The sequence below is a fragment of the Lachnotalea glycerini genome, assembly GCF_003201285.1.
GTDB classification, from domain to species: Bacteria; Bacillota; Clostridia; order Lachnospirales; family Lachnospiraceae; genus Lachnotalea; species Lachnotalea glycerini.
In genome coordinates this window covers 109745-167415 of the sequence record NZ_QICS01000009.1, presented here as the reverse complement: position 1 = coordinate 167415, position 57671 = coordinate 109745, and the positions used below count along the sequence as shown (strand labels likewise).

56 protein-coding genes and 6 pseudogenes are annotated in these 57671 nt (G+C 35.0%); 51 read left to right on the top strand and 11 right to left on the bottom strand.

The window, feature by feature from the left end; all coding sequences use genetic code 11:
* Positions 1-249: 249 nt before the first annotated feature.
* The gene (rlmD, locus tag C8E03_RS15965; RefSeq protein WP_110291549.1) at positions 250-1641 is read left to right on the top strand and encodes a 23S rRNA (uracil(1939)-C(5))-methyltransferase RlmD; all 1392 of its coding nucleotides are present in this window, start codon (positions 250-252) and stop codon (positions 1639-1641) included.
* 195 nt (positions 1642-1836) lie between these two features.
* Positions 1837-2220, top strand: a complete 384-nt coding sequence (locus tag C8E03_RS15960) for a GNAT family N-acetyltransferase (protein ID WP_242993597.1) — start codon at positions 1837-1839, stop codon at positions 2218-2220.
* Positions 2221-2415: 195 nt separating this feature from the next.
* On the opposite strand, the gene pdxR is transcribed toward C8E03_RS15960, so the two are convergent.
* Positions 2416-3909 (bottom strand): MocR-like pyridoxine biosynthesis transcription factor PdxR, encoded by a 1494-nt coding sequence (pdxR, locus tag C8E03_RS15955; RefSeq protein ID WP_207657812.1) that lies wholly within the window; start codon positions 3907-3909, stop codon positions 2416-2418.
* An 834-nt stretch (positions 3910-4743) separates the two neighbouring features.
* On the opposite strand from pdxR, the pseudogene C8E03_RS22865 reads away from it, so the two are divergent.
* The 13 genes and pseudogenes from C8E03_RS22865 to C8E03_RS15885 all read left to right on the top strand — a co-directional run.
* Positions 4744-5468 (top strand): annotated as a pseudogene (locus C8E03_RS22865) (cytosine permease); the annotation flags it as partial.
* Between the two features lies 1 nt (position 5469).
* Positions 5470-6139, top strand: a pseudogene (thiM, locus tag C8E03_RS15940) (hydroxyethylthiazole kinase); the annotation flags it as partial.
* Positions 6126-6757 (top strand): annotated as a pseudogene (gene thiE, locus C8E03_RS15935) (thiamine phosphate synthase). The pseudogenes thiM and thiE, both read left to right, overlap by 14 nt.
* Before the next feature lie 4 nt (positions 6758-6761).
* The gene (locus C8E03_RS15930) at positions 6762-7412 is read left to right on the top strand and encodes an HAD family hydrolase (RefSeq protein ID WP_094375944.1); all 651 of its coding nucleotides are present in this window, start codon (positions 6762-6764) and stop codon (positions 7410-7412) included.
* Positions 7409-8190 (top strand): annotated as a pseudogene (gene thiD / locus C8E03_RS22860) (bifunctional hydroxymethylpyrimidine kinase/phosphomethylpyrimidine kinase). Before C8E03_RS15930 ends, thiD begins: the two are co-directional and overlap by 4 nt.
* A 256-nt stretch (positions 8191-8446) precedes the next feature.
* Entirely contained in the window at positions 8447-9031 is a 585-nt protein-coding gene (locus C8E03_RS15920) for a TetR/AcrR family transcriptional regulator (RefSeq protein ID WP_094375945.1), read from the top strand.
* Between the two features lie 63 nt (positions 9032-9094).
* Positions 9095-9892: an EFR1 family ferrodoxin gene (locus C8E03_RS15915; protein ID WP_094375946.1), complete on the top strand. Its 798-nt coding sequence runs from the start codon at positions 9095-9097 to the stop codon at positions 9890-9892.
* A gap of 62 nt (positions 9893-9954) precedes the next feature.
* Positions 9955-10452 (top strand): DUF1543 domain-containing protein, encoded by a 498-nt coding sequence (locus C8E03_RS15910; protein ID WP_094375947.1) that lies wholly within the window; start codon positions 9955-9957, stop codon positions 10450-10452.
* 122 nt (positions 10453-10574) lie between these two features.
* The gene (locus C8E03_RS15905; protein WP_094375948.1) at positions 10575-10934 is read left to right on the top strand and encodes a cupin domain-containing protein; all 360 of its coding nucleotides are present in this window, start codon (positions 10575-10577) and stop codon (positions 10932-10934) included.
* A gap of 183 nt (positions 10935-11117) precedes the next feature.
* The gene (locus C8E03_RS22620) at positions 11118-11240 is read left to right on the top strand and encodes a hypothetical protein (RefSeq protein WP_278321191.1); all 123 of its coding nucleotides are present in this window, start codon (positions 11118-11120) and stop codon (positions 11238-11240) included.
* A 120-nt stretch (positions 11241-11360) separates the two neighbouring features.
* The gene (locus C8E03_RS15895) at positions 11361-12005 is read left to right on the top strand and encodes a TetR/AcrR family transcriptional regulator (protein WP_094375962.1); all 645 of its coding nucleotides are present in this window, start codon (positions 11361-11363) and stop codon (positions 12003-12005) included.
* A gap of 92 nt (positions 12006-12097) precedes the next feature.
* Entirely contained in the window at positions 12098-13306 is a 1209-nt protein-coding gene (locus tag C8E03_RS15890) for an alpha/beta hydrolase family protein (RefSeq protein WP_094375949.1), read from the top strand.
* A gap of 106 nt (positions 13307-13412) precedes the next feature.
* Positions 13413-14201: a formate/nitrite transporter family protein gene (locus C8E03_RS15885; RefSeq protein WP_094375950.1), complete on the top strand. Its 789-nt coding sequence runs from the start codon at positions 13413-13415 to the stop codon at positions 14199-14201.
* Between the two features lie 46 nt (positions 14202-14247).
* Here C8E03_RS15885 and C8E03_RS15880 read toward each other — a convergent pair whose 3' ends face one another.
* Positions 14248-15591 carry an aminotransferase-like domain-containing protein gene (locus C8E03_RS15880; RefSeq protein WP_094375951.1) on the bottom strand — a complete coding sequence of 448 codons (1344 nt, stop codon included), beginning with the start codon at positions 15589-15591 and terminating at the stop codon, positions 14248-14250.
* Between the two features lie 137 nt (positions 15592-15728).
* Between C8E03_RS15880 and C8E03_RS15875 the strand changes: the two genes are divergently transcribed.
* From C8E03_RS15875 to C8E03_RS15865, 3 genes are all read left to right on the top strand, one after another.
* On the top strand, positions 15729-16139 hold the full coding sequence (locus tag C8E03_RS15875) for a GNAT family N-acetyltransferase (RefSeq protein ID WP_094375963.1): 411 nt from the start codon (positions 15729-15731) through the stop codon (positions 16137-16139).
* 73 nt (positions 16140-16212) lie between these two features.
* A complete protein-coding gene (locus C8E03_RS15870; RefSeq protein ID WP_110291546.1) occupies positions 16213-16707 on the top strand; it encodes a GNAT family N-acetyltransferase in 495 nt (164 codons plus the stop codon).
* Between the two features lie 150 nt (positions 16708-16857).
* Complete coding sequence (locus C8E03_RS15865) at positions 16858-17778, top strand: DMT family transporter (RefSeq protein ID WP_094375953.1); 921 nt, start codon at positions 16858-16860, stop codon at positions 17776-17778.
* Positions 17779-17809: 31 nt separating this feature from the next.
* Here C8E03_RS15865 and C8E03_RS22035 read toward each other — a convergent pair whose 3' ends face one another.
* Positions 17810-17947 (bottom strand): hypothetical protein, encoded by a 138-nt coding sequence (locus C8E03_RS22035; protein WP_170123024.1) that lies wholly within the window; start codon positions 17945-17947, stop codon positions 17810-17812.
* 110 nt (positions 17948-18057) lie between these two features.
* On the opposite strand from C8E03_RS22035, the gene C8E03_RS15860 reads away from it, so the two are divergent.
* Together C8E03_RS15860 and C8E03_RS15855 are read left to right on the top strand one after the other, a co-directional pair.
* Positions 18058-18432 carry a sigma-70 RNA polymerase sigma factor region 4 domain-containing protein gene (locus C8E03_RS15860; protein WP_110291545.1) on the top strand — a complete coding sequence of 125 codons (375 nt, stop codon included), beginning with the start codon at positions 18058-18060 and terminating at the stop codon, positions 18430-18432.
* Between the two features lie 161 nt (positions 18433-18593).
* A complete protein-coding gene (locus C8E03_RS15855) occupies positions 18594-18950 on the top strand; it encodes a helix-turn-helix domain-containing protein (RefSeq protein ID WP_110291544.1) in 357 nt (118 codons plus the stop codon).
* 322 nt (positions 18951-19272) lie between these two features.
* Here C8E03_RS15855 and C8E03_RS22855 read toward each other — a convergent pair.
* Positions 19273-20447: pseudogene (locus C8E03_RS22855) on the bottom strand (IS110 family RNA-guided transposase).
* A 441-nt stretch (positions 20448-20888) separates the two neighbouring features.
* Here C8E03_RS22855 and C8E03_RS15840 point away from each other — a divergent pair.
* The 4 genes from C8E03_RS15840 to C8E03_RS15825 all read left to right on the top strand — a co-directional run bounded on the left by C8E03_RS15840 (position 20889) and on the right by C8E03_RS15825 (position 24633).
* Positions 20889-21383: a type II toxin-antitoxin system PemK/MazF family toxin gene (locus C8E03_RS15840; protein ID WP_110291543.1), complete on the top strand. Its 495-nt coding sequence runs from the start codon at positions 20889-20891 to the stop codon at positions 21381-21383.
* A gap of 3 nt (positions 21384-21386) precedes the next feature.
* Positions 21387-21530 carry a hypothetical protein gene (locus C8E03_RS22030; protein ID WP_170123023.1) on the top strand — a complete coding sequence of 48 codons (144 nt, stop codon included), beginning with the start codon at positions 21387-21389 and terminating at the stop codon, positions 21528-21530.
* A 140-nt stretch (positions 21531-21670) separates the two neighbouring features.
* On the top strand, positions 21671-23356 hold the full coding sequence (locus C8E03_RS15835; protein WP_110291542.1) for a recombinase family protein: 1686 nt from the start codon (positions 21671-21673) through the stop codon (positions 23354-23356).
* A gap of 458 nt (positions 23357-23814) precedes the next feature.
* Positions 23815-24633, top strand: coding sequence for an IS3 family transposase (locus C8E03_RS15825; protein ID WP_110291540.1), 819 nt, complete (start codon positions 23815-23817; stop codon positions 24631-24633).
* A 102-nt stretch (positions 24634-24735) separates the two neighbouring features.
* Here C8E03_RS15825 and C8E03_RS15820 read toward each other — a convergent pair whose 3' ends face one another.
* On the bottom strand, positions 24736-25023 hold the full coding sequence (locus tag C8E03_RS15820; protein WP_330410721.1) for a type II toxin-antitoxin system RelE family toxin: 288 nt from the start codon (positions 25021-25023) through the stop codon (positions 24736-24738).
* A 38-nt stretch (positions 25024-25061) separates the two neighbouring features.
* Positions 25062-25385: a type II toxin-antitoxin system Phd/YefM family antitoxin gene (locus C8E03_RS15815; RefSeq protein WP_094375959.1), complete on the bottom strand. Its 324-nt coding sequence runs from the start codon at positions 25383-25385 to the stop codon at positions 25062-25064.
* 461 nt (positions 25386-25846) lie between these two features.
* Between C8E03_RS15815 and C8E03_RS15810 the strand changes: the two genes are divergently transcribed.
* The 26 genes and pseudogenes from C8E03_RS15810 (at position 25847) to C8E03_RS15685 (ending at position 52257) form a co-directional block, all read left to right on the top strand.
* Positions 25847-26050, top strand: a complete 204-nt coding sequence (locus C8E03_RS15810) for an eL24 family ribosomal protein (RefSeq protein ID WP_146212335.1) — start codon at positions 25847-25849, stop codon at positions 26048-26050.
* 36 nt (positions 26051-26086) lie between these two features.
* Positions 26087-26305: a hypothetical protein gene (locus tag C8E03_RS15805; RefSeq protein WP_242993594.1), complete on the top strand. Its 219-nt coding sequence runs from the start codon at positions 26087-26089 to the stop codon at positions 26303-26305.
* A 185-nt stretch (positions 26306-26490) separates the two neighbouring features.
* Positions 26491-27108: an IS3 family transposase gene (locus C8E03_RS15800; protein ID WP_330410847.1), complete on the top strand. Its 618-nt coding sequence runs from the start codon at positions 26491-26493 to the stop codon at positions 27106-27108.
* A gap of 164 nt (positions 27109-27272) precedes the next feature.
* Positions 27273-28361, top strand: a complete 1089-nt coding sequence (locus C8E03_RS15795) for a recombinase family protein (protein ID WP_110291539.1) — start codon at positions 27273-27275, stop codon at positions 28359-28361.
* A pseudogene (locus C8E03_RS22725) lies at positions 28279-28644 on the top strand (recombinase family protein); the annotation flags it as partial. The gene C8E03_RS15795 and the pseudogene C8E03_RS22725, both read left to right, overlap by 83 nt.
* Positions 28645-28657: 13 nt before the next feature.
* Positions 28658-29302: a zinc ribbon domain-containing protein gene (locus C8E03_RS22720; RefSeq protein ID WP_330410839.1), complete on the top strand. Its 645-nt coding sequence runs from the start codon at positions 28658-28660 to the stop codon at positions 29300-29302.
* 155 nt (positions 29303-29457) lie between these two features.
* Positions 29458-31701 carry a protein kinase domain-containing protein gene (locus tag C8E03_RS15785; RefSeq protein WP_110291538.1) on the top strand — a complete coding sequence of 748 codons (2244 nt, stop codon included), beginning with the start codon at positions 29458-29460 and terminating at the stop codon, positions 31699-31701.
* 336 nt (positions 31702-32037) lie between these two features.
* Positions 32038-33354 carry an AAA family ATPase gene (locus C8E03_RS15780; protein WP_110291537.1) on the top strand — a complete coding sequence of 439 codons (1317 nt, stop codon included), beginning with the start codon at positions 32038-32040 and terminating at the stop codon, positions 33352-33354.
* A gap of 269 nt (positions 33355-33623) precedes the next feature.
* Entirely contained in the window at positions 33624-34475 is an 852-nt protein-coding gene (locus C8E03_RS15775; protein ID WP_110291536.1) for a hypothetical protein, read from the top strand.
* A 21-nt stretch (positions 34476-34496) separates the two neighbouring features.
* Positions 34497-35309: an HNH endonuclease gene (locus tag C8E03_RS15770; RefSeq protein WP_110291535.1), complete on the top strand. Its 813-nt coding sequence runs from the start codon at positions 34497-34499 to the stop codon at positions 35307-35309.
* A 391-nt stretch (positions 35310-35700) separates the two neighbouring features.
* The gene (locus C8E03_RS22495; RefSeq protein WP_242993590.1) at positions 35701-36588 is read left to right on the top strand and encodes a GNAT family N-acetyltransferase; all 888 of its coding nucleotides are present in this window, start codon (positions 35701-35703) and stop codon (positions 36586-36588) included.
* Positions 36589-36848: 260 nt separating this feature from the next.
* Positions 36849-37115 carry a type II toxin-antitoxin system Phd/YefM family antitoxin gene (locus C8E03_RS15760; protein ID WP_094376042.1) on the top strand — a complete coding sequence of 89 codons (267 nt, stop codon included), beginning with the start codon at positions 36849-36851 and terminating at the stop codon, positions 37113-37115.
* On the top strand, positions 37105-37410 hold the full coding sequence (locus C8E03_RS15755; protein WP_094376043.1) for a type II toxin-antitoxin system RelE/ParE family toxin: 306 nt from the start codon (positions 37105-37107) through the stop codon (positions 37408-37410). The genes C8E03_RS15760 and C8E03_RS15755 overlap by 11 nt, the downstream gene beginning before the upstream one ends.
* A gap of 447 nt (positions 37411-37857) precedes the next feature.
* Complete coding sequence (locus C8E03_RS15745; RefSeq protein ID WP_094376044.1) at positions 37858-38259, top strand: hypothetical protein; 402 nt, start codon at positions 37858-37860, stop codon at positions 38257-38259.
* Positions 38260-38268: 9 nt separating this feature from the next.
* Positions 38269-38817, top strand: a complete 549-nt coding sequence (locus C8E03_RS15740; RefSeq protein WP_110291534.1) for an RNA polymerase sigma factor — start codon at positions 38269-38271, stop codon at positions 38815-38817.
* Positions 38817-39086, top strand: coding sequence for a hypothetical protein (locus C8E03_RS15735; RefSeq protein WP_110291533.1), 270 nt, complete (start codon positions 38817-38819; stop codon positions 39084-39086). Before C8E03_RS15740 ends, C8E03_RS15735 begins: the two co-directional genes overlap by 1 nt.
* Before the next feature lie 4 nt (positions 39087-39090).
* Positions 39091-39654, top strand: coding sequence for a YIP1 family protein (locus C8E03_RS15730; protein ID WP_094376047.1), 564 nt, complete (start codon positions 39091-39093; stop codon positions 39652-39654).
* A 228-nt stretch (positions 39655-39882) separates the two neighbouring features.
* Positions 39883-40392, top strand: coding sequence for a hypothetical protein (locus C8E03_RS15725; RefSeq protein WP_094376048.1), 510 nt, complete (start codon positions 39883-39885; stop codon positions 40390-40392).
* Positions 40393-40409: 17 nt separating this feature from the next.
* On the top strand, positions 40410-40616 hold the full coding sequence (locus C8E03_RS22960) for a 4Fe-4S binding protein (protein ID WP_170123022.1): 207 nt from the start codon (positions 40410-40412) through the stop codon (positions 40614-40616).
* A gap of 291 nt (positions 40617-40907) precedes the next feature.
* Positions 40908-42989: an alpha/beta hydrolase family protein gene (locus C8E03_RS15715; RefSeq protein WP_110291531.1), complete on the top strand. Its 2082-nt coding sequence runs from the start codon at positions 40908-40910 to the stop codon at positions 42987-42989.
* 249 nt (positions 42990-43238) lie between these two features.
* Complete coding sequence (locus C8E03_RS15710; protein ID WP_110291530.1) at positions 43239-44372, top strand: glycerol dehydrogenase; 1134 nt, start codon at positions 43239-43241, stop codon at positions 44370-44372.
* 103 nt (positions 44373-44475) lie between these two features.
* Positions 44476-46236, top strand: coding sequence for a dihydroxyacetone kinase subunit DhaK (dhaK, locus tag C8E03_RS15705; RefSeq protein WP_110291529.1), 1761 nt, complete (start codon positions 44476-44478; stop codon positions 46234-46236).
* A 134-nt stretch (positions 46237-46370) separates the two neighbouring features.
* Positions 46371-46871 carry a MarR family winged helix-turn-helix transcriptional regulator gene (locus C8E03_RS15700; protein ID WP_170123021.1) on the top strand — a complete coding sequence of 167 codons (501 nt, stop codon included), beginning with the start codon at positions 46371-46373 and terminating at the stop codon, positions 46869-46871.
* A gap of 23 nt (positions 46872-46894) precedes the next feature.
* The gene (locus tag C8E03_RS15695; protein WP_110291528.1) at positions 46895-47875 is read left to right on the top strand and encodes a PocR ligand-binding domain-containing protein; all 981 of its coding nucleotides are present in this window, start codon (positions 46895-46897) and stop codon (positions 47873-47875) included.
* A 41-nt stretch (positions 47876-47916) separates the two neighbouring features.
* A complete protein-coding gene (locus C8E03_RS15690; RefSeq protein WP_094376055.1) occupies positions 47917-48744 on the top strand; it encodes a MerR family transcriptional regulator in 828 nt (275 codons plus the stop codon).
* 84 nt (positions 48745-48828) lie between these two features.
* Positions 48829-52257, top strand: coding sequence for a TrmO family methyltransferase domain-containing protein (locus C8E03_RS15685; RefSeq protein ID WP_170123020.1), 3429 nt, complete (start codon positions 48829-48831; stop codon positions 52255-52257).
* Between the two features lie 86 nt (positions 52258-52343).
* Here the strand turns inward: C8E03_RS15685 and C8E03_RS15680 are convergent, their stop codons facing one another.
* Genes C8E03_RS15680 through C8E03_RS15660 form a run of 5 tightly spaced genes read right to left on the bottom strand, consistent with a single transcriptional unit; the run spans position 52344 to position 56558 of the window.
* Positions 52344-53717 (bottom strand): sensor histidine kinase, encoded by a 1374-nt coding sequence (locus tag C8E03_RS15680; RefSeq protein ID WP_110291526.1) that lies wholly within the window; start codon positions 53715-53717, stop codon positions 52344-52346.
* On the bottom strand, positions 53708-54367 hold the full coding sequence (locus C8E03_RS15675) for a response regulator transcription factor (RefSeq protein ID WP_110291525.1): 660 nt from the start codon (positions 54365-54367) through the stop codon (positions 53708-53710). Before C8E03_RS15675 ends, C8E03_RS15680 begins: the two co-directional genes overlap by 10 nt.
* A gap of 15 nt (positions 54368-54382) precedes the next feature.
* On the bottom strand, positions 54383-55135 hold the full coding sequence (locus C8E03_RS15670) for a lantibiotic immunity ABC transporter MutG family permease subunit (RefSeq protein WP_110291524.1): 753 nt from the start codon (positions 55133-55135) through the stop codon (positions 54383-54385).
* Positions 55136-55861: a lantibiotic immunity ABC transporter MutE/EpiE family permease subunit gene (locus C8E03_RS15665; protein WP_110291523.1), complete on the bottom strand. Its 726-nt coding sequence runs from the start codon at positions 55859-55861 to the stop codon at positions 55136-55138.
* Positions 55854-56558 (bottom strand): lantibiotic protection ABC transporter ATP-binding protein, encoded by a 705-nt coding sequence (locus C8E03_RS15660; protein WP_094376061.1) that lies wholly within the window; start codon positions 56556-56558, stop codon positions 55854-55856. The genes C8E03_RS15665 and C8E03_RS15660 overlap by 8 nt, the downstream gene beginning before the upstream one ends.
* 697 nt (positions 56559-57255) lie before the next feature.
* Between C8E03_RS15660 and C8E03_RS15655 the strand changes: the two genes are divergently transcribed.
* Positions 57256-57671: hypothetical protein (locus C8E03_RS15655; protein ID WP_170123019.1), on the top strand; the 416-nt coding region annotated here is incomplete at its 3' end.

Here is a 57671-nt window from a genome sequence, read left to right as displayed (position 1 = left end):
CGGTGATCCTGCGTCTATAATCCAAGTACTACGTCTTCCACAAAAACAGTATGGAATATATGAAGTGGTAAACAACCCAGTATAGCAGTAAATAATGCAATTAAATGGGTTTAAAGCAACTTAACAAAGAAAAAGACTTGATTTTGGTGAAGAAAGTCTTTTTCTTTTTCTTGTTTTGGTAGGAAGAATCAGAATTCCTATGATATAATAGATAGAAATTAAAATTTTTGTGGCAAGAAAGAGGAATATATGAAAAAAGGACAAGTTTATGAAGGAATCGTTGAAAAGGTTAATTTCCCAAATAAGGGCGTGATTAATGTTGAGGATAAAAAGGTAATTGTTAAAAATGCCATTGAAGGCCAGAAAGTACTATTTTCAGTAAATAAAATAAGAAAAGGTCGTGGAGAGGGGAGAATTCTAGAGATATTAGAAAAGTCACCGATTGAATTAGATCAGCCTGTTTGTGTGCATTTTGGCAGCTGTGGCGGTTGTACTTATCAGAATTTATCCTATGATGAGCAGCTTTCGCTAAAGAAAAGGCAGGTAAAGGAGTTATTGGATTCAGTAATCCAAACCGATTATGTATTCGAAGGAATTAAAGGAAGCCCCAGGCAGTTTGGATATCGTAATAAAATGGAATTTTCTTTTGGGGATGAGGTTAAGGACGGTCCTTTATCTCTTGGAATGCATAAAAGAGGAAGTTTTCATGATATTGTGACTGTAAACGAGTGCCAAATTGTGGATAAAGATTATAATTTAATCCTATCATGTGTATTAAATTACTTTCAGGAGCGAGAGATATCTTTTTATCATAAAATGCAGCGTAAAGGATATCTTCGTCATTTACTTGTAAGAAAAGGACAAAAGACCTCTGAACTGTTAATTGATTTAGTGACGACATCACAGGAAGAGCAGGATTTAACGCCATTAGTGGAAGCTTTAAAAAACTTAACGTTAGATGGGAAAATTGTAGGGATATTGCATACAATCAATGACAGTTTAGCAGATGTGGTGCAAAGTGATGAGACCAGAATTTTATATGGACAGGATTATTTTTATGAAAAGCTTCTAGGATTGCAATTTAAAATATCGCCATTTTCTTTTTTTCAGACAAATTCTCTGGGGGCAGAGGTATTGTATGAAACAGCAAGAGAATATATAGGAACGATAAAGGATAAGAAGATATTTGACCTATATAGTGGAACTGGAACGATTGCTCAGATATTGGCACCTGTCGCAAAGAAAGTGATAGGTGTGGAAATTGTTGAGGAGGCAGTTGAGGCTGCCAGAGTCAATGCAAAGCTAAATGATTTGCATAATTGTGAATTTATAGCTGGAGATGTACTTAAGGTAATTGATTCCATTGAGGATAAGCCAGACTTGATTGTGCTTGACCCTCCTCGTGATGGTATACACCCAAAGGCTTTGGAAAAGATTATTGCTTATGGAGTGGATCGTCTGGTGTATATTTCATGTAAGCCGACAAGCTTGGTAAGAGATTTGGAAATTTTACAAGAGAGAGGGTATCAAGTGGAGCGGGCTGTGGCAGTCGACATGTTTGCAGGAACGGTGCATGTGGAAACTGTGATTTTGATGATACGTTGTGGTTTTGGAGCAAAAAATGGGCAAAAATTAGGTTAAAAATGCCCCATTTATGCCCTGATTTTTAGAGAAAAATATAGATGACATAGGGTGTTTTTGATGATGACAGATGAAAAAGTAAATTATGAAGAATAAAGGTAAGCAGAAATATCACCCGTAAGTGGTGAGAAAAATTTATGTAATTATGAGGTTAATATAGTTAGAAAATTCGAAACTAAAGATTTATTGGAAGTTATGGAATTATGGCTTTCTACTAATATACGGGCGCACGATTTTATATCCAGAGACTATTGGGTGGGTAATTTTGAAATAGTTAAGGGGATACTTCCCGATGCACAAATATATGTCTATGAGCTAGATGATAAAATTAAGGCTTTTGTAGGAATCGATAATGGATATATAGCTGGGATATTTGTATCCGATGAAATGCAATCAAAAGGCATCGGAAAACAAATGCTTGAAAAAGCAAAGGAGCTATATTCTGAACTTAGTTTAACAGTTTATCAAAAGAATATAAAAGCGGTCAATTTTTATCAACGAGAACAATTTATAATTAAACAAGAACAAATTGATAAAAATACGGGTGAAATAGAATATCTTATGGTATGGAGTAAATAAACATACCCTTTATTATGAAATAAGAAAATCCAGAGGCATTGAGATGAAAAATCTTGATGTCTCTGGATTCATATAAACCCCAAAAAACAATTTAATAAATCTGCCATCGGGCAAAACACCCATGAGATTGTCTTCTTCGTTACTGAAAAACATAGCCTATGAGAGATACACCTCTCGTTGATATAGAAATAGAAATCAAACAATAGGAATGTCTTCTGCATTTTTTTTATCTATATATGAGAATACAATTTTACTTAAAGTTATAATGCCATTTTCTAATTGTTCTTGATCCAAAGAAGAAAAGCTTAGACGTATATGATTAAATTCAGGTTCGCTTGAATAACAGGTTGATCCGGCAAGGAAGGCAATATTGTTATTTTGAGCTTCAAAAACAAGACTCTCTGCACTTAGCCACGATGGAAGAGTGAGCCAAATATTTGGTCCTCCCATTGGCGAACTCCATTCAACAGCTTCGGGCATATGCTTTTTTAGAAGATTTAAAATTAAATTACGCCTATTATATAAAATATGATTCATACTTTTTAAATGTTTTTTCATGAAGTCCAATTGAACAAAAGGTAATAACGCTTTTTGAGTTAATAATGGACTACCAAGATCAGAATTAGACTTAGCCGCAATGAGCCTATTTAGTATGGTACCTGATGCTGCTAAAGTACCAATTCTGCAGCCCGGTGATAGAAATTTACTAAATCCTTTTATATATATGACATGACCATCGGTATCCATACTTTTTAATGCAGGTAAAGGATTCTTTTCAAACGAAATTTCACGCCAGGGATCATCTTCAACAATGAAACAATTAAAGTCTTTCGCAATTTCAATTAATTCTTTTCTTCGTTGCATACTCATTACGGTTCCGGTTGGGTTATGGTAAGTCGGTATGGTATAAATTAATTTTGGGGTATAAGTATCACATAACCGTAAAAGCAAATCGATTCGCATTCCATCTTTATCAACAGGAACAGATAAAATAGTAGCTCCTTGCCAGCGGAAAACATCAATAGCAGCTGTATAGGTTGGAGCTTCCATAACTACAATGTCGCCCGCACCTATAAATGTTCTGGCAACTAAATTAATCGCTTGTTGCGAACCGTTCGTTATGATAATTTCGGTTTTAGATATTGAAATACCGCTGGAAATCAAATAATCAGCGATGGCAGAACGAAATTCTAAATCTCCTTGAACAGGTCCGTACTCTGAAAGTATACCTGGATTTTTTAAGATGAAGGATGATATATGTCTGGAAATAAGGTGTTCAGGAAGTAAGGAACTGTGAACTGAGGCGGCTGACAACCATATTTGTGATTTTGTTGTCAAACTAATATTTTGCCTCCAAAATTGGGCTCTTGGAAGATGATCAGGGATAGAAAGCTGCCAATTAAGAGAAGTCGAATCAGTGTTATGATCATTATGATTCATGGCTTTTTCTGTTTGAACATAAGTACCTTTTCCTTGTATGGTAGAAATAATGTGATCATCCGCCAGCTTTGAATATGCCTTGGAAACGGTTACCATACTTACATTTAGTGCTTTTGAAAGGCTTCTGACAGAAGGTAAGCGGGAGCCTTTTTCTAATAAACCAGAGGATATGCGATCAGCAATTGACTGATAAATTTGTTTGGATAAAGATATATTCGTATTTCTATTTAAATCTATTTTAATTTCCATTTTGCACTCCCTAAGTGTTATAGTCTGATGTTGACTGTTATACATGTTTTGTAGTAATTATATTATAACACACTATAACAATGTCAGGCATGAAAATTTAAAAGGAGCATATCAATGGATAAAAATTTAGAAAATGATTTAACTAATATTAATATTTTATTGGAAAAAGTAAAGAACTACTCATTTGATTTTTTAGAAAACATTAATAAAATACCAGCTTTTCCAGATAGGAGCAATGTTTATTCGCCTTCACAATTAAACAAAAATGGATTAGGCGGTGAAAACACATTAGAAGAGTTTATGCAAAGATTTTATAAGGGAATTGTTTCAAGTGGGGGATCAAGGTATTTTGGTTTTGTAACGGGAGGGGCAACTCCGGCAGCTTTAATGGGAGACTGGTTAGTGAGTACATTTGATCAAAATGCTACCGCTTGCGATCATTCCAGTGCAGCAAAAATTGAAGAGGAAACAATAAATTTATTAAAGCAGCTTTTCGGATTACCAGAACAATTTTCAGGCGCATTTGTAACAGGCGCTACCATGGCTAATTTTGTAGGATTGGCAATTGGTAGGCAGTGGGTAGCCAATCAATTAGGCATTCATCTATCCTTAGATGGACTGTATTCGATCCCACCGATTCAGATTGTAAGTGCCACGCCTCATTCGAGCATTTTAAAAGTGATGTCTATGCTGGGTATGGGAAGAAATCATATGAATTACATTCCAACAATCGCTGGAAGAGAGGCTATCGATATCGAAGCATTAGAAAATTACTTAAAGCAATTAAATGGGGAACCCTGTATTATTGTAGCAAATGCAGGAACAGTGAATACGGTTGGCTTTAGCAAAGGGATTGCCGCTATATTGCTCGGTCATTTAATTGGTTGTGTGTTGCTATACTTGGCGGGGATTATAGGTGCGAAGACGGAAAGAAGCGCAATGGAAACGGTTAAAATTTCATTTGGCAAATATGGGTCTGTGCTTTTTTCTTCACTTAATGTATTACAACTCGTGGGTTGGACTGCCGTAATGATTGCTGCAGGAGCGACCGCAGCAAACTCGGTATTAAACATAGGAGGTGGCAGGGTGTGGTCACTCATAATTGGTGCACTCATAATTGTTTGGATTTTAATTGGAATAAAAAGCCTTGGGAAAATAAATATTGTAGCGATGAGTGGACTTTTTATTCTTACAATTGTAATGAGCATTGTTGTGTTTCGTGGCGCATCAGCTCCATTTCAGAAGGAGGGTTGACCTTCGGTGCAGCAGTCGAGCTATCAGTCGCTATGCCACTATCATGGCTACCTTTAATTTCAGATTACACTAGAACAGCGAAGAAAAAACAAATGGCAACGCTAGCAAGTTCGACTACTTATTTTGTTGTGAGTTGCTGGATGTATGTTATTGGATTGGGAGCTGCACTGTTTACTAGAGAAAACGATATTGCAAAAATCATGCTGTCAGCGGGACTTAGTATGGTCGGACTAATTGTTATCATTCTTTCTACCGTTACAACAACATTTCTTGATGTGTATTCAGCAGGTGTTAGTTCGGTCAGCAATCACCTCAATCTGTGGTGGTCTAAATATTAATATAGGTACGCTTAATAAAAGCACGATTCCAGCCATGTTACTTGCTGGGAAAAAAGCAAATGAGATTGGTCATCCTGTACTTCTTGATCCTGTAGGAGTAGGCATCAAAATTGCGTACACAAACTGCTTACAAGCTGCTTGATGAGGTTAAATTCACCGTGATTCGTGGAAATATTTCAGAGATTAAGACTCTCTTTCATGGCAAAGGCACAACAAAAGGAGTTGATGCTGATGTAGTGGATATCGTAACCTATGAAACCCTTAGTAATGCTGTAAATTTTGCAAAACAATTTGCTGCAAATACAGGAGCAGTCATTGTCATAACTGGAGCTATTGATATTGTTGCCGACAAAACAAAGGCGTGTGTTATTCAAAATGGTCATCCTATGATGTCAAAAATTACTGGAACAGGTTGTATGCTTAGTGCAATGATGACAGCTTATGTAGTTGCCAATCAGGATGACATTTTCGGAGCAGTCGTTGCAAGTGTATGTGCAATGGGAATGTGCGGAGAAATTGCCCACAGCAGATTGACTTCAAATGATGGAAATTCCACCTATCGTAATTATATTATTGATGCAGTATATAACTTTGATGCAAAACAGCTTGAGGATGGTGCAAAATATGAAGTGCGATAAAAAATATATGATTTTATACGCAGTCACTGACGGCAAGTGGCTTTCCGGCAGAACCCTTGTTCACGATGTAGAAGAGGCACTCAAAGGTGGAATCACGATGGTTCAGTTACGGGAAAAGAGCTTAAGTATAACAATTTTCTTGAGGAAGCTTTTGAAATAAAAGCACTTTGCAAGAAGTATCATGTGCCGTTTATTATTAACGATGACATAGAGGTAGCACTTGCTTGTGATGCTGATGGAATCCACGTCGGTCAGCATGATATGGATATCCTTAAAGTGCGTGAACGCTTAGGGGATGACAAACTTATCGGTATGTCTGCACAGACGGTAGAACAGGCAAAAAAGGCAGTAGAGAGTGGTGCTGACTACCTTGGAGTAGGTGCAGTATTTACAACATCCACGAAACCAGATGCTGATTTTGTATCTTATGATACGCTTAAAGCAATTTGTACGGTGGTGGATGTTCCTGTATGCGCCATTGGTGGAATCTATGATTTTAATATCAATAACCTTTCCGGTAGTGGTATTGACGGTGTAGCCCTTATTTCGGCAATTTTTGCACAAGATAATATCAAGAAAGCTTCTGAAAGACTTTTTAACTGTCAAAGGATATGGTGAACGCATGAATATAAAAGGTGCAATATTTGATTTGGACGGAACACTCCTGGACTCGATGTTTATCTGGGACACAATCGGCGAGGATTATCTTTTAAAAAGGGGTATTACTCCCGAAAAAGGGCTAAATGAAAAATTCAAGGCAATGAGCATTGTACAGGCAGCGGAATACTATCGTGCTAATTATGAAATAACCGATAGCGTTGAAGTAATCATTAATGGTGTAAATTGTATGATTGACCATTTATATCTAAATGTCGTCCAAGCTAAAGAAGGAGTTGTTTCCATGCTCAAAGAGTTGCAAAAGCGTGGAGTGAAAATGTGTATCGCAACAGCAACGGATCGTTTTATGGTTGAATCAGCATTAAAACATAATGGAATCGAGGGATATTTCAGCCATATTCTCACTTGCACAGAGGTGGGATTTGGAAAAGATAGTCCCATAATATTTGAAAGGGCACTTGAAAAAATTGGTACTAGTAAGGAAGAAACACTTGTTTTTGAAGATGCGCTTCATGCTATTGAAACAACTAGGCGTGCAGGATTTAAGATTGTGGGTGTGTATGACAAATCCGCTGAAGGTAAACAAAGCCGGATCAAAGAATTGTCGGATTATTATATAGTATCTTATAAGGATTGGAGAGAGGCAATAAAATGAAAAAAGTGTTGACAATAGCAGGATCAGACTCAAGTGGAGGAGCCGGAATACAAGCCGATATAAAAACGATTACAGTACATAAAATGTATGCGATGAGCGCTATTACTGCACTTACCGCGCAAAATACAAGGGGAGTTTTTGGTATTATGGAGGCAACACCTGAGTTTGTTGAAAATCAATTAGACTGCATCTTTACCGATATTTTTCCCGATGCAGTTAAAATCGGTATGGTATCAAATAGCAAAATCATTGAGGCTATTGTAAAAAAACTCCATCAGTACAATGCAAAAAATATTGTTATTGATCCGGTGATGGTTTCCACCAGTGGTTGCAAGCTGATTTCGGATGAGGCTCAAGATGCGCTTATTAATCTTCTTTTGCCAATTGGTACGGTTATCACACCAAATATTCCGGAATCTCAGGTGCTTGTGGGTTTGAAATAAAAGACGAGAAGGATATGAGCGAAGCAGGAAAATATATTGCTAATAAAATAAAAGGTGCCGTACTAGTAAAAGGCGGTCACCTTGTAAGCGATGCGATTGATTTGCTTTGTACTGAAGATGATAATATGTACTGGTATCGTACGGAAAGAATTGATAACCCCAACACGCATGGCACAGGATGTACTCTGTCATCTGCTATTGCATGCAATCTTGCAGGAGGAAAAAGTCTTAATGAAAGTATAAAAAATGCAAAGAGCTACCTTACGGGTGCATTACGTGCAGGGCTTGATTTGGGTAAAGGCAGTGGTTCACTGGAACATACCTACTGGATTTAAAAATATGTGATTCGGAAAATAAATACAGTGAAGAATGCAAGTATGCCAAACTACAAAAAAAGAGGACCAGTGATCGCCTTACATTCAATGAGAAGTTAGGATAATTTGTAAAACATAGCATCCTTTTTATTCATGGATTTACACCTCGTGCGTATATTTCCTTATTATGTATAGCCTTGACAATCTATTATAAGATTAGTATACTTATCAAAACATACCATCCGTTTAGTATGTTTTGATAAAGGAGAAAACGAATATGAAAACAAAGGAACAGTTATTGCATCAGGCGGTCGTAATGTTTATAGCTAATGGCTACGATAATACAAGCATCAATGATATAACAAATGCCTGTAATATTACGAAAGGCGCTTTTTACCATCATTTTAAAAGTAAGGATGAGATTTTTATCCAAGCAATTGAAGTAATAATGGAGGAAATTAAGAAATGGACGGATGAAAAAAATACTTCTTCAAAGAACATAAAGGAACTGATACAAAATTCCTTTGATTATTCTGATTATTTCTCCTACAGCAAATATTATAACAATATCAGCAGTGATACTTATCTTGTTTTAATTGATTCTATTAAAAAATTCCCGGAATTTAAAACAAAGGTGGCTGACTATATTTTCGGCAACATTCCATTAATCGAAGAAAAATTTAAGGAAGCACAAGAAAAGGGAGAAGTAAAAAAAGAGATTGATCCGCAATCTTTCGCACTTCAGATTGCCGTACTAGTGGAAGGGCTTATGTTTGCTTGTGCAGTTACTGGCACCGAATCATCACTTATTATGAATGGAAAGAAAATTGCTCAAAATCTTTGGTCTATGATTAAAATTTAATTTGAATATGCTAGATATTGGATGGATTTTTTATATTATTCATAGAACAGGAGGAAATTAATTATGTTAGGAACACACATCAACTTTTATTACTATTCAGGAACCGGAAATACGTTATTGATAGTGAAAGAAATGATAAAAACCTTTTCCGCAAAAGGAATACAGGTTAAGCTCTATAAAATTGAAGATACTGATCCAAAGAAAATAGACATCTCTACCCCTTTCGGGATTGCCTTTCCGGTTGCTTTCCAATCTACCTTGCCATTTGTATGGAATTTCCTAAAAGCACTTCCAAGGGCTGAGAAAACACCTGTCTTTATGGTGGATACTATGATGGCTTTCTCTGGTGCTATTGTGGGACCACTGAAAAAAGTTCTAGCAGAAAAGGGATATGACTGTATCGGTGCCTGTGAGATTGTGATGCCTAATAACTGGCTTCCCAAGCAGATCAATGAGGAAGAGAATGAGAAAAAAATAAATAATGGTCTTAGAAAAGCTAGGGAATATACAGAGAATCTTATTGAAGGTAATACTTCTTGGAGGCGTATTCCCTTTCTTTCAAAGGGCTTTTATAATATCTGCTGTAATGATTTTGTGATGAATCGGATTGCTCTGGCTGAAGGACGAAAAATTGCTGTGGATAAAGACAAATGTATTAAATGCGGTCTATGTTCAAAGCTGTGTCCCGTGAACAATATTGATATGAAAGAGTATCCAGAATGGCACGACTCATGCGAGTTATGCATGCGATGCCTAAGTTTTTGCCCAGTTAATGCAGTAATCATTCCGGGTAAAAAGTTCAAACAGTATCGAGTGGTTAAAGCAAAGGAGCTTATGGGGAAACCCCTTGAAGAAAATTAAAGTTATAGTGAAAAGATGAAGTAAAATTTGAGTTTACGAAAGTATAATATTAGGAGGAATTTATGAGCAAGTTATTTGTAATTGGAATTGGTGGGAGTATTAGCAAAGCGAATATTGAAGTACATGATGTGCAACTGGTAATAGCAGATTCAATTGAAAATACATATGAGATTCTTAAAGAAGGCTGGTATGGCGAACATTTGCACCTAGATGAACATAAAGTACTTGCAGGTGCAGATGGTCATGCGATTCAAATTGAAGATCATCCGCAGAAGACGGAACTTAGTCTGTTTTTTGTAAATATGGGTGGTTATTTAAAGGAGATGTTTGGAGAACAACATGAATATGGATTTTTTGTAGCAGAGACGGAAGAAGTAGCGAAAGAAAAAGCAAAAGAAGAGTTACTAAAAAATGTGGATGATAGTCATGTCGACGGTATTTTCAAGGTTGATAGTCGTTTGAAATGTGTAGACGGGAAGAAAGTTTATATTCATTTGATTCCTGATGGAAAAACTTATAGCTTGAACCCTGATTGGAGTGGTTATAAGAAGTTAATATAGATCAGTGGTGGAGAAACTTTGGGGTAGTTCCATCTATCCCATTAGATGACTTAAGTTTGTTTAACGAAATGATTTAATTTCTTTTCACATCATATCATATTTAAAAATTGGAGGTATTTATAATGGAAAAAATTAATATTGCAGAAAAACTTAGCCTTTTTAATGAATATTGGAGTCCTAAAATTATAGGCGAAATTAACGAGTCTTATGTGAAATTAGCCAAGCTTAAAGGCGATTTTATATGGCATACTCATGAAACTGAGGATGAAATGTTTTATGTACTGAAAGGCGTGTTAACCATTAAGTTTAGAGAAAAAGATGTACAACTCAATGAAGGTGAATGCATTGTAATCCCTAGAGGAATCGAGCATATGCCTGTTGCAGAGGAAGAAGTTCATGTAATGCTTGTAGAATCGATGGCTACTTTAAATACAGGTAATATAATAAATGAAAGAACTGTGGAAACCCTAAAGAAAATATAAAAAGTGGTTGTTTTTTCAGAACGAAGAACATAACCATTTCTTTATCCCTCATAAACTAAGCTTGTTTGCAGTAGACTGTTGTGGATTTTAATATCCTAATTCCCCATTCACTATGATTACTTTTATCCTGTCTTTTACAAATTGCCCTGTAATTAAAACAAAGTCGTTACAGATACGCTGTTTATGCTTGCAATGCAGGAACAGATAGCGTCATTGTTGAAGGCAACGGTAATTGTTGATCATACACCAACGAATCAACTTGGTAAGGCAGAGGGCTATTCATTCTTTATTGGACGAACTGAATGAGTTATACCCCTCTTTATAAAATGGAATAATTAATTTTACATTTGAACATTTTACAAAAACATCTTGTATAAATCAAAAAAAAGAGATATAATTTGGTTGAACAGGTGGTGAATGAAAAATATGAAGCAAAAAAATGATAGTTCAAAACTCACAAGTCGTGATTTGCAGGCCATTGAACGGCGAGCACAAATTTTAGAATCAGCAAAAGAATTATTTGCCCTAAATGGTTATCATGCAACTACAACTCGTGAAATTACAAAACATATTGGTATGGCGGATGGGCTAATTTATCACTATTTTCCAGAAGGGAAAATGCAGATACTTAATACCATTTTAAACGATTTTTTAGATGAGAGATATTTGAGGATTGAAACCGATATTGCTTCCATAAAAGAGGATGTGCCGATTCGTGAGATGCTGATAGATCTTGGTAATATCTTTTTTACCTATATTGCAAAGGATAAGAATGTTTTAATGATTTTGCTCAGGGAGAAAAATATTTTTGCAAAATCCTATACTGAAAAATTTGGCAGACATATGAAGATTCTCACAGAACAGACGATGAAGGCTTTAGAGCAAAGAGCCATTAAAAATGAAATACGTTCTATGGATTTTTTTATGATGACAAACCAATTTTGGAGTGCAATTTATTCCTATATCGTTCAGGATATCTTGTTTCAACAATATAAAATGTATGCGGTAGATAAGGAAACATATTTAGAAGAGATTGTGGACTACACATTATTAACCTGGAAAATATCCTAAAAAGAATTTTTCAGGTAATTTTAAAAGAATTTCGTTCACTGAATGCTCAATCAAAAAAAGCATTAAAAAATAAATACGAGGAGGAATTTATCATGAAATTTTATTTTAACGATCAGGCATTTTCATTTGAATTATTAAGAGCAGCAACCTATGCAGGATACCAGGGTGCTGAAATCGGTGAATGCCTTGTAACAGCATCAAAAATAACAGAGGGGGATTTTGAAAGTTGGTTTTCTGAGTGGAAGAAAATGGCTGATCAGACCGTAAAAATAGCAGAAGATTGTTTGGTGAAACGTCATAAAGTGAGTGCTAGAGAAGCATTTCTTAGAGCTCATAACTATTACAGAACAGGAGAATTCTTTTTGGATGGAACAGATCCAAGAAGAATGGAAAATTTTGAAAATAGTGTAAATACGTTTGAAAAATCAATGGAGCTTATTGACACTCATTTTGAAATTGTAAAAATCCCATATGAAAATACTTATTTAAAAGGATATTTCTATGGAGCGGCTGTTGATAAAAAGGATGAATTAAAAGTTCGTCCAACACTTATCTTTATAGGCGGATATGATTCAACGTTACAGGAATTGTATTTTAGCGGTGCAGCACCAGCGATAAAGAGAGGATACCATTGTCTGGTATTTGAAATGCCTGGACAGGGAGAGGCATTGCGCAAACAAAATTTGTACATGCGTCATGATGCAGAAGTACCAGTAGGTGCAGCCATTGATTACTTAGAAACAAGAACTGATATTGCTATGGATAAAATTGCACTACTTGGTATGAGCTTAGGTGGCTACTTCGCACCAAGAGCAGCAGCGTTTGATGAACGCATCAAAGCCTGCATCGCATTTAATGTATTTTATGATACCTTTGACTCAACGCTAAATCAGAATCCACAACTTAGTAAATTATTGCAGTTACCAGAGGAACAAAGAGAAAATATGCTGGCAATAGCAGAAAAAGATAATTCTAATCTACGATGGATGTTAAATAATGGTCGTTGGGTATTTGGATTGGATCACCGTTATGAATTGTTTGAAGAGATGAAAAAAGCATCTTTAAAAGGAATTGCAGGAAAAATCAAATGCCCAATCCTACTAACAATGGGAGAAACGGATCACTTTGTATCACAGGATCAGTTAACGGCATTAATAGATGAAATCAAAGCACCTAAAACAATAAGAGTTTTTACAAAAGACGAAGGTGCGGAAGAACACTGTCAGGAAGGAAATCATGCCCTATTTCATCAAGTAATGTTTGACTGGCTGGATGAGTTATTTGACAATTATTTAGACTAAATAGGAAAACTAAATTGCTTTTTTGGATTTTCAATGTTTTGAAATCTAAAAAAGTAATTAGTTTGCAAAAAGAACTGCTAATTTATAACGAAAAAGAGGTGCGAAAATGTATAAAGAAGAAATAAAAAATGTCGCTCTTTCCGCTAAAATGAAAAGTGATTATTTAAACGATAGCATTATTAAATTTTTTTTGCTAGCAATGATGTCAGGATTTTTCATTATAGTTGGGATAGCTCTTGCTTTTACTACTGCAAGTATTGTCAATGTGGATGGAACATATTATGGAAAGATAGCAATTGGGCTTACCTTTCCAATCGCTTTAGGTCTTCTTTACTTTGCAGGAGGAGAACTGTTTACAGGAAACTGCTTTATATTTACCATTGGACTGCTGGAAAAAACGGTTAACCTAAAGAATACAATAAAAATACTTATAGTAGGTTATCTTGGAAATCTAACAGGTTCTATTGTACTGGCGCTTTTGTATGTAAAAAGCAAAGCCCCAATCGGTCTGGCAGATCAGTATATTGAAAAAGTTGCAGAAAGTAAGCTTATTATCCCACCAGATGAGCTTTTTTTAAGGGCTATACTTTGTAACTTTATCGTATGTATGTCAATTTGGCTCTGCTATAAAATGAAAGAGGAGACAGCAAAATTGTTCATGCTATTATGGTGTGTTTTCGCCTTTTCTACACCAGGTTTTGAACACTCCATAGCAAATATGGGGATATTTGCTATATCGCTGATGCTTCCACATGCAGAAACACTTACAATATCCGCAGCTGCACAAAATCTCGCATGGGTTACGTTTGGAAATATAGTTGGCGGTTCTATATTTTCAGCTTTTCCGTACTGGTATATCAGTAAAGGAAAAAAACAAAAGCAGATAAGCCAATAAAGGAAACCCCGATAACTTAACGATTACAATAGCGAGCCTTGATTTATTAGAAAATTTGTTTCACAATCTGTGAAATGCCCTCTTCAATATATTCCTCTTCTACATTTGAGATATTAAGTTTTAATATAGAGTCTCTTGCAGGGAAGGAACGTAAATAATTATTAGTTGCTCCATCAACGATAATTGATTTATTTTTTAGTCGATGAATAACCTTTTCACATGATATCTGTTCATTCAATTCAATATAAGTATGGAAAGCAATATTTTTTATAGGAGTATACGAAAAGTTAGTCTGATTACACTCCTTTTGTTTATTTTCCAATGCCGATATTAAGCAGTTTGCTCTTGAAAAATAAGTTGCTTTCATTTTTTCCTTATGTCGTTCAAACATGCCGTTTTTAATATAGATTTCTAATGCTGCCTGAGAAAGCATAGAGCTGTCTATATCAAGAATCCGTTTGTATTGACTGAATGTTTCAATCAATTTATCTGGGATTACAGCAATACCGATTCTTAATCCGGGGAAGATAACTTTTGAATAACTCTTTAAATAGATGACATGTGTAAAATCATCATAAGAATAAATTGGATCAGCTTTTGAATTCTGTTCAAAATCAGCTAAATAATCATCTTCTACAATAAATACATTATATTTTTGTGCCAGTTCTAAAATTTCTTTTTTCTCTTTTTGAGAATAGGACGTTCCTAGAGGGTTATGATATCTTGGCATCGTATAAAAAAATTTAATATTTTCTTCTCTAAACAGCCTTTCTAATTCTGCTAAATCGATTCCATTACTGGTTCTTCTGATACCAATTACCGGAATTTGCAGTGTTTGTAAGGATTCGATGAATAAATGATAACCTGGTTGTTCTATTAATATCGTTTTTCTATTATTTGGGAAAGGAATTACTGCTAAGATGGATAATGCCTGCTGAATCCCAGAGGTTATAAAAATATTTTGTTTCTTTGCAAACACTTGATAATTGTTTAACTGTTTTTGTACCACATCGATTAAGGAAGGCAATCCCCTTGGAGTACCATAGATAAATAAATCATTCTTATAGATGTCAATCGCTTGATTTATGCAGTGCTGAAAATCCAAATATGGAAATACCGCAGGATCAGGAGAAGAAGAGGAAAAGTCCAAACCAAGATTCTCACCTTGGTTTAATTCGGCATTTGATGTTACAACATAATATCCACTTTTTGAAAGTGAATAAATAATGTGTTTTCGTTCCAATTCAGCCAATGCACGAAGAACAGTGCTTTTATTACAATGATAAGATACAGATAAGCTGCGGATAGAAGGAATTCGCTCACCTTGCCTATAGTTACCTCGTTCTATCATGTTTTCGATTTCATTTAATAATGATAAATATTTATACATAGCACACACCTCGATTTCTGTACCGGTACACATTGAGTTTGTTTACATTGTAACATAGTGCTATATAAATTAAAATAGAGATAGGAAAACTATAAATATAAAGGCAATTGAAGAATAATAAATGGAGGAATATGGGAATGAAGATGCTCTATGAAAAACCGAAAGCAGAAGATTATGTTAGCTTGAGACTTCGTTCAGGAATGGGAAATAAAGATTTGGAAAGAAGCAGAAAAGCAATCACAAATTCTTTATTTACAGTATCTCTTTATGACAAAGAAAAATTGATAGGATTTGGAAGAATTGTGGGTGATGGAGGAATCACTTATGTGGTAAGTGATATTATGGTGGATGAAACTTATCGAAGAAAAGGTTTTGCAGATCAAATAATGAAGGAAATCAATAACTACTTTGAACAAAATACTTTTGAAGATAGTTATATTTGTTTGATAGCGAACAGTCCTGCAGATTTATTATATCATAAGTATCAGTTTGAGTATTTGCCACCAAATAAGTGTGGCATGTTACGTGAACAAAACAGAAGAAGGTGAACTGAAGAGTTTTTAATGATATAAATAAAATCTAATGTATAATAAGTTTTTGGTAAGAATGGAGGAGAAAAACATGGACATCAAGATAAGACAAGTTACAATGCACGAACTGAACAGTGTTGCAAATATAGAGGAAATCTGCTTTTCCAAGGCGGAAGCCGCTATTCGCGCTTCCTTAGAAGTTAGAATTAAGGTATTTCCTGAAAGTTTCCTTGTAGCTGAACTAGACGGCAAAATAGTGGGGTTCATAAACGGAAGCGTAATTAATGAAAAAGTCATCCGAGACGAATTCTACAGTAATACATCATTCCATGATTCCATGGGTGACTACCAAAGCATTTTTGGACTTGATGTACTACCTGAATACAGAGCTAGAGGTATCGCTGCAGAATTGATTAAGAAGCTGATTGAAGTGGCTAGAAAAGCAGAGCGAAAAGGTATGACTTTATGCTGCAAAGATGAAAAAATCCATTATTATGAGAAATTCGGTTTTGTTAATATTGGAAAGTCTGAGTCGGAGCACGGGCATGCTGTTTGGAATGACATGGTCCTTTTATTTAACAATTAATGCTAACATCCTTATTCAAGGTAAGTACATTCAAAAAGGAGCTTTTTACACATCTTTTTGAGCAGATTTATTCAGCCCAGCCGTCAAAAATCAATATAAATTAAAATAGAGATACACAATTTAAAGTCAAGACTAGAGGTGAATATTAGAATGAAAAATAGCAATAAAACAAATGCATATTTTGCGGCAGTACTGTATGCCTTTATAATAGGTCTATCTTTTTTGTTTACAAAGATGGCCTTAACTGTGGACGATCCGCTGAATATTCTGGCGCATAGGTTTACAATTTCTTTTTTTACATTATTGATTCCAGTATTGTTTGGATGGATAAAATTGAAAATTACTGCAAGGGATGTGCTTTCTATTTTGCCGCTGTCCCTGTTTTATCCCGCACTATTCTTTGCTTTTCAAGCCTTTGGATTAGTCTATGTTTCTTCCTCTGAGGCGGGTATCATTCAAGCAACCATTCCCGTTTTTACCATGATGCTGGCGGCTCTTTTTTTAAAAGAAAATATTAACCTGCTACAAAAGGTATCTTTAGGGGCATCTGTATGCGGAGTGATTTACATATTTGCAATGAAAGGAATTCAATTAAAATCTGCCAGTTTTCTTGGTATTGTATTAATTATGTTATCAGCACTTTCAGCAGCATGTTATAACGTAATGGCAAAGAAAATAACCAAAAAATATAAAGTAATAGACATAACTTATATCATGACTGCAATTGGTTTTTTAAGCTTTAACGTATTATCAGTCGCAGATCATATTGTTAAAAACACTCTTATTGCATATTTTAAACCGTTTTCAAGTCCCGTGTTTTTGATATCTATATTCTATTTAGGAATTCTGTCGTCATTGATAACATCTCTGCTATCAAATTATATATTGTCTAAAATTGATGCATCTAAAATGAGCGTATTTAGTAATTTATCTACGCTAATAACTATATTTGCCGGGAGTATCTTCCTGCATGAGGGAATCGAATATTATCATATCATTGGAGCAATTATGATTCTTTTTGGAATTATTGGCATGAACTTTTTAGGCAGAAAGAGGAATATTAATCATTAACAACTTTGTATTCGAAACCAATTCAGCAAGTTTATGCATTGCTGTTTGAAGCATTATTTTTTCCCCATCGACACATTTCATTAATGATTGGAAGCATGGATAATCCTTTAAAATGTAGAATTTTTCCGGTTGTATTATTACCAATGGGATATCCTGATGAAACAAGCATTCCTCATCCTAATCATAATAGACGTTTGAATATAGCAGAAACAGTTTTTTTTTAACTCTTTTTCGAACCTTCGCTTTCAAATCAATTTTGAAAATTAGGAGGACAAGCAAATGTCAGAAAATAAGAAATATACAATCGTTGTTAAAAGCAGCTGTGTGGAAGTCAGTGAGGCAGCCTATCATGCATATCATAAAGCGCGTGAAGCGGAACGCTATCAATACAAATTAATACATCAATGTGAGCTCTCACTGGAGCGTTTCCAAAAAGATGGGGTTAATGTTGAGTATGCGGCTATACGGTTTGAATCCAGAATTGAGGATAAGATTATTGAGCAGGAGCAACTTCAAAAATTATGGTTGGCATTACAGGCACTAAGTGTAGAGGAACAACTTCTTATTCATGAGTTATTCTTTAATGATAAGAGTGAGCGAAAGTTAGCAGTTGAGCTTGGTGTTCCTCGTATGACTTTGAACGATCGTAAATGATCGTATATTTAAAAAAATGAGAAAATATTTAGAAAATTAAAAATTTATCCGTCCATCCCCCTTACTTTTTCCTTTATAGAAGTAAGAGGGATTTTTATATTCTTTTAAAACGAAATATTCATGTTAGAGGTAAATTCGATAAAAAGGAAGTGACAGTTGATGTGAAATATTTTGATGCAGAACAAATAAAAATAATGGGTGAAAGAATAAAAAACGCAAGAATAAAATCTGGCTTAACACAAAGAGAATTTGCGGATGAGTTAGGAGTTACAAGTGAAATGGTTATCAGAATTGAAAAAGGAAAAAGTGCTTGTAAGACGGATCATATATTTGTATTGTGTCAGTTATTCAATATATCATCTGATTACCTTCTTTCTGGGAAAAAGTTGCAAAAGGAAGAAATTGCAAACTCAAAGCTGGATAATATGATAGACAATCTTCTACTGGATGTTGACGAATTCGAAAAAGATAAGATATTTAGAATAATACAATTGATGTTAGAAAAACAGCCATCATGACCTCGAATTTGCTTCGAGGTCATTTACACTTTCTTATCTTCCCGCACAAGTGGATTCCAATTTAGAACCTATAAACAGATATTGAAGAAAAAATGCAGCAATTTTAATGGAGTCCTTTTGTGTGAGGAGATAAGGTGCACATTATTGAATCGATATTATAAGAAAGACTAACTATTAAAAGTCAAGTCTAAAATTTATATTTTTTGAATGAATTGCAGAAATACATTTCAGATATATTTTCAGTTCAAAGAACATTAAAAACTGTATGACAAATAGAGCATCGTAATCGGTGCTCAAAAAAGGAGATATTTAGTTAGAAAAGTTAAGCTGACTTAATGTATGTATGTCTTGATTTTTCGAGTTGGTAGATTACCCTTACAAGTTTTTTGGCAGCATGTGATATTGCTACGTTATAATGTTTACCTTCTGCTCTCTTTTTGGCAAGATAAGCCCCAAAGGTTGGATCCCAAAAACATACAAATTTTGTGGTATTGAATAAGGCGTAGCGAAGATACCTAGAGCCACGTTTCTCCATATGGGAATAGGCACCATCAAGCTTGCCTGATTGATAAGTGGAGGGGGACAATCCGGCATATGCCAAGATTTTGTCTGGAGAATCAAAACGATTAAAATCACCAATTTCGCGATTATCATTGCACCCATTCGGTAGCTGATACCAGGAATACTAAGTATTGGAGAGTTGATTTTATCCATAATGATTTTGATTTCTTTTTCGATTTCTCCAATCTCGGAATCCAGCTCACGTATGAGTTTGATTGTATGCTTCAGTTCAAGTGATTTAGCTGGCATATTAGATCCAATTGAAACACGTGCAGCTTCTCGAAAGGTAATGGCAGTATCTTTTCCATAACGACCTTTTGAAGCTTTTGCCAAGATGTTTGTTAGTTTGGTTAAATGAGCACCAGACACAGCTTTTGAGGAAGGAAACTCTGCTAATAACTCATAAATAGAATTCATATGCAGAGTTGGTACTAGTTTTTCTAATTCAGGGAAAAGGATACAGACAAGACGAGAGATAGACTGTTTAAGAGCAGCCCGTTCCTTTACTTTATCAAACCGATAACGGGTTAATGACTTTAGTTCCTCAATGTGATAAGATGTGTCTGAGTAGGACTTTAAGTTCACATCAGACATTAGCATTGTAGCAATCATATGGGCATCAACTTTATCCGTTTTCGTCTTTCTAAGGCTTAGACTTTTTCTGTAAAGATTGGTAAGTAACGGATTGATAACAAAGGTGGTCAGACCTTTATCAAGAAGATATCCTAAGATGTTATAACTATAGTGTCCAGTGGCTTCTAGCCCTACTTTTACTTTGGTTAAATCATCTGTAACGGATTCAAGCTTCTGATAGAATTCATCAAAACCATCTCGGTTGTTTTGAATGGTAAAAGAATTAAATAGTACTTCACCATCTGAGTTAGTAATAAAACAATCATGCTTATCTTTGGCAACATCAATTCCTGCGTATATCATGGTAGATCTCCTTAAAAAAATATTTGATACTGTTTAGAACCCACGGGTACTCCTTGCGATTGTATTCTCGTTCTAAATAAACCGTCATGCGGTATCTAACTGATTAACAAATATACAAAGAGGCTGTGGTTGGAGTCTTTCCGAAACCATCAAGTGGTAGAAGGTGAGAACCAATCCACAGTATCTACAATATCATAGCTTTACCAATAGAAGAGGTAAAGAGAAACTATGACTAAATGTAAAAGACCTTGGAGAGGGTCTCTAAACACTACTACTTTATAATACGAGAAAGGTGATAGTAATGAGAATACAAATAGATGTTATAAACTGCCAGCGTGAATATGCAGGCATTGGCAGTAGATATTAATTTGTAATTAATAAAATCAAGTAAATCAAAAGGAGGTCGGTTAGAAAAATTTAGCCGACCAGATTGGAGGAAAAATGAAGATTAGAGAATTTGTTGAAGACTATCCTGAAATAACTAAACCAGCAAGAAATAGCAATGTCTTCCGTAACGGTGATGGGAACGGAAACAATTACAATAAAGTGCCAAATACAATTGAAAGAGCATTAGCAATGGAACCTGTTAAAAAAGGTGATATCGTACTAATTAATATGGGAGATGATACAGAACATTGTAAAATGGTTGGTTCTCGCCCTGCTATTGTATGTGGCCGTTTCATTCCAGACTGTCCTGTGATTCTTGTAATTCCAATGACACAATCATTTAGACAAATTGACAGACCAGAGCACATTTTTATAGATAAGAATGACTGTGAAAATTTGAGAGAATCAGGAATGGCAATGTGCGAACAATTGTGCAGTGCGGATCGTACGCAGGTTATTAAGAAAATTGAAGCTATTACGGACAAAAGATTGATAGAAAAACTTAATATAGCACTTATCTATCAGCTTGAACTGCTGGATGAGGAGTGAGTAATGGCAAAAGAATTGGAATTAGCAAAGAAATTAGCTGTTCTTGGAAAGCTTTATTGTATGGCATTACTCAGTGAAGACGAGTACACAGCAGTGAAAAAGAGAATTATGAGAGAATATAACGTGGTTAGTTTTATGAATACATAACATATTAGAATGCCGGTGAAAAATTTTCATCGGCATTTTCACATGTTCGTTCATATTTAACTTTTGGATTATAGTAAAGTCAGAAACAAACATGAAAGGTTTCTGATTTTTACTATACTTCAAGAGAGGAGGAGGTCAATATGGCAGAAGTTGAAGTAATAAAAGCAAGTGAAGGTACGGTAAACAGGCGTAGAGATACTATTGGAAAAGGATTGACACTGGAAAGACAGAGGGTGGCAGCCTATGTGCGAGTAAGTACCGATGGAGAGGAACAGTTACAGAGTTTTCAGTCTCAGATGGAATACTATACAGATAAAATATCCAAGAACAAGGATTGGGCATTTGTTGGTATCTATTCAGATGAAGCAATAACTGGTACGAAAACAGCGAAAAGAGAAGGCTTTCTGAATATGATAAGTGATTGTATGAATGGTTTGGTAGATGTTGTATTAACAAAATCTATTTCCAGGTTTTCACGTAATCTTGTGGATACATTACAATATGTGCGTATGCTAAAAGAGAAGAATGTAGCGATTATTTTTGAGAAAGAGAATATTAATACTCTTTCGATGGAAAGCGAAATGGCATTGGCATTATTAAGCACACTGGCACAGAATGAAGTTGAATCTTTATCAGCTAATACAAAAATGGGACTTAAGATGAAAAAGAAACGCGGCGAATTATTAGGCTTTAATGGTTGTCTGGGATATGATTATCATCAGGAAGATAAGTCACTTAGCATGAACGAAGAGGAGGCTGAAATTGTTTGGTGGATTTTCAATCGTTATAATCAAGGATATGGTGCTTACACAATAGCGAATGATTTAACTCGACGTGGGATTAAAAACAAGAAAGGTATCGTTAAATGGACTGACAGCGGTATCAGAGGAATTATTTTGAATGAGAAATACAAAGGAGATTTACTTCTAGGCAAGACTTTTACAGTAGATCCACTTACGAAACGCAGGCTTGATAATATGGGTGAAGAAGATCAGTTTTATATTAAAAATCATCATGAAGCTATCGTATCTGAGGAAGAGTGGAATATGGCTCAAGAAATTCGTAAGAGCAGATATGGCAAGAACACAAGTATTATAGAAGGAACAAGGGAAAAGCAATCACGTAAATTTGCCTTTAGTAGCATGTGTGAATGTGCGTATTGCGGAACAAAATTCTCGAGAAGATCACATCATCAGGATACACAACATAAAAAGCCAGTTTGGGTATGTAGAACGGCTGCAAATAAGGGAAAGGCTAGTTGCCCTGATAGTAAAGCTATTGATGAATCTATTCTTGAAAATGCTTTTGTAGAATCCTTTCAGTTATTGGCGGATAATTTTGATGATATCTTAGAGTCAGTATTAGAATCAATTGAGATTGAGTTATCCAGTACAGATAATAGTGAGAGACTAAAACGTGTTGATAAGAGCCTGGCAACAGTGGAAGGTAAGCGAAAGAAATTGACTGACATGTTGCTTGATGATAAAATTTCAAAAGAGGCCTATGATGAAAGATTTGATGAATTTACACGGAAAATCAGCCAGACTAAGCAAGAGCAGCAGATTTTGATTGAAAATGAAGCTGCAAAGAAAGATGTCGGTAAGAGAATGAAGGAAATAAGGGCACGAATTTCTGAAGTTAAGGTAATGGATAGATTTGATCGTGCTGTATTTGAAAGTATCGTAAAAAAAGTTATTATTGGTGAGGTGGGTGATGATGGGAAATCTGATCCATACAAAATCACTTTTGTACTGAAAGGACTTGCAGATTTTTCAATATCAGATGCAAGGAAGCGATACAAGAATTTGCATAAGCAAATAAGCTAATAACAATTATTATTCAATAAGAAGAAAGGGCTGTTTAAAATGAGCACTCAAAACGACTTATTGGATGGTAATGATAGCAACCTAAAGCGTCTTTCTAATGAGGTACCAGAGCAATCTGATATGTGCCTAAATTGGCAGGACGACGTAGATAATAACTTCCCTTATAGTGAACCCGACGCATGTGGAGAGTGTGATACTACTACATCGGAAAAATATCTAAGAATCCTTGATTTTAGGCACTTTGAGAGGCTTTTTCAGTTTTCACAAAGTGACCGAAAAGGGAAGAAAAAGTCAATTTCTGACGGTGTGAACGTGTCAGTGGTTCTTGATATGGTGTTCGGGAACACATCGAAGTAAGGATAACATTTTTACTATTTTTTCATTATTCAACTAAATAAGAACATGTCGTGAGACCGTTCATTTTCAAGCTAAATTGAGGATGAACGCTACTTGCACAGATTAAGGAGATATCGGCTTTAAACAACTCTTTATTTGGTGCAATGAACATGTATTATACGCTTAGAAACAAATATCATTTCACCTGTGGACATAACCGGGTTTATCGTATTATGTGTATCAATGATATCAAATCTTCTTATAGGCGTTCATCAATCTATACATATATAAAATCAACTCCTGAAGAAATCGCTGAAAATGTATTAAAACGAAAGTTCAATTCTGATAAGCCTAATGAGAAATGGTGTACAGATGTTACTGAAATAAAAGTTCCAGCAACAGGCGAAAAGTTATATATAAGTCCAGTGCTGGATTTATATGATCGCTATCCAGTAGGCTTCGCAGTTTCAGAACGAAATGACATAGCTCTTGCGGATGTAACTTTAGAGATGGCTCATAATGCTTATCCTGAAGCAACACCTCTGTATCATAGTGACAGAGGGTTCCAATACACAAGAAGTGCATTTAAAACAAAACTTGAAAGATATGGAATGACACAATCAATGTCTAGAGTTTCCAGATGCATTGATAATGGTCCGTGTGAAGGATTTCAGGGAATATTCAAAGATATCTTGTTCATACTTTATCCGCACATTCAATCCAAAGAAGAAATGATACAAGCTATATATGGAACTCTTGATTATTACAGAAATGAATATCCTCAAAAGAGATATAAAGGAAAAACATGTGGCCAAGTACGACAAGAAGCTTTACAAACATCAGAACCTGTTATATATCCGATAAAACAAGCCAACAGATACATTAAGTTCTGGACTAGTATAGAACATAAGAAGCAACAGACACTTCAACAAGTAATGTAAAAAAGATAATCAGCACTCATGCGAATGCTGGTTATCATAACACTTTAAAATTAATTATTTTACTTGTCTACTTGACAGGGGATGTATCAGACAGGATGCTTACTATAGATCGTGTTTTGTTCTGCGATGAGAAGCTTCTTGATATACCTGATTATCAGCTCTAACGGACACAACGATAATTGTCATCACACTATTTCGCTCTTCTATAGAGTAAACAACACGGATTCCGATTCCACGGAATTTAATTTTAAAAAGTCCAGCCAGATTTGAGCCATCTTTGTTGCCAAGAGGCTTTCCGTATCCTCCCTGATAAATAGAAACTGGGTTCTGGCTGACCTTTTGGATTCCCTTGGCAACTTGGGGACGGACAGAATTATCCAATTTTTTCATATCATTCAGTGCTTCGGTAAGGAAGTTGATTTGATAGTTCATTCGATTTCTACATCCTCCGCTTCGTTAAGATCGGTCTCGGAAATTCCAAGGTCAACCATTGCATCGTTAAAAGTTACTGTGCGTTCCATGCCGCCATTAGCAATACGCTGCTGTGCAAGAAGCAGAAGCTGGTAGTCTTCTTCAATCTCAGCCAGGCGTTCATATTCCTCTGGTGAAAGAATCACGGCAGAAGGAGCATTGTTTTTCAGTACAACAAGCTGGCGTTCCGTACGCAGTCTGTCAAAGATTTTGGAAGCCTGCCCTTTGTTAAATTGAGTGATAGAAATGAGACTGTTTAATACATCGGTAGTGATAGCCATTTACGATTCCTCCTTTCTCTATGCTTACTATTAGTATATGCGGAAAAACAATTATTATCAACATAATATTAGAAAATTTATAGATAAATTATAATTACTTTTGATTGTAATAATTTTTAAGGGAGGGAGGGGGAGTCCGAATCTCCAGAACCCCGTCCCCTGGAAACCGCCGCCCCCCAAGACGTGAATTTTCGCAGAAACCGTCAGGGGGGATAGGATAATAGGTACCTTATTGTACATAAACATATGATTTTCGCTGAATTGCTTGGAGGGGATTTTGCCAAAAAGTACCGGAAATCCATGTTTTTAAGCCGAGGAAAGACAGAAATTATCTGCTTTTCCCGGTTTTTTGTGTAAGGAGGTGCGAAAGGAAATGACAGAGGTGCAGGAAACCAAAATCCGTGAACTAAGGCTGAAAGGTTTAGGCTACCGGAGGATTGCCACGGAGGCAGGGCTGTCCCGTGACATTGTCCGAAATTACTGCAGGAGCAAAGGAATGGCTGGATACGCTAGCTTTGGAAAAGAATGTATCGGAACAGATTTCCAAGGGCAAAGCCTGTTTGTACTGTGGAAAGGAAATAGAGCAGCCTGCCACCGGGCGTCCGAAGAAGTTCTGTTCGGAAACCTGCCGGAGAAGATGGTGGAGGGTACACCAAACAATTTAAAGAGGATGCAGTAAAGTATTATTATGAACAAGAGATTTGGGTTTAGCAAAATGCGCTGAGAAATTAGGAACAAGTAAAACAGCTTTAACAACGTGGGTAAAAGCAGCTAATGAAACAGGAGAAGTTACGATAAGGGGGACTGGTAATTATGCCAGTGACGAAGCCAAAGAATTAGCACGGGTAAAAAGAGAATTGAGAGATACACAGCATGCTTTAGAAATATTAAAAAAAGCAATCGGCATTCTGGGAAACTAACACAAGCTTATTTTATTGAAGTTGCAAAGGCTGAAAATGCAGCTAAAAATGAAGGACGCCATCTTAATGTTAGTGGAGTGCTTAGAATATTAGGCGTTTCAAGAAATGGATATTATTCTTTTAGGAGAAAAAAACCATCTAATACAAAATTAAAAAAAGAACAACGAATGGAGCAAATATGAGAAATCCATCGAGAGTCAAATGACATCTACGGAGCACCAAAGATTACTTCCATTTTGCAAGAGCAAGGTGAAACAATTAGTGAAAATACTGTTGGAAATTATATGCGAGAAATGGGAATAAAGGCTTGGTATATAAAAACATATATTCAAACCACCATTCAATCTGATATCACTTATATTTGGACTTATTCAGGATTTGTATATTTAACAAGTATTATGGATTTATTTTCAAGAAAAATAATAGCCTGGGTATTAAGTGATACATTAGAAGCCAAACATGTAGTAGATGCAATAGAAAAAGCGAAAAAGAAAAGGCATGTAAACAAACCTAAAGTTATGCACGCTGACAGGGGGATACAATATACTTGCAATGCGTATCAAGAAACAACGGCAGGTTGGACAAGAAGTTATTCCAAGATAGCGTATCCATGGGATAATGCATGTATTGAATCTTTTCATTCATTAATAAAAAGAGAATGGATCAATCGATTTAAAATTGTAGATTATAATCATGCATATAAGCTCATATTTGAGTATATAGAAACATTTTATAATACAGTACGTATTCATATAGCCATTGTGGATATAAATCTCCTGCAAGCTATGAAAATGAGTATTTAATAAAAATGGAGAAGGAGTTTAAAATAGCAAGTTAATGATGTTAGGAACTAACAAAAAAGTTCCGTTTTAACTTGTACCAAGACTTGACATAGCACCAATGCTGAACCCATATATAAACGGATTAAGCAGTTTGTCCGGGATTATTTTGAAGGAAGTAGTTGCCCATGAAAATCCGGATATTAGAACCTGTTTTCGAAGTGTCACAAAAGAAAAAGCGTGTATGTGCTTATGCTAGGGAATCTTCAGACAGCAGAAGACAAGAGGACTCTCTGGAAAATCAGACAGATACCTATGAGCGCCTGATTACTTCCAACCAGGAGTATGAGTTTGCCGGAGTCTATGCCGACCAGAGAATCTCCGGTTACGGTGAGATGATGCTTGCCGTCCTTGCTTCTTTTGCGCAGGAAGAGAGCCGGAGCATGAGCGAGAACAACAAGTGGACCATCAAAAAGAAGTTTGAACAGGGAGAAATCATGATTAACACCGAGCGGTTCCTGGGATATGACAAGGATGAGTATGGTGGATTGACCATTAACCAGAAAGAGGCATTAATAGTGGATTTTCTTTATGACATGACCTTGTTCGGATTGGGAAATTCCAGACTGAAAAGCCTGATGAATTTTCTTGGAGTAAAGACCGTGACCAATGCGAAATGGAATGAAAGCACGGTAAATGGGGTGCTGACCAATGAAAAGTATAAAGGTGATTATCACCTGCAGAAATACTTCACGCCGGAAAATAAGCGGAATCAGTCAAGGTTAAACCGTGGGGAAGTGCAGAGTTACTACATCACAGATAACCACCCGGCTATCGTGAGTGAGGAGAAATGGAATCAGGTACAGGCGGAACGGGAACGCCGGAAGAAAAATCGGAATATTGCTGCTGACGGTACTGAGAAGTACCAGAACCGATATCCGCTGAGCGGAATGTTGATTTGCCCATATTGCGGAAAGAATCTCCGGCGCAGAATGGTATATAAAAGAAAGATTCAGTGGCTATGCAGCACTTATATTAAAGAGGGAAAACAAGCCTGCCGGGGAGTGCGGGTGAATGATACAGAAGTCACAAAGCAAAACATTACAGAACCAACGGTAGTAGAGGAGGTGAACGTGCATGGCAAGAAACATTACCGTTATACCCGCAAGGCAGATTTCATCAGCGGACGAGAGTATGAACCAGAGTGTGCGGAAATTAAGGGCGGCGGCGTATTGCAGGGTATCAACCGCCCAAGAAGAACAGTTATTAAGTTATGAGAACCAGGTGAATTATTACACAACATTTATTAATGAGAATCCCATTTATGAGTATGCAGGTACTTATGCGGATGAGGGCATTTCGGCAACCAATACCAAAAAGAGGGATGAGTTTAAACGTATGATAGCAGACTGCCGGGCAGGGAAGATTGATATGATTATTACAAAGTCTATCTCACGGTTTGCAAGGAATACGTTAGACTGTCTGAATTATGTGCGGGAGCTGAAAGAACTGGGCATTGGTATTATTTTTGAAAAGGAAAATATTAATACATTGGATGCTAAAAGGAGATGCCATGTTGCAAAAAAGTTATACGGTGGACTTCCTTTCTAAGAAAAGGGTACAGAATCAGGGTGAAATCCAAATGTTTTATGTAGAGGATGACCATGAAGCTATCATTCAACCGAGGATTTGGGAGTGTGTGCAACTGGAAGCTCAGCGGAGAAAAGAATATCTGGAGGAGCATGGAACAAATTCTTATTCCCACCGACCGGAAACAAATCCTTTTGCATCAAGAATTGTGTGTGGGTGCTGTAATAAGGTGTTCGCTAGAAAGGGTTGGCGGAGCAGCACGGGAGTTGACCGGAAGGTATGGCAATGCAGTGAACGGTATAAGGTCAAAGGTGTTCTAGGCTGCGGAAACCGTCATGTGGAAGAAGAAACACTGAGAAAAGCTTATCTGTTGGCATGGAATGCACTGATTGAGAACAAAGACAGTTTTCTGGAACGGTGGCAGGAACAAATACAGGGTGAGAATTTGTTAGAAGGTTATCGCGCAGGGAGATTCATTGAGTACACTGAAGGGGCAGAACCATTGACAGAAATGGATACAAACTTCATGTTGAAAACATTAGATTACATCAAGGTTTTTGGGGATGGGAAGCTGGTGGTGGTGTTCTTGGACGGAACGGAGATTGAATGTAAAAATGAAGAGGAGTAAGAAAAGGTGCCGATTGGGAATTTGCTTCCTAATCGGCATTTTTCTTGCTCTTTTTCGGATAGTAAAAGTTAGGTTAGTGTGGTAAAATGTTAAAAGGAATATGATGGGATTTTAAGTATGTAATATAAAATTAAGTAGGGGAATTTAATATTGATATGATAGAACAATTAGGAGAATACAAAATTCTTAAAAGGATGGACGGAGGAGGGAATGGTACAGTTTTTCTGGCAGAAAATGAAGCCGGAGAAAAAGTAGCTATTAAAATCCTTCGAGAAGAAATTGGCAAAGGAAAAAAGATACAAAAAAGAAATAGAAAGAAAAGAATACGATTTATAATTGAAACAGAAACTGTAGTGAAAATACAAAAAGAGGTTAACGGAATTATTCCTATAATTTCTTATGCATTGCCTGATGAAAAATCGAAGAAATATTGGTATGCTATGCCAATAGCTACAACGATTGAAAATAAATTAAAAAAAATACAGAGTATAGAGGATAAGATAAAAGGTGTTCTGGACTTAGCTAGAACATTAGAAATATTACATAGGAAAGATATTGTCCATAGGGATATAAAGCCAAAGAATATATATTTTTATAATGAAAAATATTGCATTGGGGATTTTGGATTAGTTGATTATCCCGAAAGAAGAGAATTAACATCAGTGCAGGAAGCTGTTGGTCCAAGAGCAACAATGGCCCCAGAGATGAGATATAATGCTAGAAATGCAGATGGTAAAAAAGCTGATGTGTATTCTCTGGCGAAAACGTTATGGATTATATTAAAAGAGGTCGAATATGGCTTTGAAGGAAGATATGAGGAAGATGATACAATAATTGGTCTGCGTAGTGATAAAAGATATAGAAAAGAGCATTTGGTGGAATTGGAAGCCTTATTAAAGCAATCAACAGAATATGATCCGGCATTGCGACCTAGTATGGAAGCTTTTGTAGCAACACTTGAAAAATGGTTGGAGGTAGTAAATAATGATCAAAAAAGCAATTATAGTGAGTGGAAATATTTGCAGAGTAAGTTATTTCCTAAAACAGTGCCGTTACATACCGAATGGAGAGATATAGGTTCTATAATAAAAATCTTAAATGATATAGGGAGTATGCCTGGACTAAATCATATGTTTTTACCAACCGGAGGAGGACAGGATGTTGAATCAGCAGAATACGCAAAAGAAGAAGGGTGTATCTGTTTGGTGGCAGGGGGCTGTAATTATATTTTAAAGCCACATAAGTTAGAATTAGAGAATTATGGGCAAAAGGATTATAGATGGAGTTATTTTAGATTACAGTTAGAAGAGATAGAGCCTATTTCAGATACTATATATGAGAATTATCGTGAATTATTAATAGAAGATTATCCGGGACATTATATAGTGAGCAACTTGACATGCTATGGAAGATATGATGATGGAACAAAGTTCCCGAAAGGGCATAGGCAAGTTGATAGGTTTTTAAATGGTTCGTTTGTTGTCTTTTCAAAACAATCTGTTTATAACCACATTTCGGGGACTTATGATGCAAGGCATAATAAAATGGGGAGTATAGAATTTCGGCAGTATATCGGAACTATGCGTCAATCTTATTATAAGCTAAAAGATTTTCAGACATTTTTAAATGCATATCAGAAGAATCCATTTAGTATTAAAGATGAAAAGGCTGAAGCAGAAACTAATAAAAGAATAGAAGAAAGTTGTAGGTTTGATAAATTCATAGAAGAAAATTGGAGTAAGTGGTGCTTTAAAAAAATTTGTGATGAAAACAATAATAAAAATAAAGGTAAGTTAGAATTTGCCATTATGTTTCATATAAATGGAGCAGCTTTTGATACAAGAAAATATGTAGCGGAAACGGGATATATTTGTGAAGAAGATTTTATTCCATATCCAGTAAGTAAAGAGGATAAATATATATTTTCAGATTTTAGCGGAACGGTAAATGCAATTATTGAAATGAAAGAGTTTGTCAAAAAGAAATGTAGTGATGCAGGGATACTATGGCAAGAGATGGGGATTTATTTCACTATAAAACTGTTTAGGATAAAACCCCCTTCACATTTATTTACTGAAGAAGAAATAAAATCTGTATTGAGGGAGGGAAATGATTTTAGACATAACCGATTGGTTATTGACGAGGACGGGTACGCTCAATTAATAGATAGTGATTTACAATATGAGTGTTATCGTTATCCAGTTTTTCAAGAGAGTTATGATGCCCGAAATAATTATGTTGGACAATATGCAAATTTAGATGATGTAAATGAAATATACTTAGCTATGCTTGAAGGGTGGTTGTATCACTTACGTACAGGACAAAGGCATGATATAGATTATTATGATCAAAATACGGAAACAGAAAAGGTAATAGAAGAAATAGAAAAATACTATTAGTACGTATTTTGACAGAGTAAATTTTACCAATTTTAAGACATATAAACATTTTCGCAAAAAGTCAGAGTTTTGCCATGTAGTATAAGAAGTTACGTTCATCGAATTGTGAAATGTGCTGCCTTTTAGAAAAAATTGATTATTTTATTTATACAATAGGGAAAGGGAATGCCATAGAAAGTAAAATCACATTTCTTAAATACAATATGTCTTAACACAGCTACAGTAAATAAAAAAGAAGAGATAGTATTACCGAGTCGTTGTCTAAAGAGCATATTATTTTAGATGGGGATCCTTGCTCGGCTAGCATTCTAAAATACATAACAAAGGAGGGGTAATGTGAAGATCAAGAGTGTAAGCATTAAAAATTTAGGTTTTATTAGTAAATTAGATTTGGAATTTGCTTTTGATAAAATAAATGTGATTCAGGGAAAGAATGGAAGTGGAAAAACAACCGTTTTAGCCGCCATTTATTCTATGTTTCAAGAGAGCGAGATTTTAAACTATAAAGATAATGATAATGACGCTATTATAGAAATAACAATACAAGATGAGGATAAAACGAATCGTATAAAAAAACGTTATCATTGTGGAAAATCAATTATAGAAGTGAAGTCTTTTCAAGAGATGAATAGATTAGTAAAAATAAAAAAAGAAAAGGTATTTCTACTTAGCGCTGAATCATTGAGAGATAAATTCTGGCTGTCAGATGAAAAAGTAAAATCTGCAATAGATTTTTTTGGCAGGTTGAAGATAGAGGATACCATTGTTGATAGTGTACTAATCGAACTTCTTGAAAACGATAAAAGCTTTCGTTACATGTCTATTGGGCAGCAAATATATTTTGGAATATTAAGTGTGTTATCGTATGTGCCTTCAGACAGTGTATTGCTAGTTGACGATCTTTTTGGGTATCTTGATATGTGTACAATCGAAAGTATTGTAAGAGTTATGAAAAAAATTACTAATATTCAGTTTGTTCTTACCTCGCATTTTAGTAGCAGCAGTAAATTATTAGATTGCGAAATGATAGATTTAACTCCAGAGAAATCTAACAATGATTATGAACAACCGAATTTTCAATACAACCGATTTTTCAATCATGAAGTAAAGAAAAAATTGTTTAGTGACAACAATAATAAGCCGATTATATCAAAACCATTTATAAAGTATAAAAGGGGAATGGAGATAGAAGATATAGAAAATAGGAATATAGAGTATAAAGAGATCAAAGGAAATAACCCTTGTAATACTATTATAGATGTTTCCGAAATATATATTAATGCGTTTTTGAATAGTTGGGTTACAGGAAGTGGGACTATAAAATGGGGAATCAGTGATTGTGGAATTGTAATTGGAGTAGAGTTATCAAAAGTAGATAAAGATACGATTATTAGAAAATTAGCAGAACGAATTGGTCAAATGCGACCATATATAAGCCAAGATTTAGTGCAAATTATTTTTGAAGATATTATTGAAAATGGATATATTATTCCAGGATTTTATATAGTAGAGATTATTATCGAACCTTTCCAAATATGGGATTTAGTTTCAACTTCCAAAGATGAAGTATACATAAAAACAGAAGGTGGAAAGAAAAGGTTGAACTCATATGAGATACAGCAAGAACTGAAGAGACGTAATAAATTGTCTTGAATAGGCAGAAGCATGTTGGTTTAGCTGTATTGTAATGATTGCTAAGGTTTAATTATACCTTCCTCACATTATTATTACTTCCTCAACAAATGTTTAGATGGTTTACCTTCTAAGTCGTAAAAAGCGGTAAATAAAGGGGTGGCGGTTATTGTAGCTAATGGGGTGTACTTATCAGTTCCCTTAGAGTGGAAAATTGTTTTCATGGATATGTGGGGTAAAAGAAAGGTGCACCTTTTGACAAAAGTGGTACCAGCAGGAAGGAGGAGAACTTGAAATACAAGATTATTAGTATTGTTAAATGGATAATGATAATATGCATCATTGGAACAATATTAGTAGGTATGCCATTTATTATCGAAGATATTTTATTTGATGCTAAACATATACCTTTTAATACCCAAATAAAATTTTCTAGAGAGGTTTGGTTTGGGTTTATTGCTTCATACTTAGGGGCTGTAGGAACAGTGCTATTAGGAATAATCGCTTTGTATCAAAATAAGAGGTATAAAAAGCTATCTGATGAATCAGAAAAACGATTTATAGAATTGCAAGCAGAAATCAAAGAATTAAACAAAAGAAATGTTGAACTGATAGAAATTAACACTAAAATTGAAAAAGCAAAATACTATCCTCAATTATCCGAACAAAAACATTATTATTGGAATATAAGTGGAGAGAATTTAGAAGAAAATTTTAATATGGATAATGGATTTCAAATTACAATTAAAAAAGAAGATGATTTTAACTCTAGTGACAGACTACTAAATGAAATATTTGATAAGTATTATACATTTACATATGTTTTGAAAAATGAGGGAGAAAAAACTATAAGAAATTTTAATTGTAAGAATTTGAAAATAAATAGTAAACATGGAATGGGATTTTGGGTATATTATCCATGTGATATTGAACCAGGTAAATTAATGTATGTAGTGTATGCTACAAAAATAAATATGCATGAAAAGGTTAAGAAAGGCGAATTGAATACAATAAATTTTGAATATTCAATGGAAAATGTGATTGGGGAAAAATTTTCTATGGAAGTGTATATAGAGTTCTATGATACTGGCGAAGATGTTATAAGTACAAGATTAGAAACGAATGGAATAATGAGAGAATAATATTATACGAGGTATGAATGTATGAGAGATGATTTTTCGCAGAATACAAAAGATTTATTGGCAAATAGAGTTGGTTGGAAATGTAGTAATCCTAATTGCAGAAAGGCAACTTGTGGAGGGGGCATTGAAAAAACAGATATAGTTAATATAGGAGTAGCCGCCCATATTTCTGCTGCCTCAAAAGGTGGTCCTAGATTTGATGAAAATATGACATCTGGGGAACGAAAATCTTATGAGAATGGAATATGGTTATGCCAATCCTGTTCTAAACTTATTGATTCCGATGTAAAAAGATATACGGTAACTAAGTTGAAAAAATGGAAAGAAATATCAGAACAAATGGCGGTGCTTGATTTAGAGGAGAGATCGACATCAGAATATATCTCAGACAAAGAATTAGTAAAATTTTTTGTTCAATGTTTTGACCGTCCGGCCTTTAAGGACAGAATTTGCCAAGAAGGTAGAATGGAAGACTTTGATAAAGCTATTGAGGATACGATAGTTGCATTAAATACAGGAGTGCTTAGAACGAGAGATGGAAGTATTTTGAAAAATTCAGAAGGAAAATCGGCAATTTCCAATGAAAAATGGAGAGAAAAGTTTGAAACAATTTGTGATATGCTGGTAGCCTTGAGGAGAAGGTTGAAGCTTGCAAAAGCTGAAAAAGCATATACTACATATGGTGATTTTGAAGTAATGTATTGTTTTTATGATAGAGAATTAGAAGAATGGTTTGATTATACTCGTGAAGAAATTTTGAAAATACTTTCATCTGTTTGTGAAGAAGTTGGGGTTAATGGCTTGCGTTTTCCAAGAAGAGAATATCGTTGGTAGAAATGTGCGTAGGGGTAGAACCCTAAGACGGGGTAAATTTTTACCCCACCCCTTAAGACAGTGAAATACTTTCGCCATGTAGTATAATACTTCCATTTCACCGCATGTGGAGACAGTGGTGTTGCTGGAGCGGAAACCTCAGTAAATCAAAGGGTTCAGGAATTTTAGGATCATATGTAGCTGTGCTATTTTTGTTTGCGCAGACTAAAATATGTTTTGAAGTGGGGTAAGGAAGATAAAAGTGAAAACGGAATAAATCCTGGCCATGTAGCTAGTCATTGATAACAAAAAAATAGCGAGATTGGGGTGGTGGATAATTTTCCAGAAGAAAGATTTATAAGAAGCACTTGCACCGTATCTAAAGGACAATACATTTTAATTGGAGGTATGCGTGGTGGTCGTTAAAAAAATTGGCGAAAACAAAAAGGAAGAGGCATTGGAACTTGTTATAAGGGTATTTATGAAATATGAGGCTCCTGATTATTCTGATGAAGGTGTTGAAACATTTAAAAGGACAGCAGTATATAACAAAGACTATATGGAAAGCATTACAATGCATGGTGCTTATGAAAATAATAAAATTGTGGGTGTTATAGCAATGAGAAATAACGGCAGCCACATAGCATTATTTTTTGTTGACGGACAGTACCATCGAAAGGGAATAGGAAAGAGATTGTTTCAGACCGTGCTTGAACAAAGCACAGCGGATGAGCTAACTGTTAATTCTTCACCATATGCCCAAGAAGTCTATCATCATTTAGGCTTTGAGGATACTGCTCCGGAACAGGTTACAGATGGTATAAGATACATCCCGATGATATATAAAAAGAATACATACGATATTGCATCACTTATTACAATGCTTGAATATAAAGATACTTCAATAGCATATAAAGCCTTACAGGAACTGGAGCGAATATCAGATGAAACAGGGTCTGTATATGCTCATATAGAGAAATTTGTAAACATGATAAGAAGTGACAAATATGTGGTTCGGGTTCGTGGTTTCCGGCTTTTTTGCAAGCAGGCCAAGTGGGATAGGAATAATATTCTCGATGAAAACATAGATGCTGCCCTGCATATTCTGAATGATGAAAAGCCGACTGCAGTAAGGCAGGCTCTTGCAGCATTATCAGATGTTGTAAGATACAAACCGGACTTAAGGGAAACCGTGAAAAAGGCTGTATATGAAATAAATTATTTGCGGTACAAGGACACCATGCATAGCCTGATTGCAAAGGATATTAGGGAGGTGCTTGATTTGATCAAGGAGGTTTGAGAATGAGAAAATATAAAAGCTGTGGGAATACCTTCTGATATGGCATCAAATGGGGTAAGATTTTTACCTCACCCGTAATAAAAAATATAATTTTGCCATGAAGGGAATAGGAAATAACGAAGGTAGTGTGTATGATGACAGAGGGATTTTAGTATTTTAAAGAAGTAATCTGCACAGAATAGAGTTAGAAGTCTATTTACTTTATAGAAAAAAAGAGTTATAATAATATCATAATAATGATATGAAGGGAAGTGCAGGGTATGATTATTAAAGCATCAGCGGCATTGAGAAATGACTATACAACGATTTCCAATCTTGCAAAAGAGACAAAAGAACCTATTTATATAACTAAAAATGGTGAAGGTGATATGGTGCTGATGAGCATTGAAGCCTTTGAAAAACGGGAGCAGATTTTAGAACTCCGGTCGAGGGTGCTGCAGGCAGAGCAGGAGCGTCTTAGCGGAGCAAAAACCATGAGTGTTTCAGAAGCCAGAAAAGCATTAAGAGAGCGTTTAAATGAAGCATAAGGTGGAAATTCTTCCATCTGCCTGGGAGGATTTGAAGGGAATTGAAGACTATTATACAGTGCAGTTTGATGTAGAAACGGCATTAAGAGTCAGTGACCATATTTTAGATGCCGTTGATCGTTTAGAGGATTTCCAAGATTCTGGCTCCCTAACACCTGATAAATGGCTTAATGAAAGAGAATACCGAATGGTGATATGTAATAAGCATGTGATAATCTTTAAGATAATAGAAACATCTGTTTATGTTTATCATATCGCAGACACGCAAACTGAATATACGAAATTGTTTTATTAGTAAGCAGGTTATAAAAAGCCTTGGGAGTATGGTGTCTCAAGGCTTTGTTTTTGTCCAATTTCAGGAGGAAAGCAGATGGAAATCAGAAGTGCAATGGGAATACGTGGAGCAAGGGATAAGCCAAGGAATTCTTATGCAGGTTCGGCCGTATTCTTTTTATTTGGAAGAAAGGCCGCCTTTTCGTCTTAAAATGGAGACATAGTCAATGCAGCTATGTGTTGCGATTAACCAAAGATGCAAAAATCTTTTTGACTAACACGAAACTACAAACGCAAAAATAAAAAATTTAAAAAGTGCGAGGGATTTTCACCACTTTTACGACTATCCTTTTGAAGCATAAAACATTTGCTTGGAAGGGAGAGGTTATACAGATGAATACCTATGTACTACAAACGACAAAGGCGTGTAAGTCGTTTGGAAAAATTATGGTGAAATGGAGGTGCTTTTATGAAAAAGATTCTATCGCTTGTTTTGGGAGCAATGTTGCTTATGGTTATTCTTGCATCCTGTGGTGGCAATGATAATACGATTCAGACCTGTATCATTGCAAATGAAAGCTATTCGGAGAAAGTCGATTTGGAAGCCGCAACGCAACCCGAAAGCTTGACTGCCGATAGTCCGGCCTATGCCAGCGTCCATATTGTTGAAAGTCCAAAGGGAATGGAGTACACTATCAAGTGGTATTTGAATGATACTAAAATCAAGACCGAAACCAAAGCAACAGAAAACGATAGACAGGATATACTTGTTTATGAGTTGGAAGCCGAAAATGTAGCTACTGGTAACCTAAAGGTTGAAGTATTTTATAAAGATACGGTGCTGATTACAAAGGAGCTTCCTATCAAGTGAGGTAAAGACATGATTACTGGAAAAACAGAGCGAGACAAAAAGTTCATATCGATATATCAAGCTCATGTTGACGAGGTATATAAGTTTGTCTATCTGCGTACAGGAGCAAATAAATCAATTGCCGAGGATTTGACGCAAGAAATCTTCCTTGAGGTATACAAGGGACTATCGAGATTTAAGGGCTTGTCTTCAGAAAGAACATGGGTATTTCGTATTGCAAAAAACCGGCTAAACGATTTTTACCGCAAGCAGTACCGCTCTATGTTTGAGAGTGTATGCATTGACGTTGTACTTGACGACCAGTTAGTAGACACAGGGCAAGATATACAAGAAAACCAAATAAAATCATTCGAGCAAGAAACCGTTCGTGCTAGTCTATCTGCATTGCCGAAACAGTACGAAATTGTTTTAACATTGAAATATATGGACGAAAAAAACACGAAGGAAATTGCCTTGCTCCTTGGAAAATCTCCCAAAGCAATTGAAAGTTTACTTCGTAGGGCAAAAGACACATTTATCAAGATCTACGCAGAAATAGAAGAAAAGAGGATGTTGTAATGGATAAAAAAGATAGCTTACTCAAAAAAGCATTTGACGCTTTAGAAAACAATTTGTTGCCGACAGAATCACAAAAAGAAATTATGCTAAATCGTATTATGCTGGAATGCGAGAACGAAAACGCTTCTTGCATCGAAAAGCTGAAACAAATTGTTATTGTTTACCCGTGGCGGCTTGCTTTCGCGGCTTCTGCTGTTCAAGCTGTTGCATTTACGCTGATTTTCGGCACACAGTACACCAATCTATTCATTGGTGTTTTTGGAGGTTGATATTATGAATTTATTTCTTGAAGCGCTTAATCATCCTGCCGATGCCTTTCAGAGTGGTAAAAAAGCAGCCTCATGGACAATTGTAGGTATTACCATTCTTCTCAATTCGGTATTTGAGCCAATTTTGCAGCACTTTTATGGTGCCAGTTCGCCTGTTATAGATGCAATAAAAATGTTGAAGATCACAGCATTGGGGATCTTGTCTTATGTTGTGATTTGCTTAGCTTTTTGGCTGATATGCAAGAGCTTTGGAAGCAAGACAGCATTTAGGAAGCACCTTTCTGCATGGGGGGTTACCTACTTCCCTACAGCACTATGCTCAGTTGTGGTTGCCATTACTGAAGTACTATTTTATGTGTTTTGGAATAGCACCGTATGGGGAATGCTGCTCAACTTTGTATTCATCGGAATTTTGATTTGGAAAGTAATTCTCTACTTTGTTTATCTAAAAGAGTTCGCAGGATTAAGAGGCGGGAGGTTTATTGGAGCTAGTGTTCTCATGGGAGTGGTTATCTTGCTGATGGCAGCCGTTAGCGGTTATCTTGGAATCAAGACACCAATTATCTAATTGGCAGGGCTTTAGAAAAAACAAATCTGGCACAGAAAAAACGTCAAGAAACTGTATTAGGCAATGAAAAAGTGCATTATGATAAAAATATCAGGATATGCAGGTACAGTTTATGCATAAGTTGCGGCAACACAAACCAATCTTAGTAGCGTAATTGCAGAAAATTATGAAAGTATAATATAATATTAGACAGCAACAAATAATCGAAATTTGTAGGAGGAAGATTACATGATATTTGATTTTGAACCGTGGAAATTAGATATAGATGTTGATGCAACAAGAGAGCAGTATCGTAATAAAGAATGTAATAGGAATATAAACCTTACGAATAAAGTAATACAATTACTTTCAAAAGATCAAAAAGATTTTTTCACATCGCTAAGTGTCGATATCTCAAAAGCAGATATGAAAGAAAATATTTATGATTTTCCAGAAGAAAATCCACCAGAGAAAACACTTAGTATACAGATTCGGTTTATGATGTGTGGAAGATTCAGTGCGATTCCTGAATTTCAGAATGAACTTTATTGGGAAGGGGATGAGAAAATTTTCATTGATCGGTTCCCAACAGATTTAAATGTTGTGAATGCATCTAATGGCGAATACTTTGCAACATATAATGTTGATACTATGGCAGTGATTTTCAAGCATCCAATTACTTCGATTCAGAATGAAAAATTTAAAAAATGGGAGTGTGGGTATGTACTTGGAGAAGCTATTATTAAAGTCGAATTATAAATGACAAAGTCGGAATTGTGATTGGTGAAAAAATTGCAGATTTCCTACATATACCAAGATTTAGACTAAAGGCTGACAACAACGATTGTATTTCCTGCAAACAATGCAATAGGATCTGTCCAATGGGACTGGATGTCCTTGAAATGGTAAAATCAGGTCAAATGGATTCTACGGAATGTATTTCTTGTTTGGAATGTGTGGATAGTTGTCCAAAAAAATTATAACATGCGGCATACAGCACAAGTAATATATGTAAGGAAAGAAAGAACAAAATATTACTATTTTGTAGTAATTTATACATATTTCATTAAAATATTACGATTATCAGTTAAAGAATTTCAATGTACTTTAGCCTTCATGATGCTATGATTATTATACAAACAAATTGTTTTTTATATAAGTTTGCAAAAATAGTCGTAATGCATTGAAACTTCTAATTATAAGCTAAGAACAAAATAATATATTTTGAGCCAATGCTTTAGAAGTCAATGGAAAAATGGAGGAGGTTTTAAGAAATGGGAAAAACAAGAAAAGCTGTAAAATGGCTTATCATTTCTCTTGTACTTATGCTTTTGGGATGTGGTTTAGCAAGTGGTATTAATACAAATCTTGGAAAGGTTAATGTCTCTGAATTTGAATTTTCAACAGAAAGAGGTACATTATCTGCATATCTGTATATGCCAAAGGGTGCCAGTGCGGATAATCCAAGACCTGTTATCGTTTTGACACATGGATATTTGAATTCAAAAGAAATGCAGGATGCTACAGCAGTAGAAATGTCAAGAAGAGGTTATATTGTATTAGTGGTAGATCAGTATGATCATGGTTTGTCACGTTGGAACGAAGATATACCAAACGGTGCGGAATTTGGTACGTTCTGGGTTTATTCTATGTTTGATGCTGTTACCTATGCCTATAATCAGGATTATACATTAAAAGATGCAAACGGGAATGCGTATATTGGATGTAGCGGTCATTCCATGGGAGGACTTTCTACAGTTATGTCAGTGTATTTTGATGAAATGCAGTCCTTACAAAGTGGACATCGAATGATTTATGCTGCAATACCAGAAAGTGCAGATTTTACATTTACGACTAATATTGCACCAATAGAGGATATTCTTGCAGCATATGGAAATCGTACGATGGGGATTGTATCGGGACATTATGATGAATTCTTTTTTGGTGAGTCCGAAGGTGCTTATTATAAAGATTTCATTAACAGCACGCAAAATGGTGCTAAGTTCCTTGGGCTTAACGAGGGTGAAGTAGGGGAATATGGGAAATTTTATGATGTGGACTCTGGTGCAGTAGTGGTTGATGGCAATAAAGTTAGAGATTCGCAGACTGGTAAACGTATTGTATATGAAGTAAATGAGGCTCATGCTCAGAATCATTTTTCAGTTAAAGTGGAATCTGAAATTGTTGATTTCTTCCAAACAGCATTTAATGGAGTTACAACCAGTGATATGACCTTAGCAAATATGACTTCTGATAATCAGGTTTGGTGGTTAAAAGAATCAGGAAATTTCATTGCACTTATTGGGTTCTTTTTATTTTTTGTACCATTTATTACCATAATAACAAAAGTTGGATTCTTAAAAAATGCAGTAACAGAAGAGACGTCAGTCATTCCTTTGCCAAACTCCTCAGGTGGGAAAGTAGTTTTTGGGGTTGTGTTAGTAGCTTTTTCATTATTACCAGGTATTTTATATGTGCCTCTGATGAATAAGGTGGCAGCAGATATTAGTGTATTGAGGACAATAATGATCATATTTGCTGTAATTATGCTGCTTATAGGAATACGAAGCAAGGCAAAGGCGTCATCAGATACAACAGGAAAATTTGCATCTTTTGCTAGAGGTGGTTTTGCAGGTACTGGTATTTCCGTTATTATGATTGCAGCACTGTTTGGCTATCAATTATTTGCACAGAGTCCATATTTTAATTCAACATCAACAAACTGGTCCGCTTATTGGGCGCTTATACTAGGAATCATCTGTATCTTAATGGTAGTTCTTACTTACTACTTTGTAAATAAGCCACATGGAGTTGGATTGGAATCCTATGGAATTAGAATAAAACCGATTTCTGTATTGGCATCATTTTTAACGGCTGTATCAGCATTTATAGCAGGTTATTTATTATTATTTATTTTTGATGGAATTTTTAATGTGGATTTTAGAATTTGGACATTAGCAGTTAAAGTATTTAAAATGGAACATTTTATTACAATGCTGAAATATTTACCAATGTTTTTCCTGTTTTATTTAATCCTTTCAGTTATGCTGAATGCCAATACCAGAGCGATAAAGCATAGTTATCTGGTTTCTATATTCTCCACGGCAGGCGGATGTATCGTTTGGCTAATTGTGCAATACGGTGTGTTCTTTATTACAGGTAAGGCTATGTGGGCGACGAGTGGTATGATAGCCATTGGTATGCTGGCAACTATCCCATATTTAATTGTTGCATCAATTTTTACAAGAAAAATTTATGAAAAAACAAATAATGTATGGACAGCTGGCTTCTTTAATGCAATGTTATTTACAATGATACCAGTTGCAAATACGATTCTTCTATGGAATCTGGTATAAAAGGAAAGAATCATAATAAAAAGGAGTAGTTTCGATAAGTATTGAAACTACTCCTTTTTTTATTCTTAGGAATTGTTATGGTAACGTATAAAAGGACAAGAAAGTACTATTTTGCATGTAAGGACAAGAAAGTACGTTTTAAAAGTGTAATTTTTGATTATCTGCCTCCAATGTATTTTAATACAACAATTGGTATGATAATGCTATCAATATGAAGATAGCAATATATCAATAGAAGGAGGATTTGAAATGAGAAAAGCATTTATTTGTCCAGCAAAATATGTGCAGGGAGAGGATGAAATTAAAAACCTGGGATATTTTGTAAAAGGTTTTGGGAAATCAGCACTATTAATCGCACATACTGATGATGTGGAGCGTGTAAGAGAAAAGTTAGATGTAACTGCATTAAAATTTGAAATTCAATTTGTAGAAAGTGGTTTTACCGGAGAGTGTTCCAGACAAGAGATTCAAAGATTGCAGCTGCTTGCAAAAGAGAAAGACTGTAGTTGCACCATAGGTCTTGGTGGAGGAAAAGCGATTGATACTGCAAAATGTGTAGCAGAGGGAGAAGCACTAATTATCGTTCCGACGATTGCAGCAACCGACGCACCAACGAGTCATTCAGCTGTTATTTATACGCAGGAGGGAGCTTTTGAAGATTATGCTTATTTTAAACAGAATCCAAGTGTTGTATTAATCGATACGACTGTAATTGCGAAAGCACCAACCAGATTTTTGGTGTCAGGTATGGGAGATGCACTCTCTACTTATTTTGAAGCAAGAGCAACCAAGCGCTCTAACTCCAATGTGAATGCAGGACTGCCATGTGGTGCCCGCGAAAATAGCGAGTTAGCAGCAAAGGGAACCAAATCAGCATTTGCTCTCGCATCACTTTGCTATGAGACGTTATTAGAAGACGGTGTAAAGGCAAAAGAAGCATGTGATTGCAATAAAGTGACCATTGCTCTTGAAAACATTATTGAAACAAATATCCTGCTATCAGGATTGGGTTTTGAAAGTGGTGGGTTGGCTGGTGCTCACGCTATTCATGATGGACTAACAATTTTAGAAAGTACCCATAAATATTTTCATGGTGAAAAAGTAGCATTTGGCACATTGGTTCAGTTGGTATTAGAAAATGCACCAATGTGCGAAATAAAGGAAGTATTAAAATTCTGTACAGAGGTTGGTTTACCGATTTGCTTAAAGGATATAGGGGTAGATAATTTGACAGAAGAAGAATTAAAGGCCGTTGCAGAAAAATCCTGTATTAAGGAAGAGTCGATTCATTCAATGCCTTTTGATGTAACACCAGACATGGTGATGGCAGCAATTCTAGCTGCTGATGGAATTGGAACGAAGTATAAAGCAGACAATAGATAGAAATTTCTGATGAAAGGAAAAATGCAAACACACAACTTTCACTCATTGTGTTTGTTTCTCAAACGAACAACAAGCATGTTGGTTTGGGACTTGGTATCAAATTATGAAAAAAATTATTAATCACCCACAGGATGTTGTTATGGAAATGTGCAAAGGTATTGCGTATGCACACCCTGAATTGGAGTTTCATACAAAATATAAAGTTATTACTAGAAAAAACAAAAATATAGACAAAGTAAGTCTAGTTAGTGGAGGAGGAAGTGGTCACGAACCTGCACATGCTGGATTTGTCGGCAAAGGAATGCTGGATGCGGCTGTATGTGGAGATGTATTTGCTTCTCCATCCCAGATTCAAGTTTATCAGGCAATAAAAGAAACAACTGGTAAAAAGGGAACTTTACTCATTATAAAAAATTATAGCGGTGATATAATGAACTTTAAAAATGCTGCTTATCTGGCTCAGGAAGATGGAATTGATGTAGAATATGTTAAGGTAGATGATGATATAGCTGTTAAAGATAGCTTGTATACCGTTGGACGTCGTGGAGTTGCAGGTACGGTATTTGTACATAAGGTCGCAGGCGCCGCTGCCGAAGAAGGAAAAAATCTTGCAGAAGTGAAAGAAGTTGCATTAAAAGCAATTTGTAATGTGAAGAGTCTTGGCTTTGCTTTCAGCTCCTGTACTGTTCCTGCAAAAGGAACACCAACATTTCAACTTGGCGAAGAAGAAATGGAGTTTGGTGTAGGAATTCATGGAGAGCCAGGAATCAAGTGTGAGAAAATAATATCAGCCGATGAACTTGCAGAGCGAACAGTAGCTGAGCTAGTAAAAGAATTAGATTTACAAAAAAATGAGGAAGCTGCTGTATTAATAAACGGTTTCGGAAGTACACCGTTACAGGAATTGTATCTGTTGAATCATTCGGTACAAAACCAATTATTTGAATTAAATATCCGAACACCATTTGTACTTGTAGGAAACTACATGACAAGCATTGATATGGCCGGTGCTTCTGTGTCTATTATGAAATTGGATGAAGAGTTAAAACATTTATTAATGGCAGACTGTAATACACCTGCATTGAAAAACATTAACGTGATAGAAAATCAAGGTGTTAACTTTAAAGATAGTTCTTCCCAAATAACGAAGGAATTTAACTATGAAATAGAAGTTGACCCTAAGTTTGCAATTGTTAATAATGATAGGATCACTTTAGAAAACATGATATATATGGTAGATTGTATGAGTGCTTGTATTATTAAAAATGAAATTTCATTCTGTGAGTTAGATTCATTTGCAGGCGATGGAGATTTTGGTATGAGTGTAGCCAAAGGCTTTCGTCAGCTAAAACAGGAGTGGGAGAGCATATTGAAAGAACAGTCTCAGGATATTGGTACATTTTTAAATGCATGTTCATTAATAATCATGGAACATTGCGGAGGGGCATCAGGGCCAATCTGGGGATCTGCTTTTCGTGCAGCAGCCAAATACGCAGGAGCACAAAAAGAACTGGATATCAACACTTTTGCAGGAATGATGCAAGCGTCAGTAAAAGGTATTCAGGCAACGGGAGAACGTTCTTTCGGACGTGGTGCTATAGTTGGGGATAAAACTTTGATTGATGCTTTGGTTCCATCAGCAAATTGCTTAAGCGTCTGTGGAAAAAGTGAGACTAATTTAGAAAATTCACTCACAAGAGCTGCTCAAGCAGCAGTATTAGGAGCAATGGAGACTGAAAAAATAGTAGCACGCATGGGACGAGCAGGTACCGTAGGAGAGCGAAGTATCGGACATCCTGATGCAGGAGCATATGGCTTGGGTGTTATTTTCACCGATGTGGTACAACATTTAATTTTTAAGTAATTTATTAGTAATGCACAATTTTAGAATAGAAATTTAGTGAGGTTTTTTCTTGTATTCCTTAAGCATTCATCATATAATAGATTAAATAGTTTATTGTGGAAACAATATTATTTCCGTGAGAAAGGATGTCTAATATGAAACTGCAATGGTTAGGAGAATATAGGGATTTGGTAGAGGCACTTATTTGTTTTGCAAACAGTTATGCTAGTGTACATAATAAGGAATTTATGGGAGATGAGACGAAAGTCTCATTTTCTCAAATTCAGGTTGTAGAATATTTACTTGAGAATGAAGAGCTTAATCAAAAAATGTCAGAGGTGGCAAAGCGTTTAGGTATCACTGCTAGTTCATTTACGAAATTAGCAAATAAATTAGAACAAAAAGGCATCTTACAGAAATATCATATGAAAGGAAATAAAAAAGACGTAATTATTCAGGTTACCCCATTAGGTAGAAGTGTATATCAAAAATATTCGGAGCAGATAGCAGCAGAACTTTTTCAGGAAATGTTTGAAATTGGAAAAGAAGCATCAGAGAAGCAACTGGAAATATTTACAAAAATGCTACGTTCTTTAACCTCTAAAATTGTTTGGGAGGATAAAGAAACTGTAGTTTTGGTAGCTATTGACAAGTGATGATTTGTTGAGAGGGTGCGCTTATGAATGAAAGAAATTATCTAAACCGTATATTGGATATCGAATCTTGGGAGAAATTACAAAATTTAATTTCAGAAGCCACTGGAATGGCTATTGTGACGGTTGATTATCGTGGAGTTCCAGTTACTCATCATAGTGGCTGTCGCGAATTCTGTAAGCGCGTGCGTGAGGATGAAAAATTAGGTAAATATTGTCAGAAATGCGATGCACTTGGTAGCCTGGAGGGGGTTATTGCTCAAAAGCCCTTTATTTATAGCTGTCATTTTTCGATTGTAGATATCGCAATTCCGATTATTGTGGAAGGAAATTATCTGGGTGCTGTAATGGCTGGACAGTTGCAACTACAAGAAACGGATGATAAATTAAAACCAGAAAAAATTATTAGTATTGATGATACACAATTGCAGATGACAAAGGAAGAACTAAGAGAGTATTATGAACAGATACCTACATATACCAGCGAACAATTGGAGCATACGGTTACAATGTTATACCATTTGTGCGATTTTTTTGCAAAAGAACCGCTACTCAAGGAGAAAACAAAAATTCCAGAAAAGAAGTATTTGAATGAAAAAAAGTTGTCTATGCCAGTTGTATCAAATCGAATTATTGCCCAGGCTATTGATTATATCTATTCGGTAGAAAATCAGGCAGTTTCTCTGACAGAGGTTGCTAGACATTGTCATGTAAGTGCACCTTATCTTAGCCGTTTATTTACAAAAGAAGTAGGCGAGACTTATTCCACTTTTGTAACTCGGTTGAAAATAACATGTGCAAAAGAGATTTTAAAAGATACCGATTTGTCAGTAATGGAAATTAGTGATAAACTAGGTTTTAGTGAACCAGGTTATTTTATAAAAATATTTAAGAAATATACCAAGGAAACACCTATGAGTTATAGATCCCATAGGGAAAATGATAAAAGCTGGAGTTGGTACATTAATAGTACCTGCTTAAATAAAAAAATATCTCAGCTAAAATGAAACATGTTGATGCATAATAATATTTTAAAAGGAAGAATGAAATGTTTAAGATAGGTGAATTTTCTAAAATCACGCAGATATCTGTAAGAATGTTGCGATATTATGATGAACAGAAATTACTAGAACCATGTTTGATTGACGATTCAAACGGGTACAGATACTATTTTGCAAAACAGATTGATCAGCTAAATAGAATCATATTATTAAGAAATATGGGTTTTGGCGTAAAAGAAATAAAAGCAATGTTAGAAACATGGAATTCTGAGAATATAAAGAATAATCTTTTAGAGCAAATGAAAAAGACAAAAGAAAACATTCAATCGGAGAAGATAAAGCTTCAGCAAATGCAGGGGTGGCTTTATGATTTGAATAATCAAGGAAAAAAATTGAATATTGAGATTATTATGAAGTCATTACCAATGCAGCATGTCATGTCAATAAGAAGGATTGTACCAGATTACTATTACGAGTCGATGTTATGGCAGGAATTCGGAGAAGTTTTTAACAATGTTAGGAATGTAGATAAACTACAGAGCTTCTCAATCTATCACGATCTTGATTATAGGGAAAAGGATGTCGATATTGAAATATGTGTTGTAGTTGATCAGTTTGATTTATTTACGGAAAATAAGGATATTATTTATAGACAAATTGAGAAAGTAGATATGGCGGCTTGTTTTATGATTTATGGACCTTATGAAAATATTAGTCTTGCATATAAAGAATTTGCATGCTGGTTAGAACGGCATAATGAATATCAAATGCAGGGGGAAAATAGACAAGTATGTCATGTGTCAATGTGCCATACAAATAATCCGGAGGAATACATAACAGAATTACAAATACCATTGCTATATACTTCAAAATAAAGGGCAGAAATGCTCTTTTTTTCTTGACCTTCACACGATGTGATGGTTTATATTAGTGACAGAATAGAAGAAGGAGAGCATGTTATGTATAAAGTAAAAGCGATTGGGAAAGTAGAATCACGGAAAGAGGAAACCATTATTTACGTAAACAAACAATTTCAAAAAGCATTAAAACACTTAGATGAGTTCAGCCATATTCATGTTTTTTTTGTAATAGATAATAACGAAAAATATAAAATGAAGAAGGTAATTCTGCAAATCAAAAAAATGAATTTAAATAAAGGATGTATCATATCGTCTACAACACTTGATATAGATAAAGAAGCAGAATTGATTGATATTAAGCCCTATTTTCCGAGTGAGGATACTGTAAAAACACCAATTTATTTATCTGAAAAGTCAGAGGATTATATCGAGGTTGAAAAGATTAATGATTCAGCAAATTATGAAGTTAGTTCGATTGGTGAAATCCGAAATGTGAATGGGAATAACTACATTCAGTTAGATAATAGGATAACTATAACTGGGATGTATATTACGATTTTCTGGTGGTTTCATAAGTTTGATACAGATAAATATAGAGGGGTTACAGAGTGTAATCCCCCTTATGAAGATGCACCGAGAAGTGGAATTTTTGCCACACGATCACCAGTAAGACCTAATCCTATAGCGATGACGGTTGCAAGGGTAATTAAAATTGATGATGAGAAAAAAAGAATATATTTGAATGGGATAGAGAGTTTTGATAAGACTCCATGTCTTGGAATCAGTGAATATGATTCTAGAGAGCATTGCACCTATGATTCAAGTATTCCAAAATGGCTTCAACACTGGCCAAAATCTATAGACGAGACAATTCAAAATAGAAAGGACTCTGAAATAAAAATGATAGACAGTAAATTGAAAAGTTTGTTATCTGAATGTGAACCTCGTGAAAGAATAAAACTGAAAAATAAAATAGAACGAAAAATAGAAGATAGAAAGCAAAGTGAAATTATAGTATATGGAGCAAGAGAAAATAATTTAAAGGGCCTTGATATTCGTGTACCATACAGAAAAATAACAGCAGTAGTGGGTGTTAGCGGAAGTGGAAAATCAAGTCTTGTAAATAATACAATTTACGCAGAGTGTAGAAGACGGATGGAGTATTTAAGTCATAGCCATAATATACTTCAAAATCCAAACGTAGACGAAATGGTAGGTTGCATTCCAGCAGTAGTAATTACCCAGAATGCAATACATGGGAATATATTTTCAACGGTTGGAACTTACACAGATGTTTATGATTATTTGAGAAATATTTATGCCAGTGTATCGGTGCGTCATTGTCCAAACTGTGGAAATGAAATTATTCCCTTATCAAAAGACAAGATTTTAACAGTTTTAAAAAGTAAAGAGAATATTAAGATATTTAACCTTTCCAATGAAATGATTGTGGATGAATCTTTAGAAAAGATGGTTGAGATAGTCTTAGAAAATGGAGAGGGAGCATTTTGTGCAGAATTAGATAACAAAGAAAGAGTGATGTTACAAACGAAGCAAAAATGTTATCACTGTGACAAATTAATGTTTGAAATAACTCCAGCTACTTTTAGCTATATGGATACAGATAGCAGATGTCCAGTTTGCAGTGGAACTGGGAAAACCGTTGTAATTGATGAAAATAAGGTGATAGAGCATCCTAAATTATCACTGTTAGATGGAGCATCCTCTTTTTATGGTAAATTAAGAGTTTTTCGAGATAATTCAAATGCAAATTGGATGAAGGGACAAGTGTTTGGACTTGCTGATGCTATGAATGTAGATTTAGAGAACCCCTGGTGTGAGTTGCCAATTGCCTATAGAGAAGCGTTGCTGCATGGCTCTAAGCAGGAAGTAACATTTAAGTATGATAATAAAAAAAATGGCAGAAAGGGTGAAATTAAGCGTCAAGTGGAAGGACTATTCCCAATTATAGAACGAATATATGAAGAGAATTCAACAACAAATACACGAGACAAATATATGATGAAGACTACATGCAATACATGCAATGGAGAAAGATTGGGCAAGGAAGGAAGAATGGCAACGATTCATCAGATCAGATATCCAGAAGCGGCTAACATGACTTTTTATGAAATAAGAGAGTTTTGCAATATATTAATAGAAAACCTAAGTGATAATGAGTTTACAAAAACAGAATATGCTGTTCGTTCATTAATTGAAATTTCTGAGACAGCAATACAACTGGGAATTGGATATTTGCAGTTGAGTCAGGCAACAAGTACCTTATCAGGAGGAGAAGGGCAAAGGTTGAAATTGCTTGGCGCATTTAAAAATCATATTTCAGGCATTTTATATATTTTTGACGAGCCATCCAAGGGGTTACATCCAAGTGACTATAAGAAAATAATTGACTTGCTTCAAGCACTTGTGAAAGAAGGAAATACTATTATAATCGTGGAACATAATGAAGATATGATTCGAATTGCAGATAACATCATAGAAATTGGACCAGGAGCAGGTGAAAAAGGAGGTACGTTGGTTGGAGAAGGAACTCTTGAGACAATGATGAATAACAATGGTACACAAATAAGTAAATACATGAATTATAATGCACAATTGAAAAAGGTTAGAAATAGGAATACCCCTTTGAATCATGAGTTGATACGTATGCAAAATATGAGTTATAATAATCTAAAAAATATCAGTGTGGAATTTCCGAAAAAAGCACTCACCTGCATATGCGGGGTCAGCGGAAGTGGCAAATCATCTTTAATGAAAGGTGAGATATACAGCCGTGTACAGTCAAACAAGGAATTTTCAGGGGTTGTTTTGGTGGATCAGTTGCCAATAGGAAAGACATCAAAATCTATTGTTGCAACATATATAGGAATCATGGATTTTATTAGAAGTGAATTTGCAACTGCTCCATTATCTGTTGAAAATGGATGGGATGATAAATATTTTAGTTTTAATGGTCAGTATGGACAGTGCGATACCTGTATGGGAGAGGGGAAAATCAAGGTAAAATATACAGAAGGAACATTAGTGGAATGTCCAGATTGTAAGGGAAAAAGGTATAAAAAGAAAATACTTTCTGTTTTATATAAAGACAAAAGGATTGATGAAATTCTTACTATGTCTGTAAATGAAGCAATTCAATTATGGGATGAATTAGAAGCAGTCGATGGATTAAGATCTTTGCAAAAAGTTGGACTTGGATATTTGAAGCTTAGTCAGGGAACATCTACACTTTCAGGTGGGGAAGCTGCACGTTTAAAACTTGCAAAAGAGTTAATTAGCAAAAAAAGTAGCAATGTTCTATATCTGTTAGATGAGCCAACAACAGGACTACATTTCTCTGATATTGAAAATTTACTGAAATTATTAGATGAGCTGATTACCAGCGGGAACACCGTGATCTCGATTGAACATAATAAGCAGTTTATGGAAAATTGCGATTGGAAAATTGAACTGGGACCAGGGGCGGGAAAAGATGGTGGAAATGTGATAAGTCAGGGTGCGGTTTAAAACATTCTGAAAGATGTAATGCTGTTTTAGCGGCATCATCAATTTCATCTTAACTGCAAGTCCCTCATGAGTGAGGAATTAGAAATCTAATGCATGTCTGTCTGTTTTCTTACTATTTTTACAGATACGCTTGCACCGTTTGTGTTAATTTGATTTTTAATTTCAAGGGTTCCGTGGTGAATATCCGCAATTGCTTTTACAAAACTTAAACCTAAACCATAGTGCTGATTTGTTCGTGAGGAGTCTTCTGTAAAAAATTCTTGTGTTGATTTTTTTAAACTTTCCGCTGAAAAGCCTTTTCCAAAGTCGGTTATATCGAAAGTAATGTAAGATTCATTATCCGAAACGGTAAAGTAAATTTGACAATTTGTATCAGAATAGCGAACCGCATTATCAACAATATTGATCAATGCTCGTTTCAATAGATCACTGTCTGCATACATCCTATCGCATTTTACATTATTGTTTAGCTTAAACTCTATATTTTTAGTTTTACAAAGTGCTACTGCTTCAGTAGAAACGTCATAAAGGAAATTTCTTAGAGAGACCACGTTTTTATCAATGTGTATCGAATTGTTATTCACAACACTCATCAGCAATTCCAAATATTTTTCAATAGTATCAGAGCTTGATTGAATGAATGAAATAAGCTCTTTATCTTCTTTGGAAGAGCCACTTTCTGCTAATAATTCAGCATTGCCTTTTATCACTGTCAATGGTGTTTTAATATCATGGGCCAATGCAGAAAGTTGTGACTTCTTCTGTTGTTCCTTGTCCCACTGCTCTTTTAGTGAGATAGACAACGCAACTTTTAATTTATCAATCGTATCTAAAACTGAATTAAATTCTAAAATTTTAGTAGGTGTAATATCAAAATTCAAATCTTGATTACCTATTTTTTCGGTGGCTGTAATAATTGAATTCAAATTTTGCTTTAACTTTTTACTAAATTTTGAAGCTGTGATAACTGCAAACAAAATAATAAACCCAAAAAGAACGAGCAATATAAAAAGTTCAGGATAAGGAATCATTTTATGAAGTATTGGATTACGAAAATGTGCAAGCATATCATATTTAATAATAATAATATTGCCGTTATGCTGTGATATCTCCTTGTAAAAATCATAGTATGATTTATTGCCATTTAACAAATATGATTTTGTTTTTTTAATATCATTTTCAGTCATATCGCTATTTATAATATTACCATTTACGTCTATAACAATATAGCTGCAATAAGGTGGCAATACATTTTTATCAAAATTCTCAATTAAAGTTTCTTCTAATTGATTTAATTTTACGTCCGTATAATTAGCTTGTAAAACAAAACCAGATTGAAAAGAAATAGATACCACTATAATAAATACCATTATTAAAACTATAATGGAAGCTGAAAGCCCAATTAAATGCTCTAAAAATAGTCTGTATATCGAAATTGTGGTTTTCTTTCTTATTTCCATTTATACCCCACCCCCCAAACTGTTTCAATGGGACAATCCATGATTTCACTAAATTTACTTCGGATATTTTTTATGTGTACACGAATGGAGGAAATATCACTTTCAGAATGAAAGCCAAATATTTTCTCCAATATAGTTTCAAGTGAAAAAATCTGTCCTTTATTTCTTGCCAATAGTTCACAAATCTCATATTCACTTTTGGTCAAACAGATCAGCTTATTTTTGATTGTTAGAGTCTTTTCTGACAAATCAAAAACACAATCATTTAAAATAAAACTTTGATGTCTGTCTCGATGTTCTCTACGTATATGTGCATTCACTCTTGCCCTAAGTTCTGATACGCTAAAAGGCTTTTTGATATAATCATCACCACCCACAGATAACCCATCAATGACATCATGTTCCATAGTTTTGGCTGTTAAAAATAATATTGGACAATCGATCATATTCCTGTATTCTCTACAAAAAGTTATGCCATCAAGTTGCGGCATCATAATATCCAAAAGAATTAAATCGGTATGTTTACAATCATTTACAGTAACTTTAGTCGCAGAATTCTTTGTTATAACAAAATGTCCATCTCTTTTAAGTGCGGTTTCGATTAGCTTACAAATCGCAATATCATCATCAATAACAAGAATATTAGCCATAATAACTCCTAACTGTTAATCTTCAGATTTTCTGCCCTCCCATTTATTAAATAATAAAATAAGTGTGATGAGAACAAGAAAAGTGAAAATTAAAATAAATATCATACTTTGTATCATACCATTAAACTGTAAAAAATCAATATTCATTAAATGCGATATAAGTAATGTTTCGGAAAATCTTGCAGTGATTCCCCAAGGAAGAAAAGTCCAAATGCCATCCCCCAATCCTGTTAAAAAGAGTGCAGATAGCAGGCTGCCTATAATTCCTAAACCCAAACTGTAACCTTTACCCACAATAAAACTGATTAGATAGTGTAGTAAATATAAAGGTATCACACTAATCGACAAGAGAACAGAAGTTTTGACATAAAATAAAAGTTTAAAAGTTGTGTAACCTAATAGGCTAAAACCAGTTCCAAAACCAACTAACGCAAGTAATGACGAACAAAAGCCAAATAAAATGAGCCAAATCAGTTTCGTGATATGTGAAATATACTTTGGAGCAGCAGTGGATAAAAGCATTTGAAACCCTCCTGCTTTTTGTTCAGATTCAGCTAAAATGGAAGTGATTATTCCAATTAAAACAGGAAATGAAACAGATAATATTTGTATATATGCAGACAGTTTATCTAATTCATTCCAAGCAGAAAAGGAATAATACCATACAAAAAGTATAATTCCAACCAAAGGTACAATGAAATGAATCAGCCATAAGGGAGAATGACATAATTTATATAAATCTGATTTTAAACTGTTATAAAAACACATTTATTTTACCTCCCTATGATGAAACCACAATGTAGTGATAAGAGAGAAAATAAAATATAATTGCACTGTTATCATAATACCGATAAAAATAACAGTGGTATCTCCTAAATGATTTCCCTCTTCAAGAGGTATACCATTTGGTAAAACTTTAATAATAGGACACATTAATCTTGAGGGAATTGCAAATGGAACACACCACAATCTTGTTGCAGCAAAAAAAATACCAAATCCCATATTGCAAAACAAGCTTATCATAATTGAGAAAAAAGAACCTATTTTTTCACTGATAAACATAAATAAAGGTATTTGCCATGCAAAAGTTAAAAAAAGAACAAAACTTGCTATGAAGCTACTAAGAAATGGTATTGATAAACCAAGTGTTATTCCAACTATTGATAAAACGATAAAAAAGATTAGATTTGTAATAAGTAGTAAAATTGTGTTTATTACAAGTTGCGAAATCCATAACTTTTTTTTGTTAATAGAAACAGAAAATAATCCATGATGATTATGCTTTTTCTCTGCTGAAACAGTAAAAGATACAATCATAGAAAGTGTACCCGGTAAGATCATGGTATACCACCAATTAAATGCACCTTCCATAAAGAAACGTCCACCCATTAGAACAATTACAAGAGCGACTGCAATCAATGGACTGATCCAAAGTAATTTTAGATTAAAACGATGCTTTTGCTTTAGAAATTCAGATTTTAAATGATTAACCATGATAAGCACCTGACTTTCTTATAACTTCCATAAAGAGACGTTCCAAATTTTCGTTTTTATGGATTGAATCTTCATACCAAAGCTTTCCATTAGCGATAATACCAATATCATCTGCTATTTGCTTCACCTCAGACAATATATGACTTGATAAAATAACGGTAATTCCTTTTTTTGGAAATGACAAAATAAGTTCTCTTAAATCCTGTATGCCAATAGGGTCAAGTCCATTTGTTGGTTCATCAAGGATTAACAGTGTTGGGTTGTTTAAAAGTGCCATAGCAATACCCAGTCTCTGCTTCATACCCATTGAAAATTGTCCTGATTTTTTCTTACCTGTATTTGTAAGATCTACAATTTCAAGGACTTCTTTTATTCTGCTGTTTGGCAAATTATATAGTAATGCTCTCACCTTCAGATTTTCAAATGCTGTCAAATTTTCATAAATAGGTGGAGATTCAATTAAAGCACCAATGTCTGCTAAATCCTTTCTATTCCAATGCTTACCGTTAAAATAAATTTTACCCGAAGACGGATTTATCATACCTGTTATCATTTTAAGTAAGGTAGATTTACCTGCACCATTAGGGCCAAGCAAACCATAAATACTGTTTTTTCTAACGGTAATTGAAATATTATCATTCGCTTTTTGTTTCTTAAAACTTTTGCATAAATCTTTTGTAGTTAATATGTTTTCCATATAAATATCCTCTTTCCTTGTTATAATATAAGAATAAAAGATAGTTATAAAGAAAGTATAAAGATTCTAATACATCATGCAAAAAGAGCATTGCAATTATTAAAAAGTGTTGAAAAAAGTAATAAATATTAGATAACTAATGCATTTTATTATATGGAAGATTTTAAACGGATAAGAAAAACAAGGAATGTCTGCCCGCGCCTTATTAAAAGAGTGTAATCTTGGAAAATATAGCTCAAAAATATCTTTGAAAAATTATCATAATATGGTAGAATATTGTAGTATAAATCAATAAATAAAGAGTTATAAGGTTATGAAGCAAGTTAGAGTGTTAACAGCACAGCAGGTAAAGCTATGCTAGTTTCAATATCTTTCAACTATAACTTATAAAAGGAACACAATTCATAGGATGTATGATTATCATTTGAATTTTGTTCCTTTTTTATCTTTCCAGTCAATCATGCAAATATCTGTCAGCTATGAAGTTCAAGACTAGCTGCGAATAGGATGTGATAGCAGGTGATGGTTTTATTGAAAGGTGATATTCTTCGGTTATGTAAGGAAACGTAAGAGAGCTGCTTTATCTGGACAGGCTTGATCGCTGATTAAGGAAAAGCCTGGTAGCATATTTTATGAAAACAGTTATATTCAAATCTGGTATTTATCAGAGCGAGAGAGAACAAGGAGGAGATGAAAGATGAAAAAAAAATGGTCAAAACAAGTAGGGGCAGTGATACTAAGTCTTATTATGAGTGTTGGTATGATATCAGGTATTTCAGGTACAATGGAAGTAAAAGCGGCAAATCCATCAGTGCCAACAGTGACAGCAGGATTAGATAGTATAGAAGTAAGTAATTTCACCTCAGGAGCGGATCTAAAACTCTATTTCACAACGGGAGGTACTGCTCTTGCGACAGCGACGAATGTAACAGATGCAACGTATACCTTTGAAAATGTTGAACCAAACATCACGCAGTACTATGTGACACAGACAGTGGGTGGATTTGAAAGTTTAAATTCAACATTTGTGAATTCAATAATGAAAACGCCAGTTGCCACAGCAGGGATTGGCTATGTGGATGCAAGTAATGTGTATTCTGGTGCAACCATAAC

Bases quoted from the DNA above. Each gene is read 5' to 3' on its own strand.
- C8E03_RS15910 (WP_094375947.1), top strand. From the start codon at position 9,955: ATGAGCAAGTTATTTGTAATTGGAATTGGTGGGAGTATTAGCAAAGCG.
- C8E03_RS15755 (WP_094376043.1), top strand. From the start codon at position 37,105: ATGAAGCATAAGGTGGAAATTCTTCCATCTGCCTGGGAGGATTTGAAG.
- rlmD (WP_110291549.1), top strand. From the start codon at position 250: ATGAAAAAAGGACAAGTTTATGAAGGAATCGTTGAAAAGGTTAATTTC.
- C8E03_RS15735 (WP_110291533.1), top strand. From the start codon at position 38,817: ATGGATAAAAAAGATAGCTTACTCAAAAAAGCATTTGACGCTTTAGAA.
- dhaK (WP_110291529.1), top strand. From the start codon at position 44,476: ATGAAAAAAATTATTAATCACCCACAGGATGTTGTTATGGAAATGTGC.
- C8E03_RS15685 (WP_170123020.1), top strand. From the start codon at position 48,829: ATGTATAAAGTAAAAGCGATTGGGAAAGTAGAATCACGGAAAGAGGAA.
- C8E03_RS15835 (WP_110291542.1), top strand. From the start codon at position 21,671: ATGGCAGAAGTTGAAGTAATAAAAGCAAGTGAAGGTACGGTAAACAGG.
- C8E03_RS15815 (WP_094375959.1), bottom strand. From the start codon at position 25,385: ATGGCTATCACTACCGATGTATTAAACAGTCTCATTTCTATCACTCAA.
- C8E03_RS22720 (WP_330410839.1), top strand. From the start codon at position 28,658: ATGTTGCAAAAAAGTTATACGGTGGACTTCCTTTCTAAGAAAAGGGTA.
- C8E03_RS15770 (WP_110291535.1), top strand. From the start codon at position 34,497: ATGAGAGATGATTTTTCGCAGAATACAAAAGATTTATTGGCAAATAGA.
- C8E03_RS15870 (WP_110291546.1), top strand. From the start codon at position 16,213: ATGGACATCAAGATAAGACAAGTTACAATGCACGAACTGAACAGTGTT.
- C8E03_RS15820 (WP_330410721.1), bottom strand. From the start codon at position 25,023: ATGAAAAAATTGGATAATTCTGTCCGTCCCCAAGTTGCCAAGGGAATC.
- C8E03_RS22030 (WP_170123023.1), top strand. From the start codon at position 21,387: ATGGCAAAAGAATTGGAATTAGCAAAGAAATTAGCTGTTCTTGGAAAG.
- C8E03_RS15670 (WP_110291524.1), bottom strand. From the start codon at position 55,135: ATGTGTTTTTATAACAGTTTAAAATCAGATTTATATAAATTATGTCAT.
- C8E03_RS22620 (WP_278321191.1), top strand. From the start codon at position 11,118: ATGCTTGCAATGCAGGAACAGATAGCGTCATTGTTGAAGGCAACGGTA.
- C8E03_RS15915 (WP_094375946.1), top strand. From the start codon at position 9,095: ATGTTAGGAACACACATCAACTTTTATTACTATTCAGGAACCGGAAAT.
- C8E03_RS15740 (WP_110291534.1), top strand. From the start codon at position 38,269: ATGATTACTGGAAAAACAGAGCGAGACAAAAAGTTCATATCGATATAT.
- C8E03_RS15875 (WP_094375963.1), top strand. From the start codon at position 15,729: ATGAAGATGCTCTATGAAAAACCGAAAGCAGAAGATTATGTTAGCTTG.
- C8E03_RS15700 (WP_170123021.1), top strand. From the start codon at position 46,371: ATGAAACTGCAATGGTTAGGAGAATATAGGGATTTGGTAGAGGCACTT.
- C8E03_RS15745 (WP_094376044.1), top strand. From the start codon at position 37,858: ATGAAAAAGATTCTATCGCTTGTTTTGGGAGCAATGTTGCTTATGGTT.
- C8E03_RS15930 (WP_094375944.1), top strand. From the start codon at position 6,762: ATGAATATAAAAGGTGCAATATTTGATTTGGACGGAACACTCCTGGAC.
- C8E03_RS15760 (WP_094376042.1), top strand. From the start codon at position 36,849: ATGATTATTAAAGCATCAGCGGCATTGAGAAATGACTATACAACGATT.
- C8E03_RS15795 (WP_110291539.1), top strand. From the start codon at position 27,273: ATGAAAATCCGGATATTAGAACCTGTTTTCGAAGTGTCACAAAAGAAA.
- C8E03_RS15660 (WP_094376061.1), bottom strand. From the start codon at position 56,558: ATGGAAAACATATTAACTACAAAAGATTTATGCAAAAGTTTTAAGAAA.
- C8E03_RS15695 (WP_110291528.1), top strand. From the start codon at position 46,895: ATGAATGAAAGAAATTATCTAAACCGTATATTGGATATCGAATCTTGG.
- C8E03_RS15880 (WP_094375951.1), bottom strand. From the start codon at position 15,591: ATGTATAAATATTTATCATTATTAAATGAAATCGAAAACATGATAGAA.
- C8E03_RS15710 (WP_110291530.1), top strand. From the start codon at position 43,239: ATGAGAAAAGCATTTATTTGTCCAGCAAAATATGTGCAGGGAGAGGAT.
- C8E03_RS15885 (WP_094375950.1), top strand. From the start codon at position 13,413: ATGTATAAAGAAGAAATAAAAAATGTCGCTCTTTCCGCTAAAATGAAA.
- C8E03_RS15785 (WP_110291538.1), top strand. From the start codon at position 29,458: ATGATAGAACAATTAGGAGAATACAAAATTCTTAAAAGGATGGACGGA.
- C8E03_RS15730 (WP_094376047.1), top strand. From the start codon at position 39,091: ATGAATTTATTTCTTGAAGCGCTTAATCATCCTGCCGATGCCTTTCAG.
- C8E03_RS15865 (WP_094375953.1), top strand. From the start codon at position 16,858: ATGAAAAATAGCAATAAAACAAATGCATATTTTGCGGCAGTACTGTAT.
- C8E03_RS15680 (WP_110291526.1), bottom strand. From the start codon at position 53,717: ATGGAAATAAGAAAGAAAACCACAATTTCGATATACAGACTATTTTTA.
- C8E03_RS15860 (WP_110291545.1), top strand. From the start codon at position 18,058: ATGTCAGAAAATAAGAAATATACAATCGTTGTTAAAAGCAGCTGTGTG.
- C8E03_RS15665 (WP_110291523.1), bottom strand. From the start codon at position 55,861: ATGGTTAATCATTTAAAATCTGAATTTCTAAAGCAAAAGCATCGTTTT.
- C8E03_RS15690 (WP_094376055.1), top strand. From the start codon at position 47,917: ATGTTTAAGATAGGTGAATTTTCTAAAATCACGCAGATATCTGTAAGA.
- C8E03_RS15920 (WP_094375945.1), top strand. From the start codon at position 8,447: ATGAAAACAAAGGAACAGTTATTGCATCAGGCGGTCGTAATGTTTATA.
- C8E03_RS15725 (WP_094376048.1), top strand. From the start codon at position 39,883: ATGATATTTGATTTTGAACCGTGGAAATTAGATATAGATGTTGATGCA.
- pdxR (WP_207657812.1), bottom strand. From the start codon at position 3,909: ATGGAAATTAAAATAGATTTAAATAGAAATACGAATATATCTTTATCC.
- C8E03_RS15675 (WP_110291525.1), bottom strand. From the start codon at position 54,367: ATGGCTAATATTCTTGTTATTGATGATGATATTGCGATTTGTAAGCTA.
- C8E03_RS15715 (WP_110291531.1), top strand. From the start codon at position 40,908: ATGGGAAAAACAAGAAAAGCTGTAAAATGGCTTATCATTTCTCTTGTA.
- C8E03_RS15890 (WP_094375949.1), top strand. From the start codon at position 12,098: ATGAAATTTTATTTTAACGATCAGGCATTTTCATTTGAATTATTAAGA.
- C8E03_RS15840 (WP_110291543.1), top strand. From the start codon at position 20,889: ATGAAGATTAGAGAATTTGTTGAAGACTATCCTGAAATAACTAAACCA.
- C8E03_RS15960 (WP_242993597.1), top strand. From the start codon at position 1,837: ATGGAATTATGGCTTTCTACTAATATACGGGCGCACGATTTTATATCC.
- C8E03_RS15895 (WP_094375962.1), top strand. From the start codon at position 11,361: ATGAAGCAAAAAAATGATAGTTCAAAACTCACAAGTCGTGATTTGCAG.
- C8E03_RS22035 (WP_170123024.1), bottom strand. From the start codon at position 17,947: ATGCTTGTTTCATCAGGATATCCCATTGGTAATAATACAACCGGAAAA.
- C8E03_RS15905 (WP_094375948.1), top strand. From the start codon at position 10,575: ATGGAAAAAATTAATATTGCAGAAAAACTTAGCCTTTTTAATGAATAT.